Here is a 57671-nt window from a genome sequence, read left to right as displayed (position 1 = left end):
GTTTTCCAGGATATCGTGGAAGGCGATCAAGCCGCCGGGACGAACAAAACCTCGATAGTCCTCATAATCGGCGGTAACCCCTGCTTCGGTATGATCGCCGTCGATGAAGAGAAAATCCACCTGGTACCCGGCCAGTTCACCGGCCACCCGCTCCCTGAACGACGGATCATGGGAATTGCCGCTCAGAAGGATCACCCGGCACGAAGAACCGGGCGGCGGGAAGCGGCTAAACAACGGCCGTTGCCGGCTCATGTCGATCAGATCGCAGCTGATCACCCGTTCACTGGCCAGCGCGGCCCAGATCAACGCCGTACCGCCGCTGGCGGTACCGATCTCGAGGATGATCCGCGGCTTGATGGCGGCCACCGCTTCTGCCAGCCTGGTGATCTCCGACGGAAGCTGCAAGGTCTTGACCCGCATCCAGCCGCCCCCGCCGAAATGCATGGCCCAATCAACCACCTCGGCAAGCGACCGCGGCGCCGCATGATATTCCTGCAGACGCCGAAATGCGTAGCGCGCATGAAACGGTTGGCGCACTCGTCTGCTCAGGTTCTTGAATACGCTCATGGCTCCGTCACCACTGACCCAAAAGAAGCCAAACGGCTCAGGACTGCTGCATATGCGGGCCGAGAATCATATCCTTGTATCCGAGTCCGGCCGGTATCCGGGGATAGAGCATCTCGTCAACATCACAGACAACTTCGAGAAAACAGGATCCGGTGTTTGCAATCATATCCGCCAGCCCCGCAGCCAGATCGTCGCGCTTCTCGATCCGTCGAGTAAACGAGAACCCCATGTCCCGGGCCACATTTGCGAAACTGACCGGCGTGATCTTTTTCGTCCCGACATAGCTGCCGCCGTACGCCAGATCCTGAATATTCCTGACCATGCAGTCCCCGTGATTATTGAGCATCAGAACCTTGACCGGCAGGCCGTATTTGCCGATGGTAAATAGTTCACCAAGGTTCATCAACAGGCTGCCATCACCATCGATGGCAATGACAATGGCCCCGGGGTTGGCATATTGGGCACCGATCGCCGTCGGCAATCCGAAGCCCATCGTGCCGTAGCCGCCCGAGGTCAGAAAGGCCTTCGGGGTCAGCGTGGTCAGGTATTGGGCGGCCAGCATCTGGTGATTACCGACACCGGTGGTGACAATGGTATTTTCGGTGATCAGGCTGGACAATGCCTCCATTACCTCGGCCTGCTGAATAGCCTCGGCCTGACGGTTGTAATCCAGGCGATAGGTCTGTTTGAGCTTGCTGGTGTAGTCCTGCCACGGCCCGATATCGAGGCGGATATCATGCGACTCGGCATAACGAAGCAAATCGTCGAGAGCCGTCTCGGCCTTGCCGATAAACGAGAATTTGGGATTTCGCGAAAATCTGACCTCCTGGACCTTTTCCGGATTAATGTCAAAATAGGCGATATCGGCCGCCAACCCGGTCTCGCCGACTTTCTGCGACACCCGGTCGTCCCAGCGAATACCGAAGGCAACGAAGAGGTCGGTCTCCTGGATCGCCATGTTGGCGGCCGGCACGCCGAACATGCCGAGCATGCCCAGGGCCCAATCACCGGTCTCGTCAAGCACACCTTTGCCCATCAGACTCCAGATCGACGGGACACGGTAGCGACGATTAAAGGCCCTGATACGGGCGCTTCCCGCGGCCGAGTTGAGACCGCCGCCGATGTAGAGCAGCGGTCGTTTGGCCTGTTGCAGCAGTTCGAAAAACTGCCGACACTGGTTCTCGCCGAGGTGCCGCTCTTCGTCGTATTTATAACGGAAGCGCTCCGGCTCGATGGCGCGATAGACCCCTTCCGTCTTCTGGATGTCAAACGGAAAATCGATGACTACCGGCCCCGGCTTCCCCGATTTGGCCAGGAAATAGGCGTCCTTGACCACTTCCTCGACACTCTGCAGTTCATTGACGACAATGACTTTCTTTGCCGCTCCGGCAAAAATGCGCTCGACGTTGATATGCTGGAACTCATCGGTCCCCATTTTCGTGCGGGCCACCTGGCCGGCAAAGACGAGCAGCGGGATCGAATCGGCGTTGGCATCGGCCACAGCGGTCAGGGTATTGGTGATGGCCGGACCTGAGGTGACGACCGCCACTCCGACCTCGCTGCTTGACCGCGAATAACCACCGGCGGCAAAAGCGCAGGACTGTTCGTTGGCATCGACGATGATGTCAATGCCATACTCTTCGATGGCATGAAAGACCGGTAAGATGGTCGCACCGGAAAAACCGAATATCCGCTTGACCCCCAAATCAACGAAACTTTTGGCTAGAATCTGTGCATTATTCATAAAAACCTCTCCTCTTGGTATCGCCGCTGACGACAACTGCTCGTGTTAACGAAAATAGCGCCGTATCCGTTCGACACCATCGTTCATTCGTTCGACATCGGTGGTATAAGCAAATCGAATGTGCTGCGCGGCACGATTGGTCCCGAAATCCTTGCCCGGCGTAACCGCTACCCCTTCCTTTTCCAAGAGATCGTAAGCCAGCCGAAAGCTGTCATCGGTCAAGGACGAACAATCGGCGTAGAGATAGAAAGCACCTTGCGGGACAGCCGGAAAAGAAAAACCGATCTCCTGCAGCGCCGGCAGCAGAAAGTCCCGGCGCCGACGAAACTCCTGTCGACGCTGTTCAAAAATGGCCAGGCAGTCGTCGGAAAAGGCACGTAGCGCCGCATATTGTGCCGGGGCAGAGCAGGAAAGAAAAATATTCTGGGCGAGACAATCGATAGGGTCGACAAAAAACGGTGGCGCAACGATCCAACCGAGCCGCCAGCCGGTCATACCAAAGTATTTTGAAAAGCTGTTGAGCACGAAAATATCGTCGGCCACGTCCAGGGCGGTAAAGGCCTCCAATTCGTAGATCAGACCCTGGTATATTTCATCGACGATGAGCACGCCGCCGCGCTCCCGGACGACCTGATATATTTCCCGCAACGCGTCCCGCGACAGCACCGTGCCGGTCGGATTTGCCGGCGAGGCAACCAGCACCGCCCGGGTCCGCTCAGTCCAGGCCTGCCGGACCATCTCGGCGGTCAACTGATAGTCGGTCTCGGGACCCACCGGCACTGATACCGGCACGCCGGAAACGAATTCCACGAAATTCTTATTACATGGATACCCCGGATCGGTCATCAGCACTTCCTGGCCGGGGTTGATCAACACCCCCATCAACAATTGCAGGCCGCCCGAAGAACCGGGAGTAACGATGATCCGGTGCGAATCGATGGCCAGACCGAACCGATCGCGGTAGTGATCGGCAATGGCCTGGCGCAGTTCCGGGATTCCGGTGGCCGGCGTATAGCCGGTCTTGCCGGCATCAATCGCCGCTTTGCCGGCGGCGGCCACCGGCGCCGGGGCGGCAAAATCCGGCTGACCGACCTCCATATGAACAACGGAACGGCCGGCGGCTTCCAGCTGTTTGGCCTTGGCCAGCAGATCCATAACATAAAACGGCGCGATCCGTTCCATTCGGCGGGCAATATACTGCTCAGTCATAAACCATCTCCAAACTCAAGAACTTTCAGCGACTACTGCGATGGGAATCATCCAGTTCGCGATAAAGCGCCAGCACGCCCGACCTGGTCAATTTTTTGATCCCCAATGGTCGCAATAAATCGATAATCGCATTGACTTTGTCTTCGGTTCCGGTCACTTCGACAATGTAAGAGTCGATACCGGCGTTGACGATCCGGGCATGAAAAATGTCGGCTATCTGAATCAGTTCGGTCCTGTTTTCCGAGGTTATCTCGACACTGATCAAGGCCATCTCACGTTTGATAGCCTTATCTTCCATAGTCATATCGCGTAGCTTGATGACGTCGATCAACCGATTGATCTGTTTCTGGATGTCGATATACTGGTCGGGTGTCGCTTTGGTCTTGATGGTGATCCGAGAAATACCCGGATCGTGGGTGGGCGCCCCGCAGATGCTTTCCATGTTGTACCCTCGGCCGGAAAACAAGCCCGTCACCCGAGAAGTCACCCCCGGTTTGTTGGCCACGAGCATCGTCAAGACATACGATTGTTCTTCCATGTCACTCTCCTTGATCGCGATCATGCCGAGACACCGCTGTCCGGGCACTTTAACCTGTTATAATAGGAAACCATCGCAACAATGACAACACAATTCCGGAAGGCAGGCCGGGATAGGCACCGGCGTCAATCGCCCCAAAAAAAAGGGGATCGCCACGCGAACCGCCGAAAGACGGTTACGTGTGCCGATCCCCACTTCACGTGCAGGTGTTAACGGACAGTGACGCTGCTCTTATCGGGAAGATGTCTTGCTGTCGGACTCTCCTCCCCGATTTTTTCCGGCCCGCAGAGTGATATCCCGCTCCTTGGCCCGCCGTTCCGCCTCCGGATCACCGGCCAGACGTAGCGAGCGCGGAATGGCAACATCGACACGGGCCGTACACGACTCGCAGACTTCCCGAGAACAATTGGCAATCTCCCAGCACGGCGCGTAGCGCAGCAGCTTCTTGATCCCGGGAATGGAAATACCTTCTTCGTGGATCATCGAGCGGATGCAACTGATCCAGATGATATCGTTCTGGGAAAAATAGCGCCTCGTTCCTTTGCGTGACGGCTTGACCAGTCCCTCGTCCTCGTAGATCCGAAGCGTTCGTGGGTGCACGTTGAGGAGTTGGGCGGCAACGCCAATCGAGTAGACCGGCGTGTCTGCCGCAATTGGTTGTACTTCCACTTTCTTCTTGACTCTCATCGAACCTCCCGGCCGCATCTGGTCACTTTCGTCCTCCGCTGGTCGGAAGGCGCTGTCACCGCTGATCGATACCATGGTTGCACCTACCGCCCCGCTAGTGGGCTTCGCTCAGGTGACCGCGAAACAACCGCTCGCCGGCGATGAACAGGAAGAAACAGAAGGCAATCCCGCCGATGGTCACCAGCCACTCATGGACTGTTGGAGAATAAGTAAACATTTCCGGATAGTTGACGAGTCCCATTCCATGATAATGCGGGACCAGCTGACCAACGATAACCAGGTCGTAGCGCATGAAAAAGATACCGACCATCCCAGCCAGTGAAGCAGCGAATAAGACCCGCATATTATTACCGCGAACCGCCATAATCAACGCAAACGGCAGCACCATACCAAGCAGGATCTCGCCCATCCAGAAATTCAGGGCATAGGGACCGTTGATCAGGGTCATCATCGCCGCATATTTGCCCGGAGGATTACCGGTTACGCCGGCAATCATTTTCCAGGAAGTAAAAAACAGGATGACCGCCATCATCAAGGCTCCGAGTTTGGCGACACTGGACAGAGATTTCTTCATATCATCACTCATCTGCCAGTTATTGACTCGATAAGCAAGATAGGTAAAGAAGATGATCGCGACACAGCCGGACATCGCCGCCGAAATGATGAAATAGATCGGCATGTAGGGGCCATGCCAGAACTCACGCCCGTTGAGCAGACCGAACACGGCGCCGAGATTGGAATGGGCGACGACACCGGTAAGCAGACCTGCCAGACCGAACATGGTGGCCGTTCTGTGTTGTTCTTTCTGCAACATGACGAATTCCACCATCATGAAAAACAGATAGGCACCATAGAGGGTTCCCATCCACCAGATATTTGAAGTCGGATTGGCGCCGATTACGTTGCCGACCGGCATCCGCCAGGAATTTTCAATCTCGAAGGCGATAACCAGAAATCCGGCGACGATCGTTGCAATCGATAGAAACACCGCTCGTTTGGCGATCGGCGTGAAATTCTTGAAACCGAAGACGTGGCCGACCGACGAGACAATGCACAACCCGGTCGACGTGACCACGAAAAAGACATACGCCGCGATAAGCAGGCCCCAGGGCACCTCGCGAGTCACACCGAACGTATGCTCATGGCCGGCAACGATCGAGTGGATACCGAAGGCCACGCCAACAATAGTCAGCAAGCCGAGGAGAAACAACGCAGCCGTGTGTTTCCACGAACTCGCAGACTCCAACCCTCCTTCCTGCGGGAGTACGCCCGCCAGCAAATTGTTCATCTCCAGCACTCCTTTGAATTATCGTTTGTTCTACGCTGCACAAGCAGCCGCCATTTCAGATACTGCGCTTCAGGACCGACCGCCTGAACCACTGTTTGACCTTCAAATCGTAGAGCGTATGAAGGATCGCACAACCGAACCAGAACACCAAAAACAAGAAGCCTTCCATGAATCCACCCTCCATACCGATTTTCCGGGTAACACCGAAAGGACCTCCCTTTCGGATCATTCTGAGTTATTAACGATCGTATAATTGTACATATCTGTTGTCAAGTTATTTACGCTAATAACTTGCGTCATCTGGCAAATTATTTTTCCGATAATCACCGATTAAAAGGTGTTTAATACTATATTATCATATGTTTATATGATTCATTAATCGTCATTAATTTTTTTTGGCGGAGGGCGAATTTTTCGCCCTCCGCCAATCGCCATGGAGAAGAGGACGCAATATAAGCCCTTTTCTCCATGGCGATTGGCGGAAGAAAACCACAAGGAAAGAGGGGAGCTTTTTCAGCACTACCTGGCCGGAACGGTTGAGTGCCGGGAGGACTGGGATTGCACGTTGTCGGGACGCAGAGATTGACCGAAGGGAGAACGGCACGAAGGCAGCATTTGCTGATAGTCAGCCAAGGCCGGGGTAACACGTGCGCCGCGATTGCCGGTGACTTAAAAACGGCGCGCGGCAGCAGATGCCGAACGCAGAACGCCCCGTACCGTTACAGGCGGTACGGGGCGATAGAGGTAACGCGTATCGAACTGACGTTTTCCTAGAAAGCGACCTTCTTTTTCCGTTGCGGAACCGGCTCCAACCGCCTGATCTTCTTGGGAACCATGGTGTTGGAAAAGAAGGCGCTGCACCGTTGTCGCTTCTCAAAGGGACAATCGATGATGTTCCAACACGGCGTATAGGAAAGCAGTTTCTTGACCGCATTGATACTGATACCGTGATCGTGGATCATCTCCCGCAGGCACTCGATCCACTTAATGTCACGCATCGAATAGTAACGCCACTTCCCTTTCCGCTTCGGACGAACCAGGCCGCTCTCCTCGTAGTTACGCAGCGTTCGCTGGTGGACACCGAGAATTTTCGCTGCCATGCCGATGGTAAATATTGCTTCGTCTTCAGAGATCATGGAGGGCCTCCTTACGATTGCTCTTGGTGTCTCGACAGTCCTTCTCATCAGTCCTCATGATGGTGCCGGAAACTCTCCCCGAGATAATATTCACCGATCAGAAAACAGGCGCCAAGAACACCGATACCGCTCAGAGCAATGGCGATTTCCGGCGCCGTTGCGGTATACTGATGATAAGCCGGCATACCCTCATAACCCGAGTATTGCGGAATGATCTGGCCGGCGACCACCAGGTTCAGCCGGGAAAAGAATTGTCCGACCAGGATCATCAAGGCCGCCAACGACATGGCCTGAACCGACTCCAGGCGGGTAACGAGCAGGACCACGAACGGCAGCAACAGCCCGATCCCGATTTCAAAGACCCAGAAACTGTTGGACAGGGGACCGGAAGTCAAGACTGCAGCAGCATTACCAAGAGATTCCGAACCGACGAGCGCGTTGAGGAATTTCCAACCCGTAGCGATACCGATCAGGAAAATCATCAGCATCATTACTTTACCGCCGGTCTGCATCGCCTCGAAGGTCTCCTTGCTGAGCGATTTGCGGCGAAGAGCAAATGATCCGTGCGTGAAGAGAACAATCGCCGCCGCGCCGGAGAGAAAAGCGCAGGCGAGGAAGAAAACGGGCAGTTGCGAACCGTACCAGAACGGCCGAGCGTTAAGAGAAGCAAATACAGAGCCGAGATTGCTGTTGGCGAAGAGTTCGGTAACCGCTGCGCAGACCCCGAGAATCACCGCCAGTTTATAACGCCTGGTAATGATCAGAAACAACTCGGCCATCATGATGCCAACCGCCATGCCATAAAGCGTTCCCATCCACCATATATTTGAAGTCGGATTCGGGTAGAGGATCACACCGAGCGGCATTCGCCAGACATTTTCAAGTTCCAGACCGATCACCAGGAACGCCCCCATGATGGCGGCTATCGACAACCAGACCATCCGATTGGCGAGCGGGGCCAGATTATTGCCGCCGAACAGGTGACTCAACGCGGCCAGAGCACAGAGACCGGTTGAGATAATCGCCAGATAGGCATAGGTGGAAATGGCGATCCCCCACGGAACCTCGCGGGTTACGCCAAGTGATTGGTGGTGACCGACATAGAGGGCATAAAGACCCGCCGAGACACCGATGGCGACAAGACCAAGCATTACGGCCAGCAACAGATTGAACTGCGGCCGGCGAAACTCCTGTGCTCCGATAACGGCTGCCTGTGACTGTAGAGACATGATTCCTCCTTGAAAGTTATACGATATTCTGCTGTTATTGACTTATTCGTCGATTCGCGCCGGTTCCGTCATGTCTGCCCCGGTTGCCTGCTTGCTGAAAACAAAACCGAGAGCGATCGGCGCAGCAAACGGCCCGAGAATCATGAACAGGACCAGACACACGGAAAACCAGAAATACTCACTCGCTTTCTCGCGCCACCGTTCCTGGACGAGCGCCAGGGGAGCCGTGAAATTCCGAGTTGTTTCAAGATACGTTGCGGCCATGTCGATCTCCTTGTTGGTGGTGGTTACGACGTCCTTTGCCTTCTCTAAAGCAATGGACATGCCAACACTTCTTGGAACCGCTTAACATGCGCAAAGTTTAATGATAAAGAGCTGTATTAAAAAGAAATAAAGATTTTAATTAAAAAACAAACCGTCTTATTTCCCGGTCGTTTTTCAGGAAACATCTTCCCCCTATGGCGCACTATGCGTCCTCAGGCAAAAAGTAGTGGCGCATAGTGCGCCATCTTCCTTTTCTCTTTATTTCTTATTATTATTTCAGAGTGTTACAATGAGCGGCGATTCATTTGGCAAGAAATCGCCTCGAAAAAAACAGGCGTCGCCGCCGAGGAAAAGACAAAGATAAAACTAATTCAGGAAGTTATAAGATAGGAAGAAGAAGGGCGAAATATGCGCCCCGACCAGGTGTTATCCTGGATATATGGAAACAGGATTCGACAAGATTGGCAGGCATCGATGTAAACGAGTCCGCCGGATCGCACACCGGCGGACTCGTTTACTGGTGGATCAGTGCTCAGCTCCGTGAGCCGGGGTCTCCGCTTCACCCATCAACCGGGCATATCCTCTGACCCCGATATGACAGGTGGTACAGCGGGTATCAGAAGCAAAGGCGGTACTGCCGTCGTGACATGCACCGCAGTAGAGCCCGTCGTAGAGGGAGGCCATGACAAAATCATCGGCTTGCTCTGCGGCGCCGGCCTGCATCGTGAACAGGTCGTCGTGACAGGACTCACAGTCAAGTCCCATATCTTCCGAATGGGTCTTATGCTCGAAAATAACGGCTTTAACCGGTTTGGTCCAGACGATGGCATCCTCCGGCTGCTGATGGCAGGAGGCACATTGCGAGTTCACATCGAACGCCATGCTGCCGTCATGACAGGCGCCGCAGTACATGCCGTCACCCATGGCGGCCATCGTAAAATCGTCCTGCCCCTCAGCGGCACCGGCTTCCATCTCGAACAGATCATCATGGCACGATTCACAATCAAGCCCCATTTCCATGGTATGCAGCTGATGACTAAAAAAAACACCCTTGACCGGCTCGTTCCAGACGATCAGCGCCTCCGGGCCGTAAGCGTCCTCGTCGTAGGGCTCCTGCTCTACAGCTGGCTGATCCGCAGCGGAGATCAACAGATAACTGAAGAGAATGGCACCGACAAATCCTATGGCAACTATCTTTTTCATTCTTCTCTCCCGCATGCTCCTCGACTCAGACGAGCATTCCTGGTGGTATTAGAGTCTGCATCCACAAAGCATCGCACCTCAGGCATTGGTGTAAAAAACATTCGGGATGGCACCGGTTTCCGGCCGAAGAACCCAGACGATCGAACCGGGTGTATGGAGCAACTGAAAGACCCTGCTGTTGTGATCAGCCAAATCACCGAAGACCCGAACATCGGCGGGGCACGCCTCAACACAGGCCGGGGTGGTTTCTCCTTTGGAGAGACGACTTTCCCAGCAAAAATCGCATTTGTCGACGGCCCGCGTCTCCTCGTTGAAGTAGCGGGCATTATAGGGACAGGCGGCCATGCAGGTTTTACAGCCGATACACCGGCTGTTCTTCATCACCACGATGCCAGTCTTTTCGTCTTTCCAAGTTGCCGTGGTCGGGCAGACACGGACGCAGGGCGGCCGGTTGCACTGGTTGCAGAGTACCGGCATGAAAATGGTTTCCTTTTCACCGCCGACAATGTCACGCCGTCGCTCGAGAATGGTGGTCCGATACCCGTAAGACGGTACATTGTTGGTCTTGACGCATGCCTCCTTGCAGAGCTCGCAGTCGATGCAGAGGTGCTCACGAAGTACCATGGTGTAATGAGGACTGTAGGGGTACTTACCGGAACTAGGCACCGGACCTTCCGCCAGGGCATCGACGACCGACGTCAGAGACAGAACGGTACCACCGAGATAAACCCCGGTCACGGCCAGGCCGATTTTCAGAAAGTTCCGTCGCTCTGCAGATGGGAGGGTATCAGGTGATTCCGCTTTCAGGGTTGCCAGTTCGTTTATTTTCATCTTCAACTCTCGTAATGGTTCCAACCAAATCGCCCGATGGGCGGGCCGGCCCTCGGTGCATCCCGACAGACACACGCCGCTTATTCCACCCGGTCGGTACCTCGCGGTAACACCGGGCCGACACTGCTGCTCCGACGATCACCGCGATCATGCAATTCTCGGCCGCATCCGGTCCCGCTGACGACCCGTACCGACCAGCGATTGATCGTTCGGCAGGCTCCGGTTATTCCATACCACTGACCTAAAAAAAACGCCTGTGCATAGTGACAGATCGACACGGTAAAAGCAACCGCAATAAACAACATATGCACCAAAATTGGCGTAGTTACAAATACCACAATGTATCAGCACGCACTCCTCTTGTGGCCATTAATTAATTAATTGATTGTCAAAGTGCCACCTGCCAAAACTACCCTGGTACTACATGTGTGTCAACGCTCTTTCGTTTACCCTCGTTCCCGATTCGCCTGCATGGACAAGATAGTCGGTCGGACAGCTGACGGATCGACGCTGACCCGGCGGGTAGCGGGAGTTGTCTCCACCCAGGCTCGTTGATCAGCCTCCGGAAGGCGCTCACCCTCGGCAGGTCCGGTGGAGCCGGGCTGGTAGGCGACCACCGGCGGGGCCACCGCTCTGAGGCGGTCGATAAACCGCCAACTGGCCCGCAACCAGTCCCAACGGGTGAAAAGCAGCGTATCTCCACGCATGGCACTGGCCATGATCGCCTCGTAGGCTTCCGGCGTATTGGGACCAAAGTGACAATGGTGGCAAAAATCCATCAATACCGATTCCGCCTCGTTGTCCGATCCCGGTTTTCGTACATTAAACGCCAGGGCAATACCCTCATCCGGCTGAATCCTGATGACGATCATATTCGCCCGGCCAGGCGTATCCAGACCATCGCAGCGGTGCTGTTTATAAACGATCCTGATCTCCGCATAGCGGTGGGCGAGCCGCTTGCCGGTGCGCAGATAGAACGGCACCCCCTGCCAGCGCGGTGTATCGACGAAGGTACGCAGGGCCACATACGTCTCGGTAACGGACTCCGGCGCCACACCGTCCTCGTCGCGATAGGCGCGGATGTCCCGATCACCGATCCGTCCGGCACCGTATTGGCCGAGAACTACGTCCGCAGTCTCAGGTGGGCGAAGATGTTCGACGACGCGGGCGGCCTCGTCGCGGATCGCGTCGGGATCATTGCTGGTCGGCGGTTCCATGGCGGTAAACGAGAGTAATTGCAACAGGTGGTTTTGCAGCATGTCACGGATTGCCCCGCTGTGATCATAGTAACCGGCCCGTTCTTCCACCCCGAGGGTTTCGCTGACGGTAATCTGCACGTTGTCGATGGCATCCCGGTTCCAGGCACAGCAAAAAATCTCATTGGCAAACCGCAGGAAGAGAATGTTCTGTACCAACTCCTTGCCCAGATAGTGATCGACGCGAAAGATATCCTCCTCACGCAGCACCGCGGAAATCGAATCATTCAAGCGCTTGGCCGAATCGAGATCTGCACCGAACGGTTTTTCAAAAACCACCCGCAGCCAGCCGTCTCCGCTTACCAGCGGTTTGATCAAGTCGGCAACGGCACCAAAGGCGCCGGTCGGCAGGGCCAGATAAAAGAGTTTATTGCCGCCGCACCGGTAATCTCGCGCAACCGCCTGCAGCACCTCGGTCAACTGCTCGGCCGTTCCGGTCTGCAGATCGAACTGCCGATAGTGGAGCAGCCGTGAGAAACGCTCAATCAGTTCCGGCTCGTCACCCGGCAGAAACCGCTCAACCTGCAGTCTCTCAAGAAAATCGGACGGCAAGATATCTCGGCGGCCGAGGCAGACAATCGGCATGCCATCGGTCACCTCGCCACGCCTGAGCAATCGCAGCAAGCCCGGCAGTAGCTTCCTCCTGGCCAGGTCTCCGGTAGCTCCGAAGATAACGATCATCTGTGGTTCCGGCTTCGTCATAGTTCATCTCCACAATCGGTCAGGACAAAATGTTCCTGCACCCCTTTGATCAATCGTGCCGGACACTGCTCTATGGGGCCTTCTTCATTGAGGTAGTCGTGAAACGCCGCCCGTTTTTCGTGCCCGACAAAGAGTAGTACGGCGGTGCCCGAAGCACCAATCAACCGTGGTGAAGCGCTCATCCGACCAGGCGGCGGTTTCGGGGCTGTCCCGGTCAGCAGAAAAAACGGTGCAGTGCTGCGAATCGTCTCGTGGTTGGGAAACAGCGAGGCGATATGCCCATCAGCCCCGGCCGACAGCAGCGACACATCGAAACAGCCACCGAAATCCGTGAGCAACTGGTGGTAGCGCTCTAGCGCGGCCGGGCCGTCTTCCGGGTCATAGCGAAAGGGGTGCAGGTTGTCCGGCGGGAAATACGGCTGTACAAAAGATGAAACGAGTTGAAAGTTGCTGTCCGGGTGATCGAGCGGCACCAATCGTTCATCGACCATGAACAGATGCACTCGTTTCCAGTCTACCAACTCCCGGCCGAGTTGCGCGAGAACCGGCCCGACGCTGGAACCGCCTACGACACCAAGCACCGCCAGATCGCGGGCACCGATGGCCTGGCGGAGCGCCTCGGCAACCAGCCAGGATGCTTTTTGCCGAACTTCCGCCCGTTGTGCCCTGATAATCATTGTGCCTTCCCGGTGGATTTTTTCGCAACTCGTATGTATCATCGTATAGCAGAAGAACGTACAAAAGACAACCGACTGTCGAGCGACTCCGGCTACCACCGCCACCTCATGACAAAACCAGCCCAACCCGTCACCGTTTTCGGCATCCCGATCAAACCGGTACTCTTTTTTGCCGTCATTGCCGGTATCGTCCTGACCGACATCGATTATCACCGTATTATCGAGTCTTCAGGGAAGCTACCGTTCACCGAGCAGCAGGAAACGGATTCCGGACAATCAAGCACGGGGGGGCCGCGGGATATCGTCGCCACACCGGAGATGATCGCCCGCGCCCGGCAGAAGCTTGAGGCCGCGCGCCGGGATGAACGGGAAAACGCACTCCATCCCGCTGCCGCCGATCGTTTTTATTACATTGTCGAGCTTTATTCGGGCGGTGACCTCGAGTCAACTGAGTTGACCATCCATCCCGACCGAATCGTCCTGACCTCCGCATCAGGAATCAAGACCGTCATTGAACGCCGATCCGTCAAGAACATCCACCGCATCAAACTCCCGCCGGATCGTCCCTGAAAAACACCGACCGTTCACCCCCGCCGGTGAGCGCCGTCTTGCCCGTGCGCTCCCGGCGCGGTATACTTACTTGACGCGATGCATATCGGACACTGCAGGACCGGCACGCTATCTGCTTACCCCGGCGCACACCCACAATCAAACCAGGAGTCTCCATGTCCACCGACCATTTCCACGGCGTCTTTCCCTATATCGTTTCACCGATCACCCCTGCCGGCGACATCATCGAAGACGTGCTGACACGGCTCTGTGATGATCTCATCAAGGCCGGCGTCCATGGGCTGACACCGCTCGGCTCGACCGGCGAATTCGCTTACCTGTCCTGGACACAGCGCCGGCGCATCGTCGAGGTCGTAATCGCCGCCGCAGCGGGCCGAGTGCCGGTAATCGCCGGCGTCGCCTCGACTACCATCGACGATGCAACCCGGCAGGCACGCGAATTTGAAAATCTCGGCTGCGACGGTATACTGGCCATCCTCGAGGCCTATTTCCCAATCTCTGAAGATGGGGTCTACCACTATTTCAAAGCGATTGCCGATAGCGTTTCGCTGCCCGTCGTACTCTACACCAACCCCAACTTCCAGCGTTCCGATCTAAGTCTGCCGACCATTGAACGACTCAGTCACGTTGCCAATATCGGTTACATCAAAGATGCCTCGTTCAATACCGGCCGGTTGCTGTCGATTATCAATCGGGTTGAGGGACGGATGCAGGTCTTTGCCGCCTCATCACATATCCCGGCCTGCGTGATGATGATCGGCGGAGTCGGCTGGATGGCCGGGCCGGCCTGCCTGGCACCGGCGCAAAGTGTGGAGTTGTACGAATTGTGCCGCAGCGGTGACTGGCAAACCGCCATGGAGCGGCAACGACGGCTATGGGGCTTGAACCAGGCCTTTGCCCGCTACAATCTGGCCGCCTGCATCAAGGGAGGATTGCAATTGCAGGGCTATCCGGTCGGCGATCCGCTGGAACCGCAGACGCCGTTGTCCGAACAGGGCAAAGAGGAAGTGGGTCGGGCACTACGCGCCATAGGGGCGCTGTAACGAATTTTTCCTGCAAAGCAAACACAGCCGACAAAAATTCTTCGACAAGGGTCGCACCAGCGCAACAGCGATATTCCCCTGAATAAACGGCCAGCGGGGGTTGAACTGTTCTGCAGCAGCCGTTGTCATCTCGGTGCAAGCTACCGCCGGGCATTGAAAAAACAGCCCCGAAAATCTTCCGGGATTGCCTGAGATGGATGGATGGGAGAGAGGGAGGAAAGATCCCTCTTCTCAGTCCCCTGGTTCTGTTACGCCGATAGCGGCAGCACGGTCTCCCCTCTGATAACGCTGCCGACCACCCGATTGCGGCCTCCCTCCTTGGCCCGATAAAGGTTCTGGTCGGCGGTGGCCAGAAAGGTCTTATGAGAAGAAGCAATGGCCGGGTGGATGGTGGACAGGCCGATACTGACCGTCACGTAATCGGCCGCCCGGGAATGGTGATGGACGATATTCAGGTCGGCAATCTTTTTCAGTGAGTACCGGGCCACCTGCATCGCTCCTTCATGATCGGTCTCCGGCATCAGCATCACGAACTCTTCACCGCCATACCGGGCAATGAAGTCGGCCGGCCGGCGCAGCACGTCGGAGAGGGCCTTGGCAATCCGTTGCAGGGCAAGATCCCCCATCGCATGGCCGTAGTGATCGTTGTACTGCTTGAAATAGTCGACATCAATCATTGCCAGCGAGAACGGACTGCCGCTCCGCAGCGAACGCTCCCATTCTTTTTTGAATTCTTCTTCAAAGCGCCGTCGGTTGCAGATCTCGGTCAACCCGTCGAGATGCGCCAGCTGATCGAGCAGTTTGTACTGGTGGATAATGCGCAGATGGTTGCGAATGCGGATTTTGACGATCGGCGGGGAAAACGGTTTGGTGATATAATCGACGGCGCCGAGCCGCAATCCGAATTCCTCATCTTCGATAGAGCTGAGCGCGGTAACGAAAATCACCGGGATATTCTTGGTCTTATCGTTGTTTTTCAGATACTTGATAACCTCGTATCCACCCATCTGCGGCATGATCACATCGAGCAGGATCAGGTCCGGCGGCGTCTCGCTGAGCGCATGCTGAATCGCCTGGTCGCCGTTGCGGGCCAGCACCGGGACATACTCATCCTTGAGCAGGTCGGCGAGGACCTTGAGGTTCATTTTCTCATCATCGACGATCAAAATACGCGGGTTATCGAATATCATCTTGTCAGTCCGTCCGGTGTTCCATATGCTGCAGCAATTCACGGGTCAAAGCAGCCGCATCATCGTATTCTATATCATCAATCGCAGCACCAATCGTGCCAAGTAATTCGTCGACCCCAGCCCCGGAAAGTAGCCCCTTGATATCGTCGAAAATCTGTTCGGCCGCCGCTTCTCCCCGTTCCAACTGGCCGACCAACTCGTGCAGAATCTCCAGTTTCCGGTCGATGTCGAGATCCTCCGGCCGGTCCCCGTCAGCCGTTTTCGGTTCCAGCGGCGGCAGCGCCGACAGAGCTGACAGCACGGAATCGAGCGCATCGATAAAGACCGGCAGCAGACCACCGGCCTCGTCGCGGCGCTGCTCCTTTAACAGCTCTTCCAATTCCCGGGCCGTCGCTCCCAGGTCCGGGGCCCCGATATAGCCGGCAATCCCCTTAACGGTGTGGGCGTAGACAGCTATCTGCTCCCATTGTCCGGTCTCGGACAACTCTCTCAGGCGAGTCGGCAGCAATGCATATTCATGCTTGAACTCATAAAGCATCTTGCGAAACAGGGACGTACTGCCGTTGAGTATCCGGATCGCCTGCTCGCTGTCGATCCCCGGAAGTTCCGGCAGGACGCAGCCATCGGCCGACTCCGCCACCGGCTCCTCCCGACCGGCTGCCATTGTGCCGTTTGTGGGCCGAATCCACTGCTTGAGCGCCTGGTAGAGAATTTTCTGGTCGATTGGCTTGGTGATATGGTCATTCATGCCCGCTGCCAAGCTTTTGTCGCGATCACCGGTCATCGCGTGGGCGGTCATCGCGATGATCGGCAGGTCGCGGTGGAGCGGTTTACGACGGATCCGCCGGGTCGCTTCGAGGCCGTCCATCTCCGGCATCTGGATATCCATGAGGACTAGGTCGAAAGATTGTTCTTCCAGCGCCTGCAGGGCCTGACGGCCGTTGCCGGCGATTGTTACCGCCATGCTGACGTTGCGCAGGAATTCGGCGGCAACCTCCTGGTTGATAATATTGTCGTCAACCAGCAGGATGCGGGCCCCGCTGATGTCGCCCAGGTCGACCTGCTGATTTCGTTCCGTACCTCCGCTAACTTCGGAATCGGTTTCCACCCCTATGATATCGAGCAGGGTATCGTGCATGATCGAGGCATAGACCGGCTTGAGCAAAAACGCGTCGAGACCGGCATTCTTGGCTTCGACATAGGCATCCTCGCGGGCGTTGGCGGTAACCATCAGCATAGCCGGGATACGGGCGATTTCGGCGTTGGCCTTGATCCGTCGGGCTGTTTCGATCCCGTCGATGCCGGGCATTATCCAATCGAGCAGGATCACGTCATAGGATTGCCCCGCCCGGGTCTGCTCTTCGAGCAGGGCTATGGCCGATTCCCCGTCGACCGCGGTGTCGACCTCGATTCTCAGGGAACGCAGCATCGAGGCGAGCACGTCGCGCGCGATCGAATTGTCGTCGACGACAAGCGCCCGCAAACCGCCCAATTGCTCGAGCAGTTTCGGCCGGGCCAGCGATTGCCGCTCCGGGCACTGCAAGCGGGCGGTAAAGATAAACTCGGCGCCCTTGCCCGGCTCGCTCTCGACCCGGATCGTACCGCCCATTAGCTCGGTCAATTGCTTGCAGATGGCCAGTCCCAGACCGGTGCCGCCATATCTGCGAGTGATGGAATCGTCGGCCTGGCTGAAGGCGGAAAACAGGGAGCCGATCTGTTCCATGGCCAGGCCGATGCCGCTGTCTTTCACCGAGAAACGAATCCCCAAGTCGTTGCCCTGGCGCCGTTCGACCCCGACGGATATGACGATTTCTCCGTGCTCGGTGAATTTCACCGCATTACCGGCCAGATTCATTAGGATCTGGCCAAGGCGCAGCGGGTCGCCGATCAATTGATGGGGCACCTGCGGATCGACGCGAAAGAGAAATTCCAGCCCTTTCTTCTCGGCCTGCATACCGACGACATTGGCGACGTTGCCGAGAATGTCTTCGAGATTGAAAACCACTTTTTCCAGATGCAGCCGGCCGGCATCAATCTTGGAAAAATCGAGGATATCGTTGATCAGATGGAGCAGGGTGTTGGCCGAGCCGATCAGTTTTTCAACGTAGTTACGCTGTTTTGATTCGAGCGCTGTCTTCTCCAGCAAGGAAGCCATGCCGATGATGCCGTTCATCGGTGTGCGGATCTCGTGGCTCATCCTGGCGAGGAAATCGCCCTTGGAGGCATTGGCCGACTCCGCCGCTTCCTTGGCCTCGATCAATGCTCCCTCCATCTCTTTCTGCAGGGTCATATCCATCGCCGCAAACAGGTAACCGGCCACCCGGCCGTCCGGATTGAGCAGCTGAGTTACCGACAGGCTCACCGGCAGATGAGTGCCGTCCTTGCGCAAGTAGACCCACTCCCGAGCCCGGCTCTGCTTCTGTTTGACGATCTGGTCGAAGACCTCCATGCCCCGCAGCACAGACCCGCCTACACCGCTGATCTTTTCACCATAGCGTTGCAGTTCTTCGGGCAGGTGCAGGGAGAGAATGGTTCGCTCGCCGATCATCTCCGTCGGCCGATAGCCGAGCAGGGTAGCGGCGCCCTTACTGAACAACCGGATGGTGCCGTCCAGATCGGTAGCGACGATCGACAATTGGGTGGCGGCGTCGAGAACGGCCTGGCGCTCGGCATTGGCGACCTGGAAACGGTGCAGCATCCGCTCCGTCTGCTCGAACTGGCGAACCACGAAGTCGGCGGTGGTCTGCGCCGCCTCCCTGGCCACACGGATCTCCTGGCGGAGCATATTGATTTCCTGCTGCAATTCTTCGCGGCTCTTTTCCATCACCGGCTTCCCTGTAAACCGTGGCGCGCCACCTCGATGCTGAGCCGGGCGGCCCGTTCGATCAGCTGCGCATCATATGTCCCTTCAATGCCGACCACGGCGATCTCCCGGGGCATCTCTCCGTCGCAGACCTGCGGCAGGACGGCCAGCAGGTAACCGATGCCGGCCCCATGGTCGAACCGATGTTGCTCCGGCCAGGTCGAAATCTCAGCACCGTCGAGCAGGACGAGCCGATCGGCGTCGTTATCGACAAAACCGCTGACCGCATCGACAAACACCACCCTCCCACCGCGCTCAAGCAGTGGCAACAGGTTCAGTCCCTGCAGGCCACCGTCGACGAGGTCGATCTCACCGGTTGGCAGAGCAAGCTCTCGCAGCCGATCGTATACCGTCGGACCGGCCGCATCCGCCGGTACGAATCGGTTGCCGATACAGATGATCGTCGCCTTCACCGGTTGCTGTCGATCTTCATCCGCCCAGTGCGGCGCCCGCTCTGCAAACAGTGAACGGCACAGACCAGACAGGGGTCGAAGGAGCGCACCACGTGTCCGGCCGCCACCGGGTTGGCCTGATCGGCAATCGGTGTGCCGATGAGCGCTTCCTCCCAGGCGCCGCGCCGTCCTTCGCTATCCCGCGGCGATCCGTTCCATGCAGTCGGGGTAATTATCTGGTAGTGACTGATCTTCTCGTCCCGGACCTTGACCCAATGGCCCAGCGCGCCTCGCGCCGCTTCCACCATGCCGACCCCTTCACCGTCGGGAATCATCTTGACCGAGCGGTAGAACAGGTCCATACAATGCTGCCGCAACTCGTCGGCCCACACCCTCATCGGCGGCAGCAGCGCGGCAGGACGGACAAACCGCGCCAACTGCCGGGCAAAAACGCTCGGCCCTTGCCGCTCGATCAGGTCTTTGAACAGGGGCCGGCCGTCGATGATCATCTCGGCCAGCGGCCCGGTCTCCGCCACCTGGCCGTCGTAACGTGGAGCCTTGACCCAGGAATAGACCTGGCCGCTGTGTCCCGAAGCATACGGCTTGGTCTCGCCGTCGAAGGGGTGAAGTGGTGGTTTGCCCGGAGCGAACCAGGAGTGGGAGGTATCTTCGGTGATCTTACCGGCGTCCAACGGGAAGACCTCGGCGCCCTCGGCCCAGCCGGCCCGCGATACCTTGCCGTCGAAACCGCCGACCGTGGTGTCTTCCGGCAGCACCAGGTTGCCATACGAGAGAAACCGGTTCGGCCCCCGACCCAGCAGGTGCAGGTCGGACTGCCGGGCGATGCGCAGGAAGAAACCGAGTTCGCTGTCCTGGTGGGCATCATTCTCTTCCAGCCAGTTCTCCAGATCGGTCACGCTGCCGACCTGCTGCCAGCGCTCCAGGCTGCAGCCGAGAATGGTCCGCTCATACCAGGCGATAAAGCGCTCGATGATGATCCGGCACTGCAAGATTTTCGACACGTCAGGCATCGAGGTGACTCCACCGGGCACCATGAACGACGTATGGGGCCACTGGCCCCCGATGATCGCCACCCCCTGCAACAGCCGCTTGGTCTCTCGAACCACCTCGATCGCTGCCCGGCCGGCCAGCGGGCTGTAGCGCTCACAGGCATCCTCCAGCAGCGGCAGGTCATGATAGGCCTGCCGGTTGGCGAAATCGACCATAAACATCAGGATACTCTGCCGAACGTCGCTCTGGATGGTTTCCATCATCAACGCCAGGTTACGGAGCCGCCAGGCATTGTCGGGCGGCTCCACGCCGGCGATCGCATCCAGCGCCGCAACCGCGGCGGACAGATGGGTCAGGCTGCAGATACCGCAGACCCGGGGCGTCACAACCAGACCGTCCAGTGCTCCGCGACCACGCATCATCGCCTCAAAACCGCGATACATCGTACCGGCACTCCAAGCCTCGGCAACGACACCGTCTTCGATCTCGACCCGAACCTCCAAGTCGCCCTCGGCCCGGTTGAGGGGAATATTGACTCCCCGGGTGACTATGCTCATAGGTTGTCGCCTTTAGCTCTTGATTATACTTTGGATGTGCGCTTTTTCAGATGGTCCGGCGCCGCCGCAGCGGCCATGCCCTTGTAGACCATGTAATGGGCACGATTGACCCCCATCGGCAACGAGATCGGAATCCCTTCGATATTGGGGGTCTGGAAAAACGGCGTGGCTCGTGGAAAGTCGGGATCGGTGCAGCCGAAACACGGCACGCCGGCACGCGGCTTGGAAGATTGCTGATTCCACAACAGCTTATTGCACGGTCCCGGAACCAGCGGCCCGGCGCAGCCCATGTGGAAGAAAAGACAGCCCAACTCACCGAAATCGGACTCTTCCACCCGATATTCGTGATACTCGTTGCGGGTACAGCCCTGGTGCACAGTGGTACCGAACCATTCGATGGGCCGCTGATATTGATCGAGTTCAAGATTGACGCCGCTGGCCGCCGAGATCAAGGCCCCGGCAATCACATCATGGTGGCAGGGGCAACCGGCCAGATTGATGACCGGCTGGCCACTGGCCGAGCGGAAATCGCTGCCGAGCAGTCCGCCCCGCTGTTTCCTGGCGAATTGCAGTCCAATGGCCTCGATCACCTGGTCGTTGCCGAATCCGCCGAAACAGGCGCAGGTGCCGACCGCCATGACCAAGCCGGCCTGACCGGCAAGATTGTAGATCATTTCTTTTTTGGGCTGACCATCTTTGGTATCGAACATCCCGGTACCGGCCGGCCCGCAGATCACCGACCCCTCAACCATCAGGATATCCAGCGGCTGCTCACCGGCCAGGATGTCGGCAAGGAGTCGCGCGTGCTCCGCCGGCGACAGGTTGGAAAGCGAGGGATGCCACAGCAACTCAAGCTCGAGTCTTCGAAATAACTCGATGATATTGGGGAACTCACTGCTGAGAAAGGAGAAAGTATCCCCACCGCAGCCGCCCCCTTGCAACCAGTACACCGTTTTCTGTCGTTTCATCGCGATGCCACGCCGAACAAAAACGTCGGGAATCCGCGGAATGGTTCGACATCATTTCCACGGAAGCAGATGTTTCGTAAAAACCGCCTGATCAGACCGGCCAACCTGTAGATTCCTGCCAGCGAGGAGGCTTACCGGCACTGCCTGAACTGATTTTCACAAAGCCGTCAAGCCACGGGTGACAACGTCGAAATGCTAGCTGATAGCGATAGATTTTACAAGGTTTCCGTCGCCTGCCTTGCACATTTTCCCGAGACCGACGAACAGACGCGGGCCGGCCTGTCGGCCATGCTTGATCAATCGGAAATGTTGAATCTCAACGAAAACATGGTACAACGGTGCTCATGATCGTCGACGCCCGCTAAAACCACCACCCCGGCCGGCAGCCCTGTCACACGGGCACGGCGGTCTCGAACCGGAACCATGAGGACTGCTCAACAATGAACAGGCATTTTGATAATTATCTGAAATTGCTCGTATTGATCGGCATCGGCATCTTCCTGGTCGCCGTGGCGGCAAGCCTGTTGCCGGCGGAGACGGGAGCCGCGCTGGTGCGTGAAAATGGATCGGTGGAATCGGCAACAGCAGTACTCTATCTGATCGCCGCGTTCTGGCTGCTGGCGCGCAGCTTCCGGGACAATCCGCGCTGGCACCTGACGGCCGGACTGATGGTCGTCCTGTTGCTGCTGCGCGAGTTGGACGCACATGCCCGTTTCACGACGATGGGGGTACTCAAATCCCGTTATTACCTGAGCCCCGACGTCCCGGCCGGTGAAAAAGCCGTGGTCTCCGTCGTGATGATTTTGCTGCTGATCGTCGTACTGCGTTTCGTCTGGCGCGCTGCGCCGTCATTCTTCCGTGCCGTACGCCACCGGCAGGCCCCATCGGTGGCCATTGCAGCGGCGATCGGAACGGCCGTGGTCAGCAAGACACTGGACAGCTTTTCCGGCCCGATCCGGCATGTGCTCAGGCCACTGTACCACGACTCAAAAACCTACCTGCGAGTCTACGAAGAAATCTTTGAATTGGCTATTCCGCTGTTTATCCTGCTCGCCCTCCTCTTTTCCACAGCCAGCCGAAGAGACTCGACCAAAGAATCTGGGGTCGACGCTTCCCGGCCAACCGGTTGATCAGACAGATTGATCGTCGGCCGCCAACTCCGTGAGCAGTTCACGGACCCTGGCCAGGATCAGGTCCATCCCGCACGGTTTGAAAAAGACGTCCCGTTCGGAGATGCCGACTGAGCGGAGGTGTTCGGAGACCGGCAGATCGACCGAACCGGTATGTACGATGAAGCGACGACAGTTCCCGGCCGCCGCCGCCGCACGGATAAATGACTCGCCATCCATACCGGGCAATCTGATATCGACGATGCAGACCTCGGCCGGTTCACCGGCCAGCATCTCCAGAGCCAACTCCCCGCTCTCTGCCGCATCGACACGAAACTCATCGAAGTCCTCGAAATAGAGCAGCATATGCTCCCTGATCTGCTGTTCATCCTCAACGATGAACACGTTCGGCAGCAGTGTGCTCATATTTCACCCTTCGGATCGCTATCCGCCGGTAGCTCGATGATAAAGCGGCTCCCGCCTCCCGGCGGCGATTCCGCCCGCATCCGGCCGCGATGACTCTGGGTGATGATAAAATAGGAGACGGACAGGCCAAGGCCGGTACCAATTCCGGGTGGCTTCGTCGTATAGAACGGCTCGAAAATCCGGCGCCGAATCGCCTCGGTCATACCCGGTCCATTGTCCGCGATGACGATCCGCACCGCCCCGGAAAGACCAGTCACGGAGAGATCGATACGCGGCGAGACCACCGGCGGCTCGGCTTCGGCAATGGCCTGAGCAGCGTTGCGCAGCAAATTGAGAAAAACCTGCTCGATCTCGGTCGCAATGCAGGAAATAGAGGGCACGTTCTCTGCAACCCTGACATCAACCTGAATCTTTTTGAAGTCGTAACATTTTTCCAAATCGTAATCGCTGCGCGCCAGGCTCAGTGCCTGATAAATCAATTGCTCTAGGTCACAGAGTCCCCGCTTGGCATCGCTGCGCCGGCTGAAATCGAGCATATGCCGTACAATATCGGCAGCCCTGAGAGCGGCGCTCTGAATATCTCCGATAAATCGATCGAGCTTACGGATCCGCAGATATTCATTCATTTGTGCCAGGTCGAGGCCGACGCTCTCGGCAACGGCACGATTCTTGGCAAAATCAATCCTGGTGCGATTTTCCAGATTCTGGGCAGCCTGGAGAATAATACCCAAAGGGTTGTTGATCTCATGGGCGATACCGGCGGCAATGCCGCCCATGGAAACCATCTTCTCGGTTTGCACCATCATCTCCTGCAACAGCCTCGTTTCGGTGATATTGCGCATCACGGTCAGTAGAAACGACTCGCCGCCAAGCGTCAACGTAATGCTGGACAGCGAACAGATCAGCGCCGTCCCGTTTTTATGACGAACACCGACCTCCGCGTTTTCCAGATGTTCGCCGGCACGCAGCCGGCGAAAAATCGCCGCTCGCTCCGCGGTCTCTTGATAGATGCCGAGCGCCAACGTGGTCCTGCCGAGACATTCCTCCCTGGAATAACCGTAGAGGCCGGTAAACGCCTTGTTGACGTCATGGATCGCCTCACTGTCAAGGTGGACCAGCAAGATCGCCTCCGGGGACAACTCGAAGAGCGTTCGGAATTTTTCCTGGGATTTCCGCAGTTCGTCCTCGGCCCTCCTGCGTTCGGTAACGTTGACGGTCATCGACAACATGCTGGCTTCACTGCCAAAGGTAATCGGAACCGAGGAGAACAGAATTTGTTCCCAGGATCCATCCGGCCGCAAGATTTCCATATCCCGATTAAAGACGCCGCCTTCTTTGATCACTGCCCGCCGGATCGACGCCGCTTCCCGCGGCGGCACCATCGACAGCCGGTCCGGTTTGAGCCTCCCAGACGGCTCTTTGCTAATGCCCCATCGCCGAATGAAAACCTCGTTGGCGTCAAGCAGCCTGCCGTCTTCCAGACTGGTCACGACGATAGCATACGGGGCATGATCGAAGACCGACTTGAATCGCTGTTCGCTGTCGCGCAGCGCCCGGTTCGTCTCGTCCAGCCGCCGATAGGACTGGTTCAGCCGGTCCGTCATACTCTGGAAGGTCCTGGCGAGGCCCCCGACCTCCCGACCAGAGCCTTCGAGGTTGTCGAGCGGCAAAAGCCTACCGGCCTCCAGCGAGCTTACGGCAGCACCAAGCTCACGCAGCGGGGCAATAACGAACCGCCGCAAACGCCACCGCAACAGGGTCAACATGCTCAACAGCGTCACCAGCAGCAGAATCGACAGAAAAATGAAAAACATGCGCAACTGCCCGCGCAGCACGGACAAGTCGTAGACGATAGCCAGCCAGCCCATGTTCTCGCCCATTGCTCGAATCTGCCGGGTAAAAAACAGGGTGTCGAACCCGCCGGCCACTCGGTAGCCGCCACCGGCACGCAGATCGGCGGCGGGCAGCTCCGGTGCCGGACGGCCCGACTCTGCAGCACCTTTCTGGGTGACGTGAACCAATCTGCGGAACTGTATGTCGTAGAGGCTGATGGAAATCACATGCTGCAGCGAGACCATGTCCTGCAGGCGCAGCCGCAGGGCCGTAATTCGCCTCTCGAACAACTCGTTGGCCAGATCACTCTGCTCGGTGGAGACAATGGCATCGAGCAGTTGGTAGACGGTATCGATATGGTCGTTTCGCCAACGAAGCTGCATGAAAAAGCCGACGGCGACGAACAACAGCGCGATAACGAGAAAAGTGAGCAAGATGTCACGTTTGATTCGGTCGTCGATGCTCCCGCTCATCACTGGGGCTCCATACGCGTGACATAAGCCGCCCCGGCGTTCGTGATTCGCAGAACGACAATAGCCTTTGCCGGATCCCGCGACCCCCGAAAGGAGATGGTGCCGCTGGCGCCGGGAAAGTACCGTGTTGCCGCTAGTGCTTCACGAATGGCGGCACGGTCGAAACGACCGGCCCGCCTGACGGCATCGACAAACAGATTGAGCGCGTCATATTCGGTCGCATTGCCGGTATCCATCATGCCGAGCGCCTCGTCGCCGTAGTGCGCGCCCAGGGCGCTCAGCAAGGTGCGACTGGACGGCGTGCCAATGGCCGGATGCCAGTGCGAAGTGTGGTAATTATCCCCCGGCAGCGGGCCGAGATGGGCATTTTGCTCGATGCCGGTCCATCCGTCGCCGCCGAGAAAGGGCATGGTCAGGCCAATCCGGCGGGCCTGCCGGAGAATCAATCCGACATCCCCGGTATACCCCGGGACAAAAACGAGATCCGGAGAAGCTCTCTGCACCGCGGTCAACTGCTCGGCAAAATCGACAGAGGTCTGCAGGTACCGAAGCTGCACCTCGACCCGCCCACCTCGACCCGCAAACCGCTCGATGAATTCGGCGCTCAGGGTCTCGCTGTAGATGTCGTCGGCAATGGTCAGGACCGCCATCCGGCGCGCTTCCAGGTTTTCCCAGGCAAACCGGGCCAAGGCCTCAGCCTGGAAATCGTTGGTGTAGCAGACCCGAAAGATATAATCGCCGAGCCCGGTCACCCCGTTGGCCGTCGCTGTCGTAGCAATCATTGGGATGCCTGCTGCTTGCAGGATCGGTGCCATCACCATGGCCTGTGAGCTCCATGACGGCCCGATGACCGCCAGCACATCGGCCTGTACGACCTGCTGGGCTGCCCGGCGAGCCCCGAGCACGGTGCTGCTGCTGTCAAACTCGAGCACCTTGATCGGCCTGCCGAGCACGCCGCCGCGATCGTTGACCATTTTGGCCGCCAGCTGAACCATGTCATAACTCGGCAAGCTCTGCAGGCTACCGTGCCCGGTGCGGGCGAAAACAGCGGCAACGATAACCGGCTCCGGCGATTGCGCAGCCACGGGCTGAAAAGCCCCGGCCCACAAGCACCAGCCGATCAAAACCGGCAACAGCAGCGGCACGCAGAGAGACGCCGCCGGCGAAGAGATCCACTCTGAAAAACGGATAGGCGCCCCCTTCACGAACTGCTGGTTTGAATTCCCCCATGCAAGGCACTGCAGATCTTCTTCGACAACGAGCACTCCGGGCATTTCTTGGCTCCCCGACACAAGGGACCTACTCTTTCAGATGGAAACCCGCCGATGCGCCGCTTCGGGGACTACTCCGTTCCGATCGCTGTCCAGCACCTCGGTTACTTTGGCCAGCAATTCACTGAGCAGATAGGGTTTGCCGATAAACCCGGCACCACCCTCGGCGATGATCTCGGCTTCCTGACCCGGTGCCGAATAGCCGCTGGCGACAAGGACCCGAACGCCGGGATCGAGTGCGAGCAATTTCCGCAGACACTGATACCCGCCCATGCCCGGCATGTTCAGATCGAGAATGATCATATCGATGGTCTCCGCCAGATCACCATACAGCGACAGCGCCTCCTCCCCGCTGGCAGCCAGCAGGACCTGGTAGTCGAAATCGTCCAGAGCTTCGGCGGTCAAGGCGCGGATCTCGGCCTCATCATCGACCACCAGTATCGTAGCCCGGCTTTCCGGCACCAACTCGCTATCGCTCATAACGCTTCTAAACCGGTCAACGCGGTGTCGGTTGCTGCATCGCTGATCTCCCCTGAAAACAACTCCATCCTCATCTTTTCTATCATCTCAGAGAGTCAATTGCAATTTCAGCAGGTTTTTTTGCTGATCATGACACTCCGAACGGTGCCGGCGGACAGGGGCGTGCATGACGGCTGACACACCGGTACTCACCGGACGAGCAGCCGCTCCGCCCGATCGATGCTGGCCGCGATCGCGTCACTGACCAGCTGAATTTTTCGTCGCTCATCGAGCAGGTAGTCCCCGGCCTGCTGCAGCGCCTCGTCGCTCTGCGGCGGCCGGTACTCACGCATCCAGGTCATCATCTGACGATGGGCCTGCTGCAGCGCCTCGATCGCGGCACCAATCTCCGGGTCCGGGCCACTCCCGCCGGCGCGCCCTTCCAGTTGCAATCGCAGCTCGTGCATCTGCGTCATCTTGGCCATCGCCTCGTCGTGAACGGTCATGACATCTTCTGCAAGGATTCGGTTTTCCTCGACTTCTTGGTTTTGGCAGGCCACCGCCAGAACGAGAAAAGACGCCAGCAGCAGCCGCCACCGCACCGACCCGACCACATGAGAAGCGATCATTTGCAGTCTTCCAACCACGTCTCCACCTCGATTGCTCTGTTTTCGTCACCCCACAGGGCTTGCATATGGGAAATGATCCGGGCTATTTCGCCGGCCGACAGAAGGGAATTGCCGGGCATGACCTGGTTGAAGACCCGTCCGTCAACAACGATCTCGCCGCGCAGACCGTACCGGATAATACACGGCAACACTTCCGGTTCATCGGCAAGAATCCGGCTACGGGCAAGCGGTGGGTAGAGACTGCGGAATCCCTCCCCCGCCGCACCGTGGCATGAAGAACAATGCTCAGCGAACAGTGCCGATCCGCTGCCGGCGGTCGCCGGCACCGTCTCGGCCGCGGCGAGGCCTCCGGCCGTCCAGACAAGCGCCGCAACCACAACCGGCAACGCAGCGGCAACTCGCTTAGCGAGATTCACTATAGAAGAGCTTGAAACATTCGTCATTTCATTCAAGGTTCCCTAAAAAGAGCGAGGTCTTCAATCAGTCGGTCCACCGCTTCTGAATCGGTTCCGTCGTAATAGCCGCGAATCTGCCGCTCCCGGTCGACCAACACGAACGAACCGCTGTGCAGATAGCCACCCGGAGCTTCTTCGTATTTCATCGCGGCCAGCATATAGTGCTTGGCCATGGCAAAGATCTCGTCCTGCGGTCCGGTGACCATGTGCCATTTCGCCGTTTCGATGCCGAGTCCGTCGGCATAGTTCTTCAACACCTCGACGGTATCGTGCTCCGGGTCGATGGTGTGCGACAGCAGCAGTACCCCCGGCTCGTCTTTAACGGCCTCGTAAACACGGGTCATCTGCCGGGTCATGATCGGGCAGATCGACGGGCAGGTGGTGAAAAAAAAGTCGGTGACATAGACTTTGTCCTGGAAAACGACAGGCGTTACCACCTCGTTGTCCTGATTGACAAAGCTGAAATCCCGGGTCACCTCGCCGAGTACCGGAAAATCGTCGACGCCGCGGTTATCGCAGCCGAAAAGGACAAGGGAGAACAGCAGGGCCAGAGGCAGGCACACGCCGCGGCACGGTGATAGGTGACTGAGCTTGAGCATCGTCTTGTACCGGAGATTGTTGAGGATAGGCCTACTCATATGGGTACCATGTCTTCTGAGCAATTGCAATTACCGGGGCGCCTGACGAGCGCGTGGTGATGCCGCACGTATCGAGGACCCTGCTATTTTTCGCTCTTCTCAGCACCCGTCTGCCTTTTAAAGACAGCTGATGCACAACCGGTGTCAACCAGCCGCCAACAAAAAGATGCCCCGTGATGAAAGAGGAGTGAACCTTTTTCCAGTCCGGAGACACTGACAGTAAAGCAAACGAAAAATACTTCGAAAGATGGGTATCAGGAAACACGATGCCGAACCAACCGGCATCAAAGCACTCAACAACAATAAGGGGGAATGAACATGTTTGCTATGACTGATCTGATTGTTACGTTGTGGCTCCTTCCGGTAACTCTCTCCATCGCTCTGCCGCTGGGGATGCTGGTTGTTTGGACGTTAGCCCGGCTGGCCAGGAAGATGACCGGCACGCTGACTCCTGCCGGGGCGCGCACAGAGCGGGCCGGTATGGTGGTCGGCGCCTGTCAGGTGGAAGCCGCTTAATGGAGAACGACAAGCAATCCGGAAACGGCGGCCGCAGGAATCGAGCGCATTCCTCCGGCCGCTTTTCCCCTGGTGATTTCATGGAGCATGACGTAAGCTCCAGTAACAGGTTGAACAATGCCGACGCCCGGCCAGACATGCCCGAAGTTCCAGGGCATTCTGCCCGCACGCCAGATACCGATCACTCGCGGACACAACAGGAACGGCCCAACCCGCTCCAGCTCATCAACAGAACAACCTCAGGGAGACAGCCATGCCATCAGACAACTCACGATCCTTCGCACGCCTTTGTTCAATCATCCTCGTTGGTGCCGTGGTCCTTTTGACGGCAGGCACTGCCCTGGCCGAGACGAAGCATAATATTGTTGACAAGCGGAATTCGACACTACCAGGTGCGGCGAACATTCCGACACGGCAGCTGTGCGCCGATCTCAGCGTGAATCTCAAGCTCACCAAAAGCAGCACCGGTCTGCTCACGTTGAGCGGTGTCGTCACCAATGTCGGCAATGCAGATTTTACCGCTGCCGCACGGACCTCATTCTTCATGAATGTCCGCTACCTGCCCAAGTCCTACAACCAGACCGGGATATCCGAAGAACTGTGCCCGGCCTCATTTGCCCCGTTGAAAAAGGGCGCGTCCCGACCGGTAGTCTGTAAATACCAGATTCCCGATTTCAAACGGTGGGCCGATCATCCGTCCCTCCGGGAAAATACCATGCGGCTCTTCACCCTGTCGGTCAAACCGGCCGGCCCGTCAAATTTCCAGGCCGGTGAAGAATGCAACCAGGCAAACAACGCGAACCATGTCGAAATCGGCTATCTCAAATAATGCCCTTTCGTCAGCGACAGGTACCTGCGCCATGAGAGTCACGGGCACCCTAATACGCCCGTGGGACCGGTTCAAGGAACCAAGGCTATGGTTTCCCGCAGCATTGAACCGTGCAGACCGATTTGCTTGCTTGCCATCAGCGGAGTGATTTTCCTGGCCGAGGATATCGGCCATGGAATCAAGAAATAGTCAGGAGACAACTGTTAGCCGGCCCCGCACACCGTCGCCAACATATCGGCCGCGCGTGATGAATCGACCCTGTCCTCCTGCTGTTAACCGTCGAACCACGGAGAGATATCATCAAAAGAGGACTATCGCTTTCCACCACCGGGTACCGAGGTTTACCGTTTTTCTTTCTCTTCGTGGTTGCCCTCATCTGTCAAGCGGCGACTGCGCACGCATGGCCGTGGGATTCAGATGAGGAATATCCTCCGCACTTTAACGTTTTCTGTTCAGGTACGGACATGCAATTCAAAGGATACGGGTTTACGGATTCAGGTCGCGATTACAGATTTTCCGGACCCTGCGAGATGAAACCAAACTCTAATTATGCCACCAACGCCGATCTCCATTTTACCTATGAGATCCACGGCACCTGGAACAAAACCACACGGACGGCGCAAGAAGTGTTCAGCATCAAAGGGGCGACATCCGCTGCAAACGGAACCGTTACCTCAACCCATACATGCGATTTCGATCCCTGGCTCGACCCTGATGCCGTCTGCACATTTCCACCAAACGCCCCGGCGCAACAAAATAATAATATTAAGGGGCATCATTTTTGGGATGCCGATGACGGCAACAGTACAGGTCTGGTTGTCGGGCCACTCAGACTGCAGCACAGCAGGCAGGTCTCCGCCAGCAGCAGCAGCAGCCGAAACAACATCATTTGGGAGGCCATGGAGCGATCCCTGAAAATCATCGATCCCACTCCCGGCAAGCATTTCAACGATCCTTCAGCGGTCATGGTGACGACGGTAATGGACCGGGTTGTAGAAAATCCACCCATTGTCGGACAAACGATTAATATCCTCGGTTATGGCACTATTGGTTCCATGGTTATTGGCCCCCAAAATCCGGTCAAATCAGGGAATGTCCTGTTTACCTATTTCCCCCTAAAAGACATAGTTCACTCATATGCCATGCCGTATTCATACACAGTTGATCTGTCTTTTCGTAATTCAACACCGATTGATTCCGTCAAATTCACAATTAACTCATATCATCGACTAAAAATTCTCTCACCACAGGCAGGCCAGGAGATCAACGGCGATGTGGTCGTAAAGCTGGACCTAGCTAATCATGGTTCTACAAACATGCCGGTCGAACTTGACTGGACCTGGTCGCCGTTCAGCGAACCGGGCAGTTGGCCACCCATCCCCAAGGATATGAATATCCGCCCAACGATGTACAACGACGAATTGGTCATCCCGCGCTCCGCGTTTACCGAAGAAGGCATTTGGAGTCTGACTGCGACACTCAACATATCCAAAATCTATCAAGATCAAGAAGGCCTTTCCATCTCCGATCGAGTCAGCTTCAAGATCAAAGGAAGCACTCCGATGACTGACCAGTTGCACCTGCCGCCGACGGCCGCGGCCCATGCCAAGATCAAACCTACGGCAACGCTGCCGACCGAAAAACAGCAGGTCAAACCGTTTAAAACCACCGCGCAGGCAGCACCGACGACCGCCCTTAAGGCACCACAGTCAGTTGAGCCGCAGACCAAGGTGCTGCAGAACCGGCCGATCGCCGCGGCGATCAGTGCGCCGAAGGCACCGCCGACCATTATCCGGCCGCAGGAAAACCAGCGTTTCGACAAGCCGGGCCCGGTCCAGATCAGCGCCCGGGTCAGCGCGGCCGATGCCGGCCTGGTCTGGGACGTCGAGTACCAGGCCTTCAACGCCTCTTCATTCGTCAGGCAGCGACAGCCATCGGCCGGGTCGCTGGCGGCCGGCGGCGGTACGGTGAAGATGGCCCGCCTGACCTTCCCGGCACCGGGAACGTATCGGTTCCGGGCCAAAGAAGAGGGCGACCAGGCACGGTGGAGCCCCTGGCGGACCATCGTTGTCGGCTCACCGCCGGCGCTCGCCCCGGCCGCTCGAAACATCAAGTTGACCGCCAAACCGGAGTTGAGTACCAAACCGAAGCTGCCGGGCGATGCCGTCAAAGCGGCACCGGTGACCGAAGAGGCACCGACGGCGGCACCAATCCGGCAGGTACCGACCGGCGTTACGCCGAGCGCAATCAAGCCGAACGCGGTCCCGAAGATCAAACCGCTGCCGTAGCGGGCAGGTTCAGGCGATCAGGACACCCCCGGCACTGCTCAGTCATCTGCCTGCAAGACCACGGCAAAGCAACTGAACAGCACCCAGACCGCCATGCCCACCCGCAGGTCAAGAACGCTTCGCTGGGCCGAGGAAATAATGGCGCAGACCTCGACTCCTTCGGACACCCGGACCACGCACTCACTGGTCACCGGTCCAGGCGTCACCGCGACAACACTGCCTTTGAGCCGGTTATCGGCAGAACAGAGCGGCGGCTCCTCGCCGGCCTGCAGCATGACCAGGGGCGCCTTCACCTCGGCGGTCAGCAGCCGGCCCCGGCACAGTCCCAAACGTTCGAGACTGTCGTTGGTAATGACGGTAGCGATTGAAAAACCATCGATGGTAGCCAGCACCACCAGGGACTGGATGGTGCCGCGCCTGATCGTTTCCACTTTGCCGAAAAACGTATTGCGCGCACTGGTGCGGCGCCGGTCTTCCCGCTCCAGGAAATGCCGGGCAACACTGCGGATCTCCTCTGCGGAGAAGGAGACGTAGGATGAGGTCAGACTCGGTGAGGAATGGCCGAGCATCATCTGCACTGCCGGCAGCGGCATATTGCCCTGCAGCAGCTCGGTGGCCCGCGCCTTGCGCAGCATCTCCGGACCACCAAGTCGTTTGGCAAAACCGCAGGCAACGGTCCGCTCATAGAATTTTCGCCGGACGAATCCCGGATCGAGCTGCAGTCTCTGCTCCGCGAGCGGCTGTAGGGTCGGCTCATCGAGAAGATCACGGAGTGCAGCAGCCAACGTCTTTGACAGGTGAACTTCCCGCCCCGAGGCCACATCATCCTCAGCCCCGCTGCAAAAGCAAACCACCGAGCGCTCCCAGTCGAAATCCCGATTAGGCTGAACCATCAGGACCTCATTGAGTTTGGCGCCGGTATAGCGGATCAACAGGAAAACCAGAAGCAGCCGGCTGCGGGACCGCCTCTGGTCGGTGCGGCGGGCCTGTCGTTGCCACTGACAAAACGATTGCTCCAATTGCCCCAGCTGGACACTATCAAGACACGGGCTGTCGTCACGGGAAGACCCGCTTCTACCGCGATGGGCTGCTTGTTTTGTCTCGCTCGGTGCTGCTGTTGACGTAGCGACTCTGCGCTCTGTTTTCTTTGCCGATCTGCCGCCCATATGAATCGTCAGCGCCTCCTGCTTATCCATGGATCCACTCTTCCAGCCGGTATTGTTATTAGCATATGCACCCCCAACTGCCACGAATTTTTCCTGGCACACCCGAACTTCCCGGGCAGAGAGAGGCTCTGAACAGCGACGAGATTGAGCGTGGAGCGAGATGGCACTTTCTCAAGGTTCCCGACAGATTTTCACAGCCCCCATGGCAAGACGAAACACGGCTTGACCGGGCGAGACAGATTCACTATAATCACGAATATAGTTATTTTCGTGTCTATTAACAAGGTATAGCGCTACGGAGGCCCCGTGCTGTTCCAGACCGCCGGTATCGAAGTCGCTCCCTGGCTGCCGCCGCTGGTGGCCTTTGTTATTTCCTTTTTCACGTCCATGGGTGGCGTCTCCGGCGCCTTTTTACTGCTGCCGTTTCAGATGTCAGTCCTCGGCTACACCAATCCTTCGGTCAGCGCCACCAACCAGGTGTTCAATATCGTCGCCATTCCGAGCGGCGTTTATCGGTATTGGCGAGAAGGAAGGATGGTCTGGCCGCTGACCTTGTTGGTGATCGCCGGCACGCTGCCTGGCGTCTTTGCAGGTGCCTTCATCCGCATCGTTTACCTGCCGGATCCACAAACCTTCAAGGTATTCGCGGCAGGAGTTCTGGGCTACATCGGCATCAAGATGATCGGCGAGTTGGTCAGGGGAAAAAAGGCGAACGGCCCCGACACGGGCGGCGGCGAGCAACGGTTCCAGGAGATGGTACGGCGCTATCGCACTCGCTCTGCCGACCGGGGCAAGACGGCGCACGCATGGTCCCCGGTCACCGTCACCCATTTCGCGATGCGCCGTCTCGGCTACACCTTTTACGATGAACGCTTCGATGTTTCCTTCTGGGGTATATTCCTGCTCAGCCTGGTCGTTGGCGTTATCGGCGGCATATACGGGATCGGCGGCGGCGCAATTATTGCACCATTCTTCGTCTCTTTTTTCGGCCTGCCCGTCTATACCGTTGCCGGAGCAGCACTGATGGGAACCTTTGTTACCTCCGTCGCCGGCGTCGTCTTCTATCAGGCGATAGCCCCGTTTTATCCGGATCTGTCGGTAGCACCCGACTGGCTGCTCGGAATCCTCTTCGGCATCGGCGGTATGGCCGGCATGTACCTGGGAGCGCGTTGTCAGAAATTCGTATCGGCCAGAGCCATCAAGTGGATGTTGGCAGGCATCATCATCCTCACCGCCGCAAAATATTTTAGCGATTTCTGGGGAAGATGAACTCCACAAAAAAAGACCCCCGGAAAAAACGCAAGGGTTTCTTCGGGGGTCTTGCCTCAAACCAGGCGGGAGACGGCAATCCCATCGTTACCAGTCTCCCGTCCCTATAAAACTACGGTAAGGCTATCGTTTGCTTGACGCTCTTACCGCTCACCCTTAGTGTTGTCCAGGAATCGCTTGGTCTCAGCAACGACCACCCCACTCAAGGCCAGCAGGCCGATCAAGTTGGGAACCGCCATCAGACCGTTCATCACGTCGGAAAAGGTCCAGACGAAATCGAGTTTGGCCACCGCGCCGACAAAGACGAAGGCGACGAAGGCGACGCGATAGTAAATAACCGCTTTTTCGGAGAACAGGTATTCCATACATTTCTCGCCGTAGTAGCACCAGCCGAGAATCGTCGAGTAAGCGAACAAAATAATGCCTACGGCGACGATGATGCCGCCTTTGCCCGGCAAGCCGACGTTAAAAGCTGTGGTGGTCAGGGCCGCCCCTGTTTCACCGGTGGCAAGCGCACCACTGGTCAGGATGGCCAGGGCGGTGATCGAACAGACGACAATGGTGTCGATAAAGGTCTGGGTCATGCTGACCAGCGCCTGACGACCGGGATAGTCGGTGCGTGCGGCGGCAGCGGCGATCGGCGCACTACCGAGGCCGGCTTCGTTGGAGAAAACACCCCGGGCCACGCCGTAGCGAATCGCGGCACCGACGGCACCACCGAAGGCTGCCTCGCCGCCGAAGGCTGATGAAAAGATGGAAGCAAGCGCAGTCGGGACTTCGGCAAAATTAATAAAGATAATGACCAATCCGCCGATCGTATAAATCGCCGCCATGAACGGTACGAGAAGCGCGGTGACCCGGCCGATGGACTTGATCCCGCCGAGGATAACCAGGGCAGTCAACACCGCCAGGACAATACCAGTTACCATCGGAGGAATGGAAAAGGAGGTGGAAACCGCGTCGGCGACCGAGTTGGACTGGACCATGTTGCCGATACCAAAGGCTGCAACGGCACCAAAAATGGCAAAGAGGACACCAAGCCATTTCCAACCCATCCCCTTCTCGATATAGTACATCGGGCCGCCGCACATCTCGCCGCGGCTGTCGGTGACCCGGTACTTGACTGCCAGAATGGCCTCGGAATACTTGGTTGCCATACCGACCAGTCCGGTCATCCACATCCAGAAGACCGCTCCCGGACCACCGAGGAAAATGGCCGTGGCCACACCGGCGATATTACCGGTACCGATGGTCGCCGCCAGGGCTGTAGTCAGCGCCTGGTAGTGGGAGATATCTCCCTCGCTCTTCTTGTCGCTGGTGAAAATCAGCTTGTGGGCATAGAGTAGCTTGGTGAACTGCAGCCCGCGCAGTCTGATAGTGAGAAAAATTCCGGTGCCAACCAGTAAAATGAGCATCGGTGGACCCCATACCAGACCGCTAATCGAATTGAGTAATTCCATAACCCCTCCTTCTCATTGCTCGGAAAAAGTCATACTGCCGATACACTCACACGCCACAACCCCTCCGGACAGGCGCCTGTCCAGGTTTTCTACCCTAGTCGATCATACTCGGCAAGGCAACTGTTTTTCTGTTACTTTTTCCATACAATTCGAACGATTGCCGATCGATTTCTTCACTCGGCACGGTTTCCGATATTCCTTTACCATTTTTATATGTAATAAATCGTTCTATCGGACAGGTTGGCAATCCTGCAGGCTGCCTTGCGGAGTCCCGGCAGGGCGGAGAATCAGGCTCGAAAGGGTGCGGAAAAGAACGTTCGCAGCCTGAGGGAGGGGCAACCAGTCCTGCCGGTCGTGGCAATAATTTTCATGCTTCGCAGTGACGTCCCATCATGGTGGTTTATCTGAAAATCAGTTCCCCCGGGCTCGCCGGTTATGCCGGAGACAACACCACGATCACCCACTCTCCTCTCCCGCCGCCAACGGTTAGGCCGCCGACACGACCAGCGGTTGACCGTTATCCCCAACGAACACTCTGGATCCGGTCGACAACTCCCTGGCCGCCCGTTCCTGGTAGATTAACTGCAGTAATGTCGACTTGCCGCTCCCCTGTCCGACTGCCCCTACCTCCGCTTGTATCTGGCAGAGATCGGCGCCGGGTGGTAAGGTGGCTCTTCGGCGGGCCTTCTGCTCCCGGCTTCGCCCAGTCCCCGGCGCCCCGGCATCAGGCAGGGGGACGGCGAAACAAGAAGCATGGCGGCCGGGTCCACCCCGGCAAGGATCATCGATGAAACCATTTTGCGACATGCCGCGGTCGATCCGCCGGCAGATCAGGTTCGTGCTCACCGATATCGACGACACGCTGACCCTGCACGGCAAATTGCCGGCCGCTGCTTATCAGGCCTTGGAAGATTTGCAGACCGCCGGCATCAGGGTCGTGCCGATTACCGGCCGGCCCGCCGGCTGGTGTGACCACATCGCCAGGATGTGGCCGGTATTTGCAGTGGTTGGCGAGAACGGCGCCTTTTATTTCCGCTACGATGAGGCCCGGAGGGAAATGATGCGCAGCTATGCCTGCGACGAAGAGTCACGCCGTAACAACCAGCACCGTCTGAAGCAGTTGCAAGACGATATTCTCCGGTCGGTGCCGGGGTGCCGGGTCTCCGCCGACCAAGGTTATCGGGAAGCGGATCTGGCCATTGATTTCTGCGAGGATGTGGTACCGCTGGCGCGGACCGCCGTCGATCGTATCGTTGCATTGTTCGAAGCGGCCGGGGCCACGGCCAAGATCAGTTCGATCCACGTCAACGGCTGGTTCGGCAGCTACGACAAGTTGACCATGACCAAACGGCTGTTCATGGAGTCATTGGCCATCGATGTTGCCAGCCAGCGGGAAACCTTCGTCTACGCCGGTGATTCACCAAACGACACGCCGATGTTCGGCTTTTTCCCGAACTCGGTGGGTGTTGCCAACATCCGGCCGTGGCTCGACGAATTGACGCACCGGCCCGCCTGGGTGACCGATAGCGAGGGGGGACTCGGTTTTGCCGAATTGGCGGCGATTCTGCTTGATCGCTGAGGATAGTCAGCGGAGGATAGTCTAAACCTATTCCGCCGTTGGATTAGATTATCCGTTTACGGATATTGGTGACCACCAGTTCGGCGATAATGACCACCGAAAAAATACTGAGCAGAACCAGGGCGACCCGGTCCCAGTGAAACAGGTTCATCGCGGTATCGAGCACCATGCCGATGCCGCCGGCGCCAACCAGCCCGATCACCGCCGATTCCCGGACGTTGATATCCCAACGAAACAGCGCGATCCCCCAGAAGGCCGGCGCTGCCTGGGGCCAGAATCCCTTGAGAAAGACGCTCGGCCACGGGGCGCCGGCAGCGGTAAGGGCTTCGATCGGTCCGGGATCGCATTCCTCGAGGGCCTCGGCAAACAACTTGCCGACAAAGCCGATGGAACGAAAGGCGATACAGATCGTGCCGGCCAGCGCTCCGGGACCGAACACCGCGACGAAGAGCAGCGCCCAGACGAGGGTGTTCACCGACCGCGACGACACCAGAATCAGCTTGGCCAGCCAGTTCAGCGCCGGCACCCGGACGATGTTGCTTGCCCCGAGGATCCCTACCGGGATAGCCATGACAATGGCCAGCAAAGTGCCGAGCGAGGCGATATGCAACGTCTCCACCAACGCGTGATGAACTCCCTCCGGATAGTAGCTGTATTCGATCGGCCACATCCGTTTGAACAGGTCGAGAACCTGGGTTGGGGCATCGTAGAGAAATTCGGGAATCACCTCGACTGTCCGCATCGATGCCGCCAGGGCGACTGCGAACCCGAGAAAGACGGCAAAACGGGCCAGTCGTTCGCGAGGAGTGAAGCGCTGCCAGCGATAGTGGTCTGCCGTCGTCACTGAAACACCCGCTTGATCCGTATCGAGATGAACTCGGACAACATCACCAGCCCGATGATGGAGAGCAGGATGGCTGCCAGGAAATCGTAGTCGAAGCGCTGAAAAGCGGCAAACATCGTGCCGCCGATACCGCCGGCGCCAACGATTCCGACCATCGTCGAGTTACGCAGGTTGGCGTCGAACTGGTAAGACGCAAAGCCGATAAAGCGATTGAGTACCTGCGGCAGGACCGCGTAGATGATGACGCTGATGAACGGCGCGCCCGAGGCGCGCAGGGCCTCGACCGGTTTGAGCGAAATCTCCTCGATGGCCTCGGCAAAAAGTTTGCCGATAAATCCGATGGAGGCAAACACCAGGGTCAGGATGCCGGCCAGTGGACCGAAGCCGACCGCCTTGACGAACAGGATCGCAAAAATGACCGGGTGAAACGAGCGGCAGAGCGCAATAAAGGTCCGGGCCGGCCAGGTGACCCAGGAGGGCAAAAGATTGCGGGCGGCGAGCAGGCCGATCGGCAAGGAAAAGAGCACTCCGAAGGCGGAGGCGATAATGGCGATCTCTACGGTCTCGATCAGGTTATCGATCAGCAGCTGCCATCGGGAAAAATCGGGCGGCACCATCTCTGCCAGAAACGTCGCCCCGTTACCGAGACCGACGACGAAGCGGGCCCAGGAAACGTCGAGATAATTGGCCGCGTACAACGCATAGAGGATGGCCGCGAACCAGGCACAGCGGACCGGCCAGTTGACCTTGAACGGCCGCTCCCGGCAAAAAGCTTCGGCACCGCTCATTGCAGCCAGGCCTCGCCGCCGTAGATAGTTTTCAGGTGGTCGTTGGACAACTCCGCCGGCGGTCCGTCAAAGACGATGCCGCCCTGCGACAGACCGATGATGCGGGACGTGAATCGTCTGGCCAACTCGACATCGTGAATATTGATGATCAACGGGATCCGATGGACCTCGGACAGCTGCACCAGCACCTCCATGATTTCCACGCTGGTCTTCGGATCGAGCGATGAAGTCGGTTCGTCGGCAAGGAGTACGTGGGGCTCCTGCATAATCGCCCGGGCGATACCGACCCGCTGCCGCTGTCCGCCGGACAGACTGTCCGCCCGCTGGTGGACAAAATCGGCAAGCCCGATCGACTCGAGCAGAGCGAAGGCCCGGTCGATGTCGTCCTGGGGATAGGTCCGACGCCAGGCCTGCCATACGGAAACGTAGCCGAGTCGACCGCAGAGCACGTTTTCCATGACGGTCAACCGCTCGACGAGGTTGAACTCCTGGAACACCATGCCGATCTTGCGCCGGGCATGACGCAAGGCCCGGCCGGACAGACGAGAGATATTCTCACCACTGACAAAGACCGCACCGGAGGTTGGTGGAATCAACTTGTTGACGCACCTGATCAGCGTACTCTTACCGGTACCGGACGGTCCGATGATGGCCACGCTGTTTTGGCCTCGCACCTCGAAGCTGATATCGTTGAGCACCGGCTTGCCGGGCTGATAGGCCTTAACCAGATGTTCGACGCGAAGGGACCGTTCGGGCTGAGCTGCGAGAGCGTTGCCTGTCCTGGTTGTCATGAAAAACCGTTACTAGAGGTTCTACTGTTCCGAATGCCCGCACGGCGCCGGTGCCTAACCCTTAGCAAGAAGGCACCGGCGCTTGCCAACCATCGATGCTATTTCTTTTTCGCTTTGTCGGCGGCTTCTTTCTCGATCATCTTTTTCAAACCGTCCTGATTGTAGGACGTCCCGGTCGCAGCAGCGATGTCACGGATAACCTCCCAGTCTTTCAGGTAGGTGACCGGGAAGAAACGGTCGGCACCACCGAAGGTTTCCTGCATGTCCGGCGGAAAACGATAGGCGTAGAACGCATCGACGATCTTCTTGACCAGATCGGGATGCAGGTTATGGGCGTAGCCGAAGGAAGAAGTCGGGAATCTCGGACTGGTGAAGACGATCTTGAAATCGTCTTTGTTGATCCGACCCGCTTCAGCCATCCGTTCAAAGACATCCGAAGCGACCGGCGCGGCATCGTAATCACCGTGGGCGACGCCGAGAACTGACTGATCGTGCTTACCGGAGTACATGACCGTGTAATCCTGATCGGGAACGATGCCATGCTTCGGGAAAAGGGCTCGGGGTGCGAGGTTCCCGGAGTTGGATGAGGCCGAGGTATGAGCGACATTCTTTCCTTTCAAATCTTCAAGTGAATTAATATCGCTGTCTTTCTTGGTAACGACAATCAGGTTGTAGCCCTGGAAGGAATCTTCGTACCCCTTGACGGCGATCGGAACATAGCCGGCGAGGTTGACGGCAAAACCGGTCGGCCCGGTGGAGAAACCAGCGATGTGCAGGCGACCGGAACGCATCGCCTCCACTTCCGCCGAGTTCGACTGCACGGTATAGTAGATGACTTTCTTGCCCGTCTGTTCGGCCAGATACTCTTGGAAATCGGCAAAAGCATCTTTATAGACCGCCGGATCCTCGACCGGGGTATAGGTAAAAACCAGGGTGTCCGGGTCTTTCCAGTCATTCGGGTCTTTTGGCTGATCGGCAACGAGATCGTTGTTCTCGTCGCAATACATTTCATCGAGGGTGCCACGATTCGTGCAGTCGTCAGCTAACGCCACGCCCGTCATCATGAAGCCCGCAATCACGCCCGCCAGCATCTTCTTCACCATGTTCGACCTCCCAGATTCAGGTTTGGAGAGAAACACTCCCGGTACCACGCCTTCCCGATATAGGTCCTGCAAGCTATCGGCCGGGCCGGCGCTTTCCGCCGACCTGCCCGCAGCTCCTTCTTTCTAGCGGTTTTCAGTTACCGCTGTCAAGTGCTATGCTGCCGTCCTCATCATTATTGTCGGCCGACTCCTGCACAATCCGCAATCATCCTTACCTTCTTTGGTCAATCCGTCAGCCATGCTGTCACGCACGCCGTGGCAGCCGAAAAAGCAGAGCCCGGTATCCGGCAAGACTGGCAATTCTCTCCCCGCCGTGCTACATTCACCGGCCTCGCCCCGGCCATTTCGCCGTCAGGCATTTTCGGCCGATTCGCCGCTAACAGGAGACCCGCATTGTCGCCGCAACAAGCCAGATGGCTGCCCGTCCTCAGCCTGTCCACCGCCATGCTGCTCTGGGCCAGCTCATTCATCGCCCTCAAAATCGCTTTCACGGGCTACGACCCGATGCTGGTCATCTGGGGCCGCATGCTCGTCGGGAGTTTCTGTTTTCTCTTTCTGATCGGCAAACTACGTTCGATCGTCTACCGCCCGGGCGACGGCAAGTATCTTTTATTCATGGCAATCTGCGAGCCGTGCATCTACTTCATCTTCGAGGCCAAGGCCCTGCAGCTGACCTCGGCCTCCCAGGCCGGGCTGATCACCGCCATGCTGCCGCTGCTGGTCGCTTTCGGCGCCAAGGTCTTTCTTAAAGAAACCGTTACCCGTCAGACCATGACCGGCTTTGCCGTCGCCATTACCGGTACCTGCTGGCTCAGCCTGGCCGCCGACTCCTCGGCCGACGCGCCGCAGCCGTTGCTCGGCAATTTCCTCGAGTTCATGGCAATGGTCGCCGCCGCCGGCTATACCTTGTCGCTGAAACATCTCAGCGCCCGCTATTCGCCTTTTTTCCTGACCGCCGTGCAGTGCTGGGTGGGAGCCGTCTTTTTCGCCCTCTTCCTCGCCTCGCCGGAAACCAACCTGCCCCGCGAATTCCACCCGCTGCCGGCGCTGGCCGTTTTTTACCTCGGCAGCTTCGTCACCCTGGGCGCCTACCTGCTCTTCAACTACGGCGTCAGCATGATTCCGGCCAGCCAGGCGTCGGCCTACGTCAATTTGATCCCGGTCATTGCGGTGGTCCTCGGCTTCATCGTTCTTGGCGAACGCTTCACTCTGGCGCAATACTTCGCCTCGATGCTCGTCCTTTTCGGCGTCTACCTCAGCCAGAGACGGCCTCGGCCACTCTGATGGGGGCCTGATCAGTAATCGATCCCCGGCTGCGGTTCGATATCGCGGCGATATGCGTGTTTGATCTCGTCAACCCGACTCACCGTATCGGCCTGCGCTACAACGTCGTCGTGGGCGTCCCGGCCGGTCAAAACCAGGTGCAGCCGCTCGGGCCGCTGAGCAAGAAGGGTCAGCACCTGGTCGCTATCGACCAGCCGAAGATGAACAGCGTTGTTGATTTCATCCAGAACCAGTAGATCGAATCGGTTCGATTTCATCTTCGCAAGCGCCAGGTCGATCGCATCCTGAGCGTTGCGGCGATGTTCGGCATGTGGAAAAGGATTGCCCTGAATTCCGCAGAATCCCTTGCCGGTGACATGCAACTCAACCTGGTCGCCGAGGAGTTTGACGCCGTCCCACTCGCCCGTATAGAGATCGCCCTTCATGAACTGGATCACGCAGACCCGCATACCGTGCCCGACCGCCCGCAACACCATGCCCATGGCACTGGTCGTCTTGCCCTTGCCGTAGCCGGTCAACACCACCACCAGGCCGCGGCGCTGTTTCGGCGTCAATTTCGTTATTTCCATAAAGCCCCTCGCTGGTAATCCGGTCGTTTACGCTCGTCCCGGCCGCTCATGTCGAGACGACAAGTCGGCTCCGTCAATATCCGCATGGCACGGCAGACCGCACAACGATGTCGCCCGGACAACTGCGGCAATCACCGCCCGCTCGACCACCCGGGCCGCGAGCATGCCGACCGCGCTGAGGTCGGCCGCAACATCTCCGGTAGACAGCGCAAATAACGTATCGCCGTCAAACATTGAATGGGCCGGCCGCAACGTCCGAGCCAGGCCGTTCTGGGCCATTGAGGCCATCTTGGTCAACTGCGCCTTGCTAAACGAGCCGTTGGTGGCGACCACGCCGATGGTCGTGTTGGCGGTGAACAGGTTGGTCGGATTGGTGGCTCCGGCGAGCATCACCGCTTCGGTATCAGCAAGACTGCGCCGATCCTCGTCGAGCAGTCCGGCAAGCGTGCGACCCGTCTGTGGATCGATCACGTCGCCGAGACAGTTCACCGCCACCAATGCCCCGATACGCAAGGCGCCAACGGCCATCGCGGCAGCGCCGATGCCGCTTTTCATGGCCCGCTCCATGCCCCGTATCTTACCGACCGTCGCTCCGGCCCCGGCCCCGACACAGCCCTGCTCGACAATCCCGGCACCGGCGGCGCGACAGGCCTGCCGCCCCATGTCCCGATCGGGCCGGATCCGATGATCGCCGATCGTCAGGTCGAACAGAGCGGCGCCGCAGACGATGGGCACCCGGGTGACACCGACATCAAAACCGACAGAGCGATCCTCGAGAAACTCCATGACACCGGCCGCCGCGGCAAGGCCGAAGGCGCTGCCGCCGGTAAGCAGCACCCCATGCACCTGCTGGACGAGATTTTCCGGTTTGAGCAGATCGGTCTCGCGGGTACCCGGCGCCCCACCGCGAACATCAACGCCGGCGGTAGCGCCTCCCTCGCACAGTACCACCGTACAGCCGGTGGCCGCCTGGAGATCATCGGCATGGCCGACGCAAAATCTGCTGACCTCGCTGAAATCAATTTCATGACCCATGCGTTGTATTCCCCTTTTTTTTATGAAGATAAGTGCCCCGGGCTTGTCGCCAAAATGATCAGTGTAGCCGATAACCGGTCAAATCACGATGCGAAATCGACCGGCCCGCCGGGCATCTTCTTCTTGCCAAAGCGGTAGCTCTCTGTTAGCAATAGGAGCAATTATTAGCAGATGCCGTTCCTTTGCCACTTTCACGTTCATTGTGCATGAAACAACTCCTTACTACCGACACCCTATCCCCAGACTCAGCTCATAACCCGCCGTCCCGGACAACCGCCCGCATCTCTCTCCTGGCGGTTGTCTGGTTGGTAACGCTTGCCGCGACGCTGCAGGCACAGACACCGGAGGACGACCTGATTGCCGCCGCGCTGGCCGAGCAGCTCTCCTGCCGCAACGTCGAGTTGGTGACGATCAAAGAGCAACAGCCACTGCTGCAGCAACGCGACATCTGCCTGGCCGCCATCTATCGGGAAACGGGCGGCAACCCACTCTGGGTGAGCGCTGCCGGGCCAGGACCGGCAGCCGGCGTCATCATCGACCGACTGCGCCGCTGCCACCTGGACGGGCTGGAACCGGAAGAATACGAAGTTTCCCTGCTCGAATCCCTGTGGACCGCAAACCGGCCGGACGATTTGGCCCGGCTCGACACCCTGCTGACCTACAACCTGGTCAAATACATCCACGATATCAGCTTCGGCCAATTGAAACTCCACCTGGCCAATCCGCAACTATTCGCTGAGGCCGGCAACACCGGGTTCGACCCGGTTCAGTCTATCCGTATCGCCCGTTCCATGGCCGATCTCGGCGCCTATCTCGATTCCCTGCCGCCCCAGCATCGCTACTATGTAACCCTGAAAGAAGCGCTGGCCCGTTTTCGACAACTGGCCGTCACCGCGGACTGGCCGAACATTCCATCCGGACCTCTGATTCGACCGGGCGACAGCGACCGGCGACTGGCCGCAATTATCTCCCGGCTGACCGCCACCGACTCGACCGAAGGTATCGACACCGATGCCCCCGGACGCTACCATGAACCGTTGGTAACCGCCGTCCGGGCATTTCAGCGCCGCCACGGCCTCGAAACGGACGGGATCATCGGTCCGCAGACGCTGGCCATGCTCAACCGAACCCCGGCCGAGGCGGCCGCTATCATCAGGGCCAATCTGGCCCGGTGGCGCTGGCAGGACCACCATCTCAGCGATACCTATCTGATGGTCAATATCGCCGCGTTTCACCTCAAAGCGGTTCGGCAAAACCAGGTGGTCCATGACCTGCCGGTAATCGTCGGCAAGTTCCAGCACCAGACGCCGGTATTTTCCGACTCGATCCGCTATCTCGATTTCAATCCGTTCTGGAATGTCACTCCGAGCATCGCCCGCAACGAGGATCTGCCCGCCCTGCGAAAAGACCCCCGTCACCTGGTCGATCGCCATATCCGGTTATTCTCGAGCTGGCAGCCGGATGCCCATGAACTCGACTCGACCGCCATCGACTGGCACAACGTTAGCCGTTCACAGATGTCGCGCTACCTGCTGCGCCAGGATCCCGGCCCGTGGAACGCATTGGGGCGGGTCAAGTTCGTCTTTCCCAACCACCATAACGTCTACCTGCACGACACCCCGACCCGCGATCTGTTTCAGCAGACATCACGCTCCTTCAGTCACGGCTGCATCCGGGTCAGTCAGCCACTGCTTCTGGCCCTGTTCTGCCTGCAGCTAAACGATGAGACATGGACCATGGCAGCCATCGAAGATATCGTCGCCAGCGGTCGCCGCAAGGTTATTTCCCTGCGGAAGCGTCTGCCGATTTATCTGACCTATCAGACCGCCTGGGTTGACAAAGGCGGTCTGATCCATTTTAATGCCGATATTTATCAACGCGACACGAAACTATTACAGGTCCTTGAATCGAGATAAATCCACAACTGCCGGGCCGCTGCGCACATCAATGACGCAAACCGCCGCCAAGCCTCGTCTGTCCCGTCGCTCCTTTCTGATCGCTGCGACCCAGCTGGCAGGAGCGGTGCTGATCGGCAGCCTGCCGACGCCTTGCCCCGCCGCCGCAACCGCCGGTCAGCGGCTTTCTTTCTACCATACTCACACCGGCGAACGGTTGCAGATCGATTTTCACCCCTCTTCCTGCTCCCCGCGGACAATTCAGCGAATCAACCGTTTTCTGCGCGATCATCGTACCGGAGAGATCCGCCCGATCGATCTGCGTTTGCTGGAGATGCTCTGTCACATCAAGAAAGGCGGGCGCAGCTCGGGTACCATCGAAGTCATTTCCGGCTATCGTTCGCCGAAAACCAACGCGATGCTGCAGCAGAAAAGCTCCGGCGTCGCCAGCAAGAGCCTGCATCTGCAGGGCCAGGCCATCGATATCCGCTTGCCCGACCTGAAAACGAGCAGGGTCCGAGATATCGCCAGGTCTCTGCAATCGGGCGGTGTCGGTTATTATCCCACCTCAGATTTCGTCCATCTCGACACCGGCCGGGTGCGCTTCTGGTAGCGGCAGAGAGCCGCCGCCGACCTGACCACACGACCACACCGATCGACAAATGCCTTCTCAACCGGTCCCGTCTGTCATATAATCGAAGCACCATGATCCCGCCGGTACCATGAGCGTTTGCTCTTGCGCCGACTTGACTTTCTGACCCAAAACCTCGACAACCGGATACCATGGATCACCGTCTTCTTTTCAATCTGCGAAAATTCCTCGTTCCGGAAATCGTCTATGGCATCGGTTCACTGGAGTTGGCCGGACGACATGCCCGTAATCTCGGTGCTTCCCGGGTCCTGCTCGTTTCCGATCCGGGCATCAGGGCCTGTGGCTGGCTGGAACGCGTCGAAACCAGTCTGCAGGAAGCCGACCTGGCTAGTGCCACCTTTACCGACATCTCACCGAATCCGCGCGACCATGAAGTGATGGCCGGCGCCGAACGCTACCGCAGCGAAGGCTGCGATCTGATCGTCGCGGTCGGTGGCGGAAGTCCGATGGACTGCGCCAAGGGAATCGGTGTCGTCGCCACCAACGGTGGCCATATCACCGATTTCGAAGGCGTGGACGAAATAGCCAACCCGGTCCCCCCGCTTGTTTTTATCCCGACCACTGCAGGATCATCCGCCGACGTTTCGCAATTCGCCATTATCTCGGACACCCGGCGCCGGGTGAAAATCGCCATCGTCAGCAAGATGGTGATCCCCGATATCGCCCTCGTCGATCCGCAGACCACGACGACCATGCCACCGGAACTGACGGCCGCCACCGGTATTGACACACTCTGCCATGCCTTCGAGGCAGCCGTCTCGACGGCATCCTCGCCTTTGACCGACATGGCTGCCGATTCGGCAATCGCCTTGGTCGTCGACAATCTTCCCGGGGCCTGCCGGGAACCTGACAACATGCGTTATCGCGACAACATGATGATGGCCAGCCTGATGGCCGGCCTGGCCTTTTCCAACGCCAGCCTTGGCATCGTCCACGCCATGGCGCACAGCCTCGGCGGTAGGATGGACCTGGCGCACGGCGAGTGCAACGCGTTGCTGCTGGAAAAGGCGATCGTCTTCAATTACCCGAAAACACCGGACGTATACGATCGCCTGGCCGCCCGGATGGGCTTGGAAATCGACGCCCTGCCGCCGGAACGGCGGGCAGTGGCCATTGCCGACAGCGTGGCCTCTCTGCGCCGGACCATCGGCATAACCCAGCGCCTCGGCGACTACGGGATTCATGTCGACGACCTGGGCCAGCTGGCGGCAATGGCCGTTCATGACCCCTGTCTGGCTACCAACCCACGCGAGGCAGACCCTGCCGATATAGAGACCCTGTATCGACAGATACTTTGAAACCGCTGGACACACTCGTCTAACAACCCGCCATGGCTACATCCCCGAAAGGTCCACGTTTCAAGTCGGCACGCGAGAAGTTTCTCGGGCTGAGCCTCGAGTCGACCCGCAAGAGCTATTATCCGCAGCTCAAAGAACAGCTTGATTCGACCCGGGAGAACGAACAACGATTGCAGTTGCTAATCGATTCGCTGCCTGCGTTCATTTCCTATATCGACGCCGATCAGCGCTTCATTCTGGCCAACCGGCGCTACGAGAAGGCCTTCAATCTCCGCAGGGATGAGATGGTCGGCCGAAGCCTGCAAACAATTGTCGGAGAAACCAATTATCTCCGATTGGTACCGTACATCGAGCAGGTTCTCGCCGGCGGCGAAGCGCACTTCGAACTCCGCACCGTGCTGCCCGACAACTCCGAGCAGTGGTGGGAATGCTCCTATATCCCGGTAACCGACCGTGACGGCGCAATCGCCGGATTCTATACCCTGGCCCTGGATCTCACCGAAAAAAAGAAAGCCGAGGAGGAGCGCTTCCGGCTCGAGGAAAAATTGCGGGAAGTCGATAAATTCAAGGCCATCGGCACCCTGGCCGGCGGTATCGCCCATGATTTCAACAACCTGCTGATGGGCATCCAGGGACTGACTTCCCTGATGGCCGTCGGCATGACGCCGGATGACCCGCACCAGGAACATGTCCGGGCGATCGAAGAACACATCCGAAGCGCCGCCAATCTGACCAGACAATTGCTCGGCCTGGCTCGCGGCGGCAAGTACGAGGCCAAACCGATCGATCTCAACGAGCTGGTTTTCGACAGTGCCCTGATGTTCGGCAGGACCCGCAAGGAGATCACCATCCACCAGGATCTGCACCCGGCCCCGCTGGTGGTCGAGGCGGATCGCAACCAGCTCGACCAGGTCCTGCTCAATATCTTCGTCAATGCCTGGCAGGCCATGCCCGACGGCGGCGCCATCTACCTGAAAACCTCCGTCACCGAATTGGACGAATCGGTTTGTGCAGCCCACGATATCGAACCAGGGTTCTGCGTCAAACTGTCGATCACCGACACCGGCTGCGGTATGGACGAGACGACCCGCCAACAAGTCTTCGATCCGTTCTTTACCACCAAGGACAAACAGCGCGGCACCGGACTCGGTCTCGCCTCAGTTTACGGCATCATCAAAAATCACGGCGGCCTGGTCACCGTCTACAGCGAGGTCGGCCACGGCACCACTTTCACTATCTACCTGCCCCTGTCCGACAAGACAGTCCAGGCCGAACCTCCCCTAACCGAAGAGGTGCAGCAGGGATCGGGCACCATCCTACTGGTCGACGACGAAGAGATGATTCTCGATGTCGGTCAGGCGATGTTGACGGCCCTCGGCTACCAGGCGGTGATTGCCAACGGTGGCGAACGAGCCCTGGACGTACTGGCCGACCGGAGCTACCATTTCGACCTGGCCATTGTCGACCTGATCATGCCCGGCCTCGACGGCGGCAAGGTCTTCGACGGCATTCGCGCCATCCAGCCCGATCTGCCCGTTATCCTCTGCAGCGGCTACAGCATGAACGGCCAGGCAACGGCGATCATGGCCCGCGGTTGCAACGGTTTTATTCAAAAACCTTTCAATATCAAAGAACTGTCAAGAATCCTCCAGCAGGTACTACCCGGCGGGCAACGGCAGGGCCCGCCGGCGACATAAGGGAACCTTGAAAAATTGTCATTCCGCCCAATCTCATCGTTGCGCAATCAAATTTTATCCTCGGAATATCATGCATATGCCTGCGGTAAAATTTTCTTGCGCGCCTCGATCTTGAACGAAATTCCGAATTTTTCAAGCTCCCCATAAGACTGCCAAGGAGCCTACCGCTTCGTCAACGATCTTCTATTTCCTGTTGCCAGGCTTCGATGACCTCTTTGGCCGCCCGGAACGCTTCGATGCCGGCGGGAACACCGCAATAAACGGCGGTCTGCAGCAGCACTTCCTGAATCTGTTCGATACTGCAGCCGTTGCGCAACGCCCCGCGTACGTGCGCTTTCAATTCGGTGGTGGCACGCAAGGCAGCCAGCGTCGCCAGCGTAATCAAACTGCGCGTCGCATCGTCGATGGCCGGTCGCGTCCAGATTTCCCCCCAGCAGTTTTCCGTCACCAGGTCCTGGAGCGGCCGGGTAAATTCGGTCGCCCCGGCGGTCGCCCGATCGACATATTCGTCGCCCAGCACCTTGCGCCTTACCGTCATGCCCTGCCGATATTTTTCGCTGGCCATTTTGTCTCTCCCGTCATCTGTGGACCTTGAAAAAGTCGGATTTTTTTCAAGGTTCCCGTCTATTGAAGATTTTTTGCCATTGTTGCAGACCCAGCATACCACACTATGCCGGTGCCTGAACAATCGCTTTTTCCGTCGCCATGCAAAACTATTGCGGTCGTCAGCGGGCCGCGATAGGATGGGACGGTCCAAGGCGCGCAGCACACGGCCTTCAGCCTATCTGAAATCCTCCCTGTACCGGGCAAGGAGACAGCAATCATGACCACCCCGCTCCGTCAACGCAAAAGACCGACCGGCTTACCTATCTGCATGCTACTGGCGCTGTTGTTGGGTCTGGCTGGCCCATCCCGGGCAGAAACGATTCGTATCCCACTCAGTATCGATCTGCCCCTGTTGCGGACGATGATCGTCAATCAGGCCTATCACGATCCCGGGGAACAAACCACGATCGTTTCCATGGCCCAGAGGTGCAACGAAATCACGCTCAGCAGACCGCAGGTGGGCAGCGACGGTGAACGGCTGCTCTTTCAAACGGCAATCACCATACACTGGGGCACCCCGATCGCCGGTGCCTGCCTGGCGCCATTATTCTGGGAGGGATCCCTGGTACTCAGCCAGCAGCCGGTGATCGACGGAAACTGGCAGCTCCGTTTCCAAACCATCGATTCAACTCTTTTCGACCGGACCGGCCAACCCGCCCAGCTGGCCGGACTCCTCTGGAATCTGGTCAAAGAACATGTCCACTCCTATCTCGGCACGATCACGCTGAACTTGGCCCCGCCGGTGGACAACCTCAAGCAGTTCATGCTCAACCAGACAAGCGACAGCCAAAACGAGCAAACCAGTCGCGTCCTCGCCGGCATGCACCCCGATCAGCCGGTGGTAACCCCGGCGGCACTGCGCATCGACATACTGGCCGAAGCCTCGCCGATCGACCACGGCGGCGGGACTGATGAACCGGAGGCAGCGATGGCGACCGACGCCGCTGCACAAGCCAGGATCATCGAACTCTGGCAGAGCTGGGACGCCATGTTGATCCATCTGATAGGCCAATTGGCAGACAAACCACTCTCTGTCGAAGATCGCCAGTTACTGCTCGACGTGATGCTGTCCGTCCGCTACGAGTTCGATGCTGCCTTGTCGGGAAATCAATTGACCGATTCCTTCGTTCGCGATCAATTCGTTCGCTCCTGGCAGGTGCTCAGGCCGCTCTTCCGTCGTCATCTCGATGCCGACACCTCGGCCAGTCTGCTCGGCTACCTCAGTTTTTTTACGGCGGCCGACGCGTTGACCACCCTTGATAGTCTCGGCCCACTGCTAGGAGTTGACATCAGCCGCGCCGGCTTTTACCGACTGGCGCACATGCTCGATGAAGGACCACTCGACGAGAGCGGCAACGTCAACCCGACCCTGCGTCGCATCCTCGGTCTCGGCGAACCTCTGGCCGTACCGGCGGACCGCCCCCCAGGAACCGAAGGAAGCAACGAAGCTCCCGAGCAGATCCCGGAACCGGTAGCCGATCCACCGCCGGCACCCACTTCATCGCTCAACCGCTGGTTGCAGGCCGCCGGTCGCCTGGCCGCCCTGCTGCCGGCCGGGCCGCGCCCGGCGCATGCCGACACATTGCCGGGCATTGCCGAACTGAGGAGTTGGACGGCCGGCATCACCCCGGCCGACCAGCTGCTGCCGCGGGTTCACCGGATTCTCAAGCAGGTCGCTGCGGATCAGTGGCGTCAGCCGGTGGTCAAAGGACTCGACGGCAGCTGGTTTACCCGGATGATACTGGCCACCGCCTGGCAGGAAAGCTGCTTTCGCCAGTTCGTGGTCAAAGACGACAAAATCGTCTTTCTGATCTCCTACAACAACACCTCGATCGGCCTGATGCAGATTAACGAGAAGATCTGGCGCGGGATCTATGACGCACAGCAATTAAGATGGAATATCAACTACAACGGTATGGCCGGCGCCGAAATTCTCGCCCTCTACTTGGAACGCTACATCAGTAAGCGACCGGCCAAGATGTCCCTGAAAGATGGAGCCGGCCGACGCTATCTGGCAGCCTGGCTCTATGCCCTCTACAACGGTGGTCCCAGTCAGCTCGAAAAATTCCCGGCCCGGCACCGGACGGGCGATTTCTTTCGCAGCGACAAGCTTTTCGCGGAAAAATACGACCGGATCAACGGTCCCGACTGGCCCGCGTCAGTCGACTGTCTGCCTGCCCGGTAAAAACCGACGTTGCCCGCCTCGGCCAACTCTTTTGCGTGCCCTTGGCCCAGATGCTGCCCGCCGCCATCAAATGACAATCACCACTTATTCCAATTTGCGATCAAAATGATTCTAATTTCCACAGCCATACGGGCAACGACCTGAGTTCTGCAGAAGATCGCTCCAGGCAATTTTGCCCACGTGCTGCCTGAATTAGTGCGGCGCCGAGTGAATCGAAGACTTTATTGGTAAATTCCTTTTCGCGCAGTTCTTCCCACTGCCTTTCCGCCGGGTTCAGTGACGGTGAATATGGAGGCAGATGGAGCAATTCCATATTTCCCTGCACTGCCAGCGTTGCCGAGCGATATGGCGAAGAAACGAACTCACAGTCAGTGTATCCAACTTCGCCGTCAACATCCAATCCAAGGCAACGTCTACCGGCGTCACTACCGCATACATACATGTTTACTCTCTTACCAATGACACAGCAATGGAGCTGATACCCAACAGCGCCGCGGATCACTCATCCTGCCAAGGCGCGCCCCATCTTGAAACATCACCCGCACCGTGTTTTCTGTTATGGCTTCCACCAGACTTTTTGCGAAGTTTGTTTTAAACCATCCCGCGCTGCAGCAACTCGTTTTGGATGATAGGTGTCGGAAGATACCATACGCCAGCCATGTCAAGCCAGCAATCGATAGACCTTCGAAGCAAGAACAGAACAACCAAGTTTTTCCTCAAGGGCGACCTTGATAGACGAAACAACCAATAACCACCGGATTCAGCGGTGCTGTCGAACAAGGTTTGATAAATGCTTTTTCTTCTTACAGACTCAACAATTGTCGTCGGCGGCCACCCCACGATCAATTTGCCTGTGCCATTCCACTCGCTTGATTGCGAATTTCCCGTTGCGGCCGCACAACAGTTGTTACGCCAAAACCAAGAATGCTATTGGTGATAAGGTTCGTCGCCGCACACTTGTTTAGGAATCAGCACACTCAAACATGCCCGCAAATCTCTCGCTGTCTTGGCATGCTGAACAATTTCCTGAGCCATTTGAACCATCTTGCCACTAATCTGATTCTGCAAGGAGTGTCTTTCCTTTTCCGGCTCTACCGCTTTATGACACGACCATACCCATCAAGGAACTGCTCCCCCCCCCCTCCCCCCAGGGGAGGATCAGGATGTTTTGAGCTCTGCCATGAACATGCGGAGCTTATCTAACATCTCTTCAGCTATTTCTTTGTTTGCAGCTGCAATGTCGTTGAGCTGGAATGGATCCTTGCGACGGTCATACAACTCGTCGCGCTCCGGAACCTCACTGCTAGCGGCCGAGGTACAGGTCCACTGATCTTCGCCATCCAGCGTAGCTGCATTCTTATGCTCTTCATAAGCACGGTTGAGAAACGCAGTATCTCTGTCTTCAATACCACCTTCTCTTTTCACTTCAAGTATGTGCGCTGTTGATTCGGCAAGATCACGGCCATAGATTCCGAACCGTGCGTCGGCAATGCTTTTTTCATCATCCTTGAGCCAGTGTATATAAGAATAATCTTCTGTGATGATGGACCAGGAATAGCGGAAATAGCCGGCAACGGCAAAATCGCGCACCTTGTCAACCTCACCTTTGGCCAGCGGAACCAGGCTGTGTCCCTGCATACTTGGATGAACACCTATGCCGAGAAGATCCACGACGGTGGGGGCAACATCGCAGGACTGGACAAAACCTGACAAACGCTTTCCGGCAGGAATATTTGGCCCCCTCATGATAAAGGGAATATGGACCAGCTCTTCGTAGGGCCACGGTCGACATTTGCGCATGATACCATGTCCATGCTCGTTGTTTCCCATGGGGGAGCCATGGTCGGAAACCAGCAGAATCGTCGTGTTGTGGTCAAAACCCATCTTCCGCACCTGATCCATGAACCAACCGAACCATTTATCGCACATGGTAACCTTTTCTGCATAGAGCATGCGTACATGGTGCAGCTCTTCTTCGGTGTAGAGCTTATCCACGTCGCCCTGGATTGGCAGAAACATGTCTTTACCGGTGTAGTCAGGATCATACGGACATTTTAGTTCTGGATCATACACAGACGGCGGATCCCAAGGCTCATGCGGATCAAAACTGTCGATCCAGAGGAAAAACGATTTGTTGTGATCCGTTTCTTGTAAATATTTGGCAGCCTGCTTCATGATTTGAGCGACATGCTGATCTTCATCGCTCTTCCAGTACTGCCGCTGCTTCAGGTGGCAAGCGACCTGATTGAGCATGGGTTGCATAACGTTTTCGCCCAATATCTCATCGGCCGATTTCAGGACATGATCTTCGTAGAAATCCTCCGGCTTCAGCCCGTACAGCTCATCTGTAGCATAGTACTGATGATCCGTCTCATGGCCATGAATGAAATGGACTTTATCAAAGCCGCGGGAATAGCCGAACTTCGGGAGCCTGAATGGACCCGAGTCGTGAATAAGTGCCGAATCGATAGGTTGGCCCCAACAAAGATCAGCAATAGTGGTGTCTTCTATGTCGAGCTGTGACCAGCCTTTTACCGGCAGCGTGTAACGACCGGTCAGCATAGCGCGCCTGCAAGGAATTGTAGGCAACCCTTCTGTGTATGCATTTTCGAAAACCACGCCTTGCTGGGCGAACGTATCTATATTCGGGGTCCTGATCCAGTCATTACCGTAACAACCGAGATAGTTGAATTGCAACGTATCCAGCATTATGACGATAACGTTTTTCGGCTGTTTCATGCTTTATCCTCCATCATGGTGGTATGTGTTTTATTGTCCGATTCTTTTGCTGAGAAGATCGATACAAGCCTCCAGATCAGGCTCACCGTCTTTGCTTCGCCAATGATTACCATCGATCTCGAGCACCGGCACCTTGTCGAAAAGGTTTGCCCGGAAAAGTGAAGGCGGCTCAGAGTTGCACGTTACGATACCCTTGATCCCCAACCGCCGAAAAGCCATATGAAGGTATCTGTCTATCCTGGCAATTCTGGCTGGGTCCGTATCCCAGATGACGACGCTTATCTGCATAAAAACCGGTGAGCTTCCAGTGCAGCTATCGTCCCGTCCGACATTGCCGTCGTGAGCTGCCGGTACCGCTTGGCGACGATGTCTCCTGCCGCATACACACCGGCAATATTTGTTCCCATATCCGGCGTGGTTTCGATGTAACCATGGCTGTCCAGCCCGAGGATTCCGGAAAATGCGGAGGTAGCCGGTTTCTGTCCAATAAAAACAAACATGCCGTCAGTTTGCATAACCTCCTTTGCTCCGGTCCGCGCATTCACGAGGCAGATTTGAGCCTTGCTTCCCTGCGGCCTGATATCCGTCAACGTGGTGGATGTGCGTATGCTTACTTTGCCAGTCGCCAGGGTTCTTTGTATCGTCATTTCGGCAGCCGGGCACCTCTCGAGGGCCTCGACGATGGTAATGCTTTTGACTCCCAGTCCTTCGAGATAGAGACTTTCGTCAAACGCTGAGTTGCCCCCGCCAACCACGATGATGTCTTTTCCTGCATAGAAATTCCCATCGCACAGGGAGCAATAATGAATATGGTCATCCCAATCCGCTTCGATGGGCAGATGAACCGGTGTCCTTCCCATGGCCAGAATTAAGGCGCGAGCGGCAAAGACCCCTTCGTCGGTCGTGATGCTTTTTTCCTCCCCGGTGATATCGAACTTCTCAATATCGACAATTTCCCTGAGTTCTGCACCGCATGCAAGCATCTGCTCCTTGACGAGTTCCATCAGTTCCATCCCGTTGATGCCTGGATGCGAAGGAAAATTTTCGATCGTATGGGTCTGGTTGGCAAGACCTCCGCAAATCTCCCGTTCGATGACAAGTGTTTTCAGATTCGATCGCGCTGCGTAAATCGCCGCTGTCATCCCTGCGATACCAGCCCCAATGATCAGAAGATCATACGCTTCGCTCATGACTGATCTCACGCTCTGAGATAAAGGTCTTCAAGCTCGGCAGGCTTCATGACACCTGACTTGCGTGTTTTTTCTTCTCCACCTTTATAGACGAGCACCGTCGGCACCCGACCGATAGCAAGCATCCTGGCAACTGCCTCTTCATCCTCTGAACTGATACAGGCCATCGCAATCTCCGGGCGGCCTGCCTTGCATTTTTCCATGACTTTCAACAAAACCTTGCAGTTTGGACACTTACTCTTGAAAAAAGCAACGAGACAATCGTTGTTCTTCACAAATTCCCCAAAACTTTCCCGGTTGAGCAGTGTTATCTTTTCTTCCATATCGCTTTAAACCCATGAAATGTATTTGTCTGGCTGTTGCTGTCAATGCGGCGTTGATTTCGAAGAAAGGCGTCTCAAGAGGGCCGCCGACGGGGCAACCTCTCGGCCACCCCACTAAATAACCGCGGAAACCTCTAATTTCTTTACGGCTCTTCAATAAATTTTTTGCCGCTGGAAAGATTCACCTCCAAACCCAATCAGAGGAAACGCCTCTCAGTCAATTTTGATTTTGCGAAAAGTGCCATTGAATGTCAATAACAAAAAAACAATCGGCTGACAAGAACAAGGATTAATCTAATTATATAATCGTATTTATTGAATATTATTTTGTTAAAAATTTGCGTTGA

52 protein-coding genes (1 of these 52 only partly in view) are annotated in these 57671 nt (G+C 57.4%); 14 read left to right on the top strand and 38 right to left on the bottom strand.

What is annotated here, in order from left to right; genetic code table 11:
• The 13 genes from BUC26_RS07785 to pgl form a co-directional block, all read right to left on the bottom strand.
• Nucleotides 1-567: the 5' portion of a class I SAM-dependent methyltransferase gene (locus BUC26_RS07785; RefSeq protein WP_073374945.1), read on the bottom strand. The gene continues 162 nt to the left of window position 1, outside the view; 567 of the gene's 729 nt are visible here — the first part of the coding sequence; the start codon lies at nt 565-567; its stop codon lies off the left edge, out of view.
• 37 nt (nt 568-604) lie between these two features.
• Nucleotides 605-2311 (bottom strand): thiamine pyrophosphate-binding protein, encoded by a 1707-nt coding sequence (locus BUC26_RS07780; RefSeq protein ID WP_073374942.1) that lies wholly within the window; start codon nt 2309-2311, stop codon nt 605-607.
• A gap of 45 nt (nt 2312-2356) precedes the next feature.
• Nucleotides 2357-3520 (bottom strand): pyridoxal phosphate-dependent aminotransferase, encoded by a 1164-nt coding sequence (locus BUC26_RS07775; protein WP_073374940.1) that lies wholly within the window; start codon nt 3518-3520, stop codon nt 2357-2359.
• A 25-nt stretch (nt 3521-3545) separates the two neighbouring features.
• A complete protein-coding gene (gene ilvN / locus BUC26_RS07770; protein ID WP_073375026.1) occupies nt 3546-4058 on the bottom strand; it encodes an acetolactate synthase small subunit in 513 nt (170 codons plus the stop codon).
• A gap of 231 nt (nt 4059-4289) precedes the next feature.
• The gene (locus tag BUC26_RS07765) at nt 4290-4745 is read right to left on the bottom strand and encodes a MerR family transcriptional regulator (RefSeq protein ID WP_084540542.1); all 456 of its coding nucleotides are present in this window, start codon (nt 4743-4745) and stop codon (nt 4290-4292) included.
• 94 nt (nt 4746-4839) lie between these two features.
• A complete protein-coding gene (gene nrfD / locus BUC26_RS07760) occupies nt 4840-6033 on the bottom strand; it encodes an NrfD/PsrC family molybdoenzyme membrane anchor subunit (RefSeq protein ID WP_073374937.1) in 1194 nt (397 codons plus the stop codon).
• 770 nt (nt 6034-6803) lie between these two features.
• Nucleotides 6804-7169 carry a MerR family transcriptional regulator gene (locus tag BUC26_RS07755; RefSeq protein WP_073374935.1) on the bottom strand — a complete coding sequence of 122 codons (366 nt, stop codon included), beginning with the start codon at nt 7167-7169 and terminating at the stop codon, nt 6804-6806.
• 47 nt (nt 7170-7216) lie between these two features.
• Nucleotides 7217-8398 carry an NrfD/PsrC family molybdoenzyme membrane anchor subunit gene (nrfD, locus tag BUC26_RS07750; protein ID WP_073374934.1) on the bottom strand — a complete coding sequence of 394 codons (1182 nt, stop codon included), beginning with the start codon at nt 8396-8398 and terminating at the stop codon, nt 7217-7219.
• Between the two features lie 42 nt (nt 8399-8440).
• Nucleotides 8441-8722: a hypothetical protein gene (locus BUC26_RS07745; RefSeq protein ID WP_073374932.1), complete on the bottom strand. Its 282-nt coding sequence runs from the start codon at nt 8720-8722 to the stop codon at nt 8441-8443.
• Nucleotides 8723-9187: 465 nt separating this feature from the next.
• Nucleotides 9188-9865, bottom strand: coding sequence for a c(7)-type cytochrome triheme domain-containing protein (locus BUC26_RS07740; RefSeq protein WP_073374931.1), 678 nt, complete (start codon nt 9863-9865; stop codon nt 9188-9190).
• A 78-nt stretch (nt 9866-9943) separates the two neighbouring features.
• A complete protein-coding gene (locus BUC26_RS07735) occupies nt 9944-10696 on the bottom strand; it encodes a 4Fe-4S dicluster domain-containing protein (RefSeq protein ID WP_084540531.1) in 753 nt (250 codons plus the stop codon).
• A gap of 446 nt (nt 10697-11142) precedes the next feature.
• Nucleotides 11143-12654, bottom strand: a complete 1512-nt coding sequence (gene zwf / locus BUC26_RS07725) for a glucose-6-phosphate dehydrogenase (RefSeq protein ID WP_073374928.1) — start codon at nt 12652-12654, stop codon at nt 11143-11145.
• Nucleotides 12651-13331, bottom strand: coding sequence for a 6-phosphogluconolactonase (pgl, locus tag BUC26_RS07720; protein ID WP_073374926.1), 681 nt, complete (start codon nt 13329-13331; stop codon nt 12651-12653). Before pgl ends, zwf begins: the two co-directional genes overlap by 4 nt.
• A 108-nt stretch (nt 13332-13439) precedes the next feature.
• Between pgl and BUC26_RS07715 the strand changes: the two genes are divergently transcribed.
• Both BUC26_RS07715 and BUC26_RS07710 read left to right on the top strand, forming a co-directional pair.
• Nucleotides 13440-13901: a hypothetical protein gene (locus tag BUC26_RS07715; protein ID WP_084540529.1), complete on the top strand. Its 462-nt coding sequence runs from the start codon at nt 13440-13442 to the stop codon at nt 13899-13901.
• A gap of 155 nt (nt 13902-14056) precedes the next feature.
• Nucleotides 14057-14944 (top strand): dihydrodipicolinate synthase family protein, encoded by an 888-nt coding sequence (locus tag BUC26_RS07710; protein WP_073374922.1) that lies wholly within the window; start codon nt 14057-14059, stop codon nt 14942-14944.
• A gap of 248 nt (nt 14945-15192) precedes the next feature.
• Here BUC26_RS07710 and BUC26_RS07705 read toward each other — a convergent pair whose 3' ends face one another.
• From BUC26_RS07705 to BUC26_RS07685, 5 genes are read right to left on the bottom strand one after another with little or no spacing between them, the layout of a single operon-like run.
• On the bottom strand, nt 15193-16134 hold the full coding sequence (locus BUC26_RS07705; RefSeq protein ID WP_073374920.1) for a diguanylate cyclase domain-containing protein: 942 nt from the start codon (nt 16132-16134) through the stop codon (nt 15193-15195).
• Between the two features lie 4 nt (nt 16135-16138).
• Nucleotides 16139-18958 carry a PAS domain-containing hybrid sensor histidine kinase/response regulator gene (locus BUC26_RS07700; protein WP_073374919.1) on the bottom strand — a complete coding sequence of 940 codons (2820 nt, stop codon included), beginning with the start codon at nt 18956-18958 and terminating at the stop codon, nt 16139-16141.
• Nucleotides 18958-19410, bottom strand: a complete 453-nt coding sequence (locus tag BUC26_RS07695; protein ID WP_073374917.1) for a hydrogenase maturation protease — start codon at nt 19408-19410, stop codon at nt 18958-18960. Before BUC26_RS07695 ends, BUC26_RS07700 begins: the two co-directional genes overlap by 1 nt.
• Complete coding sequence (locus BUC26_RS07690) at nt 19407-20957, bottom strand: nickel-dependent hydrogenase large subunit (protein WP_073374915.1); 1551 nt, start codon at nt 20955-20957, stop codon at nt 19407-19409. The genes BUC26_RS07695 and BUC26_RS07690 overlap by 4 nt, the downstream gene beginning before the upstream one ends.
• A 23-nt stretch (nt 20958-20980) precedes the next feature.
• Complete coding sequence (locus tag BUC26_RS07685) at nt 20981-21925, bottom strand: NADH-quinone oxidoreductase subunit B family protein (RefSeq protein ID WP_073374913.1); 945 nt, start codon at nt 21923-21925, stop codon at nt 20981-20983.
• 440 nt (nt 21926-22365) lie between these two features.
• Between BUC26_RS07685 and BUC26_RS07680 the strand changes: the two genes are divergently transcribed.
• Nucleotides 22366-23055, top strand: coding sequence for a hypothetical protein (locus BUC26_RS07680; protein ID WP_073374911.1), 690 nt, complete (start codon nt 22366-22368; stop codon nt 23053-23055).
• Here the strand turns inward: BUC26_RS07680 and BUC26_RS07675 are convergent, their stop codons facing one another.
• From BUC26_RS07675 to BUC26_RS07645, 7 genes are all read right to left on the bottom strand, one after another.
• Nucleotides 23056-23460, bottom strand: coding sequence for a response regulator (locus BUC26_RS07675; protein WP_073374909.1), 405 nt, complete (start codon nt 23458-23460; stop codon nt 23056-23058).
• Complete coding sequence (locus BUC26_RS07670; RefSeq protein ID WP_073374907.1) at nt 23457-25766, bottom strand: HAMP domain-containing histidine kinase; 2310 nt, start codon at nt 25764-25766, stop codon at nt 23457-23459. The genes BUC26_RS07675 and BUC26_RS07670 overlap by 4 nt, the downstream gene beginning before the upstream one ends.
• Entirely contained in the window at nt 25766-27040 is a 1275-nt protein-coding gene (locus BUC26_RS07665; RefSeq protein ID WP_073374906.1) for an ABC transporter substrate-binding protein, read from the bottom strand. Before BUC26_RS07665 ends, BUC26_RS07670 begins: the two co-directional genes overlap by 1 nt.
• A 33-nt stretch (nt 27041-27073) precedes the next feature.
• Entirely contained in the window at nt 27074-27517 is a 444-nt protein-coding gene (locus BUC26_RS07660; protein ID WP_073374904.1) for a response regulator, read from the bottom strand.
• 188 nt (nt 27518-27705) lie between these two features.
• On the bottom strand, nt 27706-28125 hold the full coding sequence (locus BUC26_RS07655; RefSeq protein ID WP_073374902.1) for a hypothetical protein: 420 nt from the start codon (nt 28123-28125) through the stop codon (nt 27706-27708).
• Nucleotides 28122-28541: a c-type cytochrome gene (locus BUC26_RS07650; protein ID WP_161949821.1), complete on the bottom strand. Its 420-nt coding sequence runs from the start codon at nt 28539-28541 to the stop codon at nt 28122-28124. Before BUC26_RS07650 ends, BUC26_RS07655 begins: the two co-directional genes overlap by 4 nt.
• Nucleotides 28542-28573: 32 nt before the next feature.
• Complete coding sequence (locus BUC26_RS07645; protein WP_143165948.1) at nt 28574-29218, bottom strand: SCO family protein; 645 nt, start codon at nt 29216-29218, stop codon at nt 28574-28576.
• A 318-nt stretch (nt 29219-29536) separates the two neighbouring features.
• On the opposite strand from BUC26_RS07645, the gene BUC26_RS07640 reads away from it, so the two are divergent.
• The 3 genes from BUC26_RS07640 to BUC26_RS07630 all read left to right on the top strand — a co-directional run bounded on the left by BUC26_RS07640 (nt 29537) and on the right by BUC26_RS07630 (nt 32851).
• Nucleotides 29537-29734, top strand: a complete 198-nt coding sequence (locus BUC26_RS07640) for a hypothetical protein (protein ID WP_073374897.1) — start codon at nt 29537-29539, stop codon at nt 29732-29734.
• A 253-nt stretch (nt 29735-29987) separates the two neighbouring features.
• Entirely contained in the window at nt 29988-30563 is a 576-nt protein-coding gene (locus tag BUC26_RS07635) for a hypothetical protein (protein ID WP_073374895.1), read from the top strand.
• 530 nt (nt 30564-31093) lie between these two features.
• Nucleotides 31094-32851, top strand: a complete 1758-nt coding sequence (locus tag BUC26_RS07630) for a hypothetical protein (protein WP_143165947.1) — start codon at nt 31094-31096, stop codon at nt 32849-32851.
• 38 nt (nt 32852-32889) lie between these two features.
• On the opposite strand, the gene BUC26_RS07625 is transcribed toward BUC26_RS07630, so the two are convergent.
• Entirely contained in the window at nt 32890-34047 is a 1158-nt protein-coding gene (locus BUC26_RS07625; RefSeq protein ID WP_244155808.1) for a TOBE domain-containing protein, read from the bottom strand.
• Nucleotides 34048-34323: 276 nt separating this feature from the next.
• Between BUC26_RS07625 and BUC26_RS07620 the strand changes: the two genes are divergently transcribed.
• Complete coding sequence (locus BUC26_RS07620; protein WP_073374891.1) at nt 34324-35286, top strand: sulfite exporter TauE/SafE family protein; 963 nt, start codon at nt 34324-34326, stop codon at nt 35284-35286.
• 143 nt (nt 35287-35429) lie between these two features.
• Here the strand turns inward: BUC26_RS07620 and BUC26_RS07615 are convergent, their stop codons facing one another.
• Entirely contained in the window at nt 35430-36746 is a 1317-nt protein-coding gene (locus tag BUC26_RS07615) for an alanine/glycine:cation symporter family protein (protein WP_073374889.1), read from the bottom strand.
• Nucleotides 36747-37533: 787 nt separating this feature from the next.
• Between BUC26_RS07615 and BUC26_RS07610 the strand changes: the two genes are divergently transcribed.
• Nucleotides 37534-38325 (top strand): HAD-IIB family hydrolase, encoded by a 792-nt coding sequence (locus tag BUC26_RS07610; RefSeq protein WP_073374887.1) that lies wholly within the window; start codon nt 37534-37536, stop codon nt 38323-38325.
• A 43-nt stretch (nt 38326-38368) separates the two neighbouring features.
• On the opposite strand, the gene phnE (BUC26_RS07605) is transcribed toward BUC26_RS07610, so the two are convergent.
• From phnE (BUC26_RS07605) to phnD, 4 genes are all read right to left on the bottom strand, one after another.
• A complete protein-coding gene (gene phnE, locus BUC26_RS07605) occupies nt 38369-39169 on the bottom strand; it encodes a phosphonate ABC transporter, permease protein PhnE (RefSeq protein WP_073374885.1) in 801 nt (266 codons plus the stop codon).
• Nucleotides 39166-39957, bottom strand: coding sequence for a phosphonate ABC transporter, permease protein PhnE (gene phnE, locus BUC26_RS07600; RefSeq protein WP_073374883.1), 792 nt, complete (start codon nt 39955-39957; stop codon nt 39166-39168). Before phnE (BUC26_RS07600) ends, phnE (BUC26_RS07605) begins: the two co-directional genes overlap by 4 nt.
• Nucleotides 39954-40748 carry a phosphonate ABC transporter ATP-binding protein gene (gene phnC / locus BUC26_RS07595; protein ID WP_073374881.1) on the bottom strand — a complete coding sequence of 265 codons (795 nt, stop codon included), beginning with the start codon at nt 40746-40748 and terminating at the stop codon, nt 39954-39956. Before phnC ends, phnE (BUC26_RS07600) begins: the two co-directional genes overlap by 4 nt.
• A 98-nt stretch (nt 40749-40846) precedes the next feature.
• Nucleotides 40847-41851 carry a phosphate/phosphite/phosphonate ABC transporter substrate-binding protein gene (phnD, locus tag BUC26_RS07590; protein WP_073374879.1) on the bottom strand — a complete coding sequence of 335 codons (1005 nt, stop codon included), beginning with the start codon at nt 41849-41851 and terminating at the stop codon, nt 40847-40849.
• Nucleotides 41852-42244: 393 nt separating this feature from the next.
• On the opposite strand from phnD, the gene BUC26_RS07585 reads away from it, so the two are divergent.
• Nucleotides 42245-43135 carry a DMT family transporter gene (locus BUC26_RS07585; RefSeq protein WP_073374877.1) on the top strand — a complete coding sequence of 297 codons (891 nt, stop codon included), beginning with the start codon at nt 42245-42247 and terminating at the stop codon, nt 43133-43135.
• An 11-nt stretch (nt 43136-43146) separates the two neighbouring features.
• On the opposite strand, the gene BUC26_RS07580 is transcribed toward BUC26_RS07585, so the two are convergent.
• Both BUC26_RS07580 and BUC26_RS07575 read right to left on the bottom strand, forming a co-directional pair.
• A complete protein-coding gene (locus BUC26_RS07580; protein WP_073374876.1) occupies nt 43147-43704 on the bottom strand; it encodes a cob(I)yrinic acid a,c-diamide adenosyltransferase in 558 nt (185 codons plus the stop codon).
• Between the two features lie 27 nt (nt 43705-43731).
• Nucleotides 43732-44739: a P1 family peptidase gene (locus BUC26_RS07575; RefSeq protein ID WP_073374874.1), complete on the bottom strand. Its 1008-nt coding sequence runs from the start codon at nt 44737-44739 to the stop codon at nt 43732-43734.
• Between the two features lie 206 nt (nt 44740-44945).
• Between BUC26_RS07575 and BUC26_RS07570 the strand changes: the two genes are divergently transcribed.
• From BUC26_RS07570 to BUC26_RS07555, 4 genes are all read left to right on the top strand, one after another.
• A complete protein-coding gene (locus BUC26_RS07570; protein WP_084540527.1) occupies nt 44946-46655 on the top strand; it encodes a L,D-transpeptidase family protein in 1710 nt (569 codons plus the stop codon).
• A 31-nt stretch (nt 46656-46686) separates the two neighbouring features.
• Nucleotides 46687-47247 carry a YcbK family protein gene (locus BUC26_RS07565; RefSeq protein ID WP_073374870.1) on the top strand — a complete coding sequence of 187 codons (561 nt, stop codon included), beginning with the start codon at nt 46687-46689 and terminating at the stop codon, nt 47245-47247.
• A gap of 170 nt (nt 47248-47417) precedes the next feature.
• The gene (ercA, locus tag BUC26_RS07560; protein WP_073374868.1) at nt 47418-48584 is read left to right on the top strand and encodes an alcohol dehydrogenase-like regulatory protein ErcA; all 1167 of its coding nucleotides are present in this window, start codon (nt 47418-47420) and stop codon (nt 48582-48584) included.
• A 32-nt stretch (nt 48585-48616) separates the two neighbouring features.
• The gene (locus BUC26_RS07555; protein WP_073374866.1) at nt 48617-50281 is read left to right on the top strand and encodes a hybrid sensor histidine kinase/response regulator; all 1665 of its coding nucleotides are present in this window, start codon (nt 48617-48619) and stop codon (nt 50279-50281) included.
• A gap of 172 nt (nt 50282-50453) precedes the next feature.
• Here the strand turns inward: BUC26_RS07555 and pcaC are convergent, their stop codons facing one another.
• Nucleotides 50454-50846, bottom strand: coding sequence for a 4-carboxymuconolactone decarboxylase (gene pcaC / locus BUC26_RS07550; RefSeq protein WP_073374864.1), 393 nt, complete (start codon nt 50844-50846; stop codon nt 50454-50456).
• Nucleotides 50847-51104: 258 nt separating this feature from the next.
• On the opposite strand from pcaC, the gene BUC26_RS07545 reads away from it, so the two are divergent.
• On the top strand, nt 51105-53072 hold the full coding sequence (locus tag BUC26_RS07545) for a lysozyme family protein (protein ID WP_073374862.1): 1968 nt from the start codon (nt 51105-51107) through the stop codon (nt 53070-53072).
• Between the two features lie 100 nt (nt 53073-53172).
• On the opposite strand, the gene BUC26_RS23570 is transcribed toward BUC26_RS07545, so the two are convergent.
• From BUC26_RS23570 to BUC26_RS07520, 4 genes are all read right to left on the bottom strand, one after another.
• Nucleotides 53173-53385, bottom strand: a complete 213-nt coding sequence (locus tag BUC26_RS23570) for a hypothetical protein (RefSeq protein WP_073374860.1) — start codon at nt 53383-53385, stop codon at nt 53173-53175.
• 845 nt (nt 53386-54230) lie between these two features.
• On the bottom strand, nt 54231-55811 hold the full coding sequence (locus BUC26_RS07535; RefSeq protein ID WP_073374858.1) for a sulfatase: 1581 nt from the start codon (nt 55809-55811) through the stop codon (nt 54231-54233).
• A gap of 278 nt (nt 55812-56089) precedes the next feature.
• Complete coding sequence (locus tag BUC26_RS07525) at nt 56090-57001, bottom strand: NAD(P)/FAD-dependent oxidoreductase (RefSeq protein WP_073374854.1); 912 nt, start codon at nt 56999-57001, stop codon at nt 56090-56092.
• An 8-nt stretch (nt 57002-57009) separates the two neighbouring features.
• Complete coding sequence (locus tag BUC26_RS07520; protein ID WP_073374853.1) at nt 57010-57324, bottom strand: thioredoxin family protein; 315 nt, start codon at nt 57322-57324, stop codon at nt 57010-57012.
• Nucleotides 57325-57671: the final 347 nt, after the last annotated feature.

Origin of the sequence: Desulfofustis glycolicus DSM 9705 (genome assembly GCF_900130015.1) — a bacterium.
GTDB classification, from domain to species: domain Bacteria; phylum Desulfobacterota; class Desulfobulbia; order Desulfobulbales; family Desulfocapsaceae; genus Desulfofustis; species Desulfofustis glycolicus.
Note: the sequence above shows the minus strand (reverse complement) of the source record. Positions and strands in the feature narration are given on the sequence as shown.

Excerpts from the sequence above, each read along its gene's own strand:
- BUC26_RS07780 (WP_073374942.1), bottom strand. The coding sequence starts at position 2,311 with ATGAATAATGCACAGATTCTAGCCAAAAGTTTCGTTGATTTGGGGGTC.
- BUC26_RS07775 (WP_073374940.1), bottom strand. The coding sequence starts at position 3,520 with ATGACTGAGCAGTATATTGCCCGCCGAATGGAACGGATCGCGCCGTTT.
- ilvN (WP_073375026.1), bottom strand. The coding sequence starts at position 4,058 with ATGGAAGAACAATCGTATGTCTTGACGATGCTCGTGGCCAACAAACCG.
- BUC26_RS07765 (WP_084540542.1), bottom strand. The coding sequence starts at position 4,745 with ATGAGAGTCAAGAAGAAAGTGGAAGTACAACCAATTGCGGCAGACACG.
- nrfD (WP_073374937.1), bottom strand. The coding sequence starts at position 6,033 with ATGAACAATTTGCTGGCGGGCGTACTCCCGCAGGAAGGAGGGTTGGAG.
- BUC26_RS07755 (WP_073374935.1), bottom strand. The coding sequence starts at position 7,169 with ATGATCTCTGAAGACGAAGCAATATTTACCATCGGCATGGCAGCGAAA.
- nrfD (WP_073374934.1), bottom strand. The coding sequence starts at position 8,398 with ATGTCTCTACAGTCACAGGCAGCCGTTATCGGAGCACAGGAGTTTCGC.
- BUC26_RS07745 (WP_073374932.1), bottom strand. The coding sequence starts at position 8,722 with ATGTCCATTGCTTTAGAGAAGGCAAAGGACGTCGTAACCACCACCAAC.
- BUC26_RS07740 (WP_073374931.1), bottom strand. The coding sequence starts at position 9,865 with ATGAAAAAGATAGTTGCCATAGGATTTGTCGGTGCCATTCTCTTCAGT.
- BUC26_RS07735 (WP_084540531.1), bottom strand. The coding sequence starts at position 10,696 with ATGAAAATAAACGAACTGGCAACCCTGAAAGCGGAATCACCTGATACC.
- zwf (WP_073374928.1), bottom strand. The coding sequence starts at position 12,654 with ATGACGAAGCCGGAACCACAGATGATCGTTATCTTCGGAGCTACCGGA.
- pgl (WP_073374926.1), bottom strand. The coding sequence starts at position 13,331 with ATGATTATCAGGGCACAACGGGCGGAAGTTCGGCAAAAAGCATCCTGG.
- BUC26_RS07715 (WP_084540529.1), top strand. The coding sequence starts at position 13,440 with ATGACAAAACCAGCCCAACCCGTCACCGTTTTCGGCATCCCGATCAAA.
- BUC26_RS07710 (WP_073374922.1), top strand. The coding sequence starts at position 14,057 with ATGTCCACCGACCATTTCCACGGCGTCTTTCCCTATATCGTTTCACCG.
- BUC26_RS07705 (WP_073374920.1), bottom strand. The coding sequence starts at position 16,134 with ATGATATTCGATAACCCGCGTATTTTGATCGTCGATGATGAGAAAATG.
- BUC26_RS07700 (WP_073374919.1), bottom strand. The coding sequence starts at position 18,958 with ATGGAAAAGAGCCGCGAAGAATTGCAGCAGGAAATCAATATGCTCCGC.
- BUC26_RS07690 (WP_073374915.1), bottom strand. The coding sequence starts at position 20,957 with ATGAGCATAGTCACCCGGGGAGTCAATATTCCCCTCAACCGGGCCGAG.
- BUC26_RS07685 (WP_073374913.1), bottom strand. The coding sequence starts at position 21,925 with ATGAAACGACAGAAAACGGTGTACTGGTTGCAAGGGGGCGGCTGCGGT.
- BUC26_RS07680 (WP_073374911.1), top strand. The coding sequence starts at position 22,366 with ATGAACAGGCATTTTGATAATTATCTGAAATTGCTCGTATTGATCGGC.
- BUC26_RS07675 (WP_073374909.1), bottom strand. The coding sequence starts at position 23,460 with ATGAGCACACTGCTGCCGAACGTGTTCATCGTTGAGGATGAACAGCAG.
- BUC26_RS07670 (WP_073374907.1), bottom strand. The coding sequence starts at position 25,766 with ATGAGCGGGAGCATCGACGACCGAATCAAACGTGACATCTTGCTCACT.
- BUC26_RS07665 (WP_073374906.1), bottom strand. The coding sequence starts at position 27,040 with ATGCCCGGAGTGCTCGTTGTCGAAGAAGATCTGCAGTGCCTTGCATGG.
- BUC26_RS07660 (WP_073374904.1), bottom strand. The coding sequence starts at position 27,517 with ATGAGCGATAGCGAGTTGGTGCCGGAAAGCCGGGCTACGATACTGGTG.
- BUC26_RS07655 (WP_073374902.1), bottom strand. The coding sequence starts at position 28,125 with ATGATCGCTTCTCATGTGGTCGGGTCGGTGCGGTGGCGGCTGCTGCTG.
- BUC26_RS07645 (WP_143165948.1), bottom strand. The coding sequence starts at position 29,218 with ATGAGTAGGCCTATCCTCAACAATCTCCGGTACAAGACGATGCTCAAG.
- BUC26_RS07640 (WP_073374897.1), top strand. The coding sequence starts at position 29,537 with ATGTTTGCTATGACTGATCTGATTGTTACGTTGTGGCTCCTTCCGGTA.
- BUC26_RS07635 (WP_073374895.1), top strand. The coding sequence starts at position 29,988 with ATGCCATCAGACAACTCACGATCCTTCGCACGCCTTTGTTCAATCATC.
- BUC26_RS07630 (WP_143165947.1), top strand. The coding sequence starts at position 31,094 with ATGAAACCAAACTCTAATTATGCCACCAACGCCGATCTCCATTTTACC.
- BUC26_RS07625 (WP_244155808.1), bottom strand. The coding sequence starts at position 34,047 with ATGGATAAGCAGGAGGCGCTGACGATTCATATGGGCGGCAGATCGGCA.
- BUC26_RS07615 (WP_073374889.1), bottom strand. The coding sequence starts at position 36,746 with ATGGAATTACTCAATTCGATTAGCGGTCTGGTATGGGGTCCACCGATG.
- BUC26_RS07610 (WP_073374887.1), top strand. The coding sequence starts at position 37,534 with ATGAAACCATTTTGCGACATGCCGCGGTCGATCCGCCGGCAGATCAGG.
- phnE (WP_073374883.1), bottom strand. The coding sequence starts at position 39,957 with ATGAGCGGTGCCGAAGCTTTTTGCCGGGAGCGGCCGTTCAAGGTCAAC.
- phnC (WP_073374881.1), bottom strand. The coding sequence starts at position 40,748 with ATGACAACCAGGACAGGCAACGCTCTCGCAGCTCAGCCCGAACGGTCC.
- phnD (WP_073374879.1), bottom strand. The coding sequence starts at position 41,851 with ATGGTGAAGAAGATGCTGGCGGGCGTGATTGCGGGCTTCATGATGACG.
- BUC26_RS07580 (WP_073374876.1), bottom strand. The coding sequence starts at position 43,704 with ATGGAAATAACGAAATTGACGCCGAAACAGCGCCGCGGCCTGGTGGTG.
- BUC26_RS07575 (WP_073374874.1), bottom strand. The coding sequence starts at position 44,739 with ATGGGTCATGAAATTGATTTCAGCGAGGTCAGCAGATTTTGCGTCGGC.
- BUC26_RS07570 (WP_084540527.1), top strand. The coding sequence starts at position 44,946 with ATGAAACAACTCCTTACTACCGACACCCTATCCCCAGACTCAGCTCAT.
- BUC26_RS07565 (WP_073374870.1), top strand. The coding sequence starts at position 46,687 with ATGACGCAAACCGCCGCCAAGCCTCGTCTGTCCCGTCGCTCCTTTCTG.
- ercA (WP_073374868.1), top strand. The coding sequence starts at position 47,418 with ATGGATCACCGTCTTCTTTTCAATCTGCGAAAATTCCTCGTTCCGGAA.
- BUC26_RS07555 (WP_073374866.1), top strand. The coding sequence starts at position 48,617 with ATGGCTACATCCCCGAAAGGTCCACGTTTCAAGTCGGCACGCGAGAAG.
- pcaC (WP_073374864.1), bottom strand. The coding sequence starts at position 50,846 with ATGGCCAGCGAAAAATATCGGCAGGGCATGACGGTAAGGCGCAAGGTG.
- BUC26_RS07545 (WP_073374862.1), top strand. The coding sequence starts at position 51,105 with ATGACCACCCCGCTCCGTCAACGCAAAAGACCGACCGGCTTACCTATC.
- BUC26_RS23570 (WP_073374860.1), bottom strand. The coding sequence starts at position 53,385 with ATGGAATTGCTCCATCTGCCTCCATATTCACCGTCACTGAACCCGGCG.
- BUC26_RS07535 (WP_073374858.1), bottom strand. The coding sequence starts at position 55,811 with ATGAAACAGCCGAAAAACGTTATCGTCATAATGCTGGATACGTTGCAA.
- BUC26_RS07525 (WP_073374854.1), bottom strand. The coding sequence starts at position 57,001 with ATGAGCGAAGCGTATGATCTTCTGATCATTGGGGCTGGTATCGCAGGG.
- BUC26_RS07520 (WP_073374853.1), bottom strand. The coding sequence starts at position 57,324 with ATGGAAGAAAAGATAACACTGCTCAACCGGGAAAGTTTTGGGGAATTT.